Raw genomic sequence first — 55,148 nt, 5'->3', positions numbered from 1 at the left:
ACCGGCCGGCCTCGGGCTGGAACCGCGCGTCGGGGTCGTCCTCGACCCGGTCGCGGAAAGTTGTGTCCTGCCGGTCGAAGGCCCCGTCCTCGTTCGTTGTTTCGTACGCGTCGGTCCGCCACTCGCCGTCGACGAGCATGTTCATGGGGTCACACGTATGCGCGCAAGGGGTAAAAGAGCGTGGTGACGGCAACGTCACCGGAGAGCGGGGATTGTCGTCCCGCGGCCTGCTGCTTGCCCATTCAACAGCGTCTCAAGCCCGTTAGGTGACCGCTCTACTGCCGTGCCACAGCCGCATGCGACACTCCGGCACGCCGCCGGGCGGGTTCGAAGCCCTTATTGGGCCGCTCGGCGACGTATTCTCCAAGAGTACCTATGTCGGACAAACCAGCCTCAATGTACCGGGATATCGACAAGCCCGCGTACACCCGACGCGAATACATTACGGGCATTCCCGGCTCGAAGATCGCACAGCACAAGATGGGCCGCAAGCAGAAGGACGCCGACGACTACCCCGTCCAGATCAGCCTCATCGTCGAGGAGACCGTCCAGCTCCGGCACGGCTCGCTGGAGGCCTCCCGCCTGTCGGCCAACCGCCACATGATCAAGGAACTCGGCGAAGAGGGCGACTACAAGATGACGCTGCGGAAGTTCCCCCACCAGGTCCTGCGTGAGAACAAGCAGGCAACCGGTGCCGGGGCCGACCGTGTCTCCGACGGGATGCGCGCCGCCTTCGGGAAGATCGTCGGCACCGCCGCCCGCATCCAGGCCGGCGAGCAGCTGTTCACCGCCTACTGCAACGTCGAAGACGCAGAGCACGTCAAGGAAGCGTTCCGCCGTGCCTACAACAAGATCACGCCCTCTTGCCGTATCAAGGTCGAACGGGGAGAGGAACTGCTGATCGCGTAAGTCAGTCAGAAACATCCTCTCGCCGTTCGCAGAGCGGAGAGAGGAACTGCTGATCGCGTAGGCTCCTCAGTTTTTCCGTCGTTCGAGAGTCCGGAGCGGCGGCACCGACTACGACTCGGCCTCCGAGAGTCGCACTGTCAGAACGGGCATGTCCGCCGTTCGAACGACCTTTTCGGTGACGCTCCCGAGCAGATACCGGTCCAGACCGCTCCGGCCGTGGGTCCCCATTACGATCATATCGATCCCTTCAGTCTCGGCGTAGTCGATGATTTCCTCGTATGGGTCGCCCATTCGGCGCTCGGCGACGACATCCGCGCCGTGATCAGTGATGTCGTCGACCGTCTCGTCGACGACCGCTTCGGTCTGTTCTTGCAGCGATTCGATGGTCGTCGCCTCCGCTGCCGCGCTCCCGAGATACGTCGAATCGACGACGGAGAGCACGTGAATCGTCGAGTCGTGCGTCTCCGCCAGTTCGAGCGCGTGTTCGAGTGCCTCGTTTGCGCCGTCGCTTCCGTCCGTCGGGAAGAGGATGTTGTCGTACACACATTGTCTGTTTTCCGCAGTATACTTAGTATTTGTCCAGTATTATTCGTAATTCTTGCTCAAATATTCATATAATACCCCTATTTTGTGGATGGGACTGTAGTAAGTCCGCGTACAGCAGCTGTTCGACCATCACGGGGCGGCTGCGAGCGTGTTTTATCGCTCCAAGACAACTGCAAGCTATGCACAGGCTGGCCGTCGCCACGAACGCCGAGACCTACGAGCGGATGCAGGCCCCACTGGCGGCCCGGGACATCGAGGTGGGCCACGTCGAAACAGACGAGCGGACGCTGCCGCTTGCGGAGAGTCCCTTCGACGAGTACGACGTGGGCTTCGTCTATCCCTCCCGAATCATGGAGGGAGCGGTCGCCGACGCCATGCTGGACGTGCCGTGGGTCAACGACCGCGAGGCTATCCTCCGCTCGCGGAACAAGGCTGATGTGCTCGCGCACCTCGGGCGTGCGGACATTCCGGTCCCCGAAACCGTCGTCGTGTCGAACCCGGCGAGTGAGGCCGAACTGACGGCGGCCTTCGAGCGGTTCGACCCGCCGGTGGTCGTGAAGCCGAACTCGACGACCCGCGGCGTCGGCGTGACGACGGCCCATGACCTGGATTCGTTTCTCGGCATCGTCGATTATCTGGACCTGGTCCACGACTACCGCGCGGTCGGCGACCGGTCGTTTCTCGTTCAGGAGTACCTCCCCGACGCCGCCGACTACCGCGTGATGGTCGTCGACGGCGAGTACGTCGGCGCGGTCGAGCGCCGCCTCCCCGAATCGAGCCGCGAGCGAGGGCGCTGGAAGCACAACGTCCACCGCGGGGCCGAGGCCGAGGGGCAAGAACTGCCGACAGAGTTGCGCAAACTGGCCGAGGACGCGGCTGACGAACTGGACATTCCGTACCTGGGCGTGGACCTGCTGGTGACCGAGGACCGCGCTGTCGTCAACGAGACGAACGCCCGCCCGACCATCGACTCGGCGACGAAGTACGAGGACGGCTTCTGGGACGACCTTGCGGCGCTGATACGGCAAACGGCGGAGCAGTAACACTTCAGCGTTCGCGCCATGCAAGCGAGAGAAACAGGAGCCCGAACACGGCACAGACGCTCAGTATCCAGATGTCGGTGCCCCGCGGGAGCGCGACGAGCCGCGGGAGTGCGACGCCGGTCACGAGACAGCCACCGCCGAAGAGTCCGAGTATCGCTGCCACGAGCGGGTTCGCTGGACGGGTCCGCTCCGGGTCGGGTGCGGCGACGGCGCGGTCGAACGCGTCGGCAGCGGCGGCGGCAACCGATTTCGGCAGCAGAATTACCCGGGGGCCTCTCGTCGCGGCACCCTGTGCATACGACGGCCACAACAGTGTGAACGAGCCAAGCTGATACTGGCGAAGTCCGGCCCAGGTCGTCATGTCGACTGTCCGGGTGCCAGTAAACGGGCGGTCACGCCCCCGACGCTGCGTGAGTTCGAGCGTGTCGGGGTCGATGGACCCGGCTCCCGACAGCAGCGAGAGGGCCGGGAGTCCCACCCCGAGACTGACGCCGAGCACCAGCCAGGGACCGTAGCCGACGGCCAGGGAGACAAGCAGATGGAGGGCCAGACCGCCGACTGCAGCCACCCCGAGCCCAACGGGGTGCAGGGCCATAAGAAACGTCGGCGGGCCTATTCCGGCCCGCTGGTCGGGGTCCGTGAGTATCGGCCAGAGATACAGCAGCGACATCGGCCCGCCGACGAGCGCAAGCAACGCGACGAGTGCGAGCAGGGCGGGGTTGTCAAACAGCGCTGGAACGAGACTGACAAGCAAGATGAGTGCACCGAGCACGGCCCCGAGCAACGGCGCAAATGTCACGTAGACACAGTACCTGAGTGGTCGCGGCTCAAGCGGGTCAAACTGCCAGCTGAGACGGTCGTCGGCCGGACGAGATGGCATGGGGAGGGCGGAAACGGGGACCAGTGGGCCGCTTACAGTTCGATGTCGGCGGAGTCCTCTTCGGGGTCGAAGGTGACTTCGAGGATGCCGTTGTTGTACGTCGCGGCGGCGGAATGTTCGTCGACGCGGGTCGGCAGCGTCAGTCGTTCGTGGTACTCTCGCTCCGGGCTCTCGGCGTTGATTGTGAGGACAGTGCCGTCACATTTGAGGTCGATTGCGTCCTTGTCGACGCCCGGTACGTCGGCGACGACTCGGATCTCCTCGTCGGTTTCGTGGACATCGACGTGGAGGTCGGCCCCACCGCCACCGGTGTCCCGGTCGATGTGGACATCGCCCTCGGCCCCCATCATCTCGTCCATCATCCGCTCTATTTCCCGGAAGAACTCGTCGAACGGGTCGTCACTGTCATCGCGTCTCATTCCTACCGGTGGGTACGGTCGTCCGTTTCAAAAGCCTTCGGACCAACTCAGTACCTGCCCCGTCGGTGCCAGCAAGGGCGCGCAGTCACTATCACCAATAATCATTCGTGCTCGAACACGCATAAACAAACACAAATTTACAACAAATCCGAAAACACTTTACACTGACCGACTGCCTCTCTAGACACCAATGAGTGAGCCAGTTCGTGTCGGCCTCAACGGCTTCGGCCGTATCGGCCGGAACGTGTTCCGCGCATCGTTAGAAAACGACAACGTTGAAATCGTCGGCATCAACGACGTGATGGACGATTCGGAGATCGACTACTTCGCCCAGTACGACACCGTCATGGGCGAACTCGAAGGCGCAAGCGTCGACGACGGCGTCCTCACGGTCGAGGGCACCGACTTCGAGGCGGGCATCTTCCACGAGACCGACCCGACACAGCTCCCGTGGGACGACCTCGACGTGGACGTAGCCTTCGAGGCGACCGGCATCTTCCGCACGAAAGAGGACGCGAGCCAGCACCTCGATGCGGGCGCTGACAAGGTCCTCATCTCCGCGCCGCCGAAGGGCGACGAGCCGGTCAAGCAGATCGTCTACGGCGTCAACCACGACGAGTACGACGGCGAGAAGGTCGTCTCGAACGCCTCCTGTACGACCAACTCCATCACGCCGGTCGCAAAGGTCCTCGATGAGGAGTTCGGCATCAACGTCGGCCAGCTGACGACCGTCCACGCCTACACCGGCTCCCAGAACCTGATGGACGGCCCGAACGGCAAGCCCCGCCGTCGCCGCGCGGCCGCCGAGAACATCATCCCGACCTCGACCGGTGCTGCGCAGGCGACCACCGAGGTCCTGCCCCAGCTAGAGGGCAAGCTCGACGGGATGGCGATCCGTGTGCCGGTCCCGAACGGCTCGATCACGGAGTTCGTCGTCGACCTCGACGAAGACGTGACAGAGAGCGATGTCAACGCCGCCTTCGAAGCGGCCGCAAACGGCGAACTCGAAGGCGTGCTCGGCGTCACGAACGATGAGCTCGTCTCCTCCGATATCCTCGGTGACCCGTACTCCACGCAGGTCGACCTCGCCTCGACAAACGTCGTCAACGGGCAGACGAAGATCCTCACCTGGTACGACAACGAGTACGGCTTCTCGAACCGGATGCTCGACGTGGCCGAGTACATCACCGAGTAAGCGCCGTTCGGCCGTTTCGCCGGGAAACTGCTGGCAACGCCAGAAAAGTTTATAATGGTTGTTAACGGATTGTGTAGTACACACAGAGTGCGAACCACCCCCACACGGGGCTGGCTCTGTGTGTCGGCGCAGTCAGCCGTATCCGCAGCCGTCATCCCGTGACCCGGTGACGGTTGCACACAGCGGACGAGGTATCCCCACCCCCACACCACTCCCACCCCATCCCTTCTCTCCCTCTCTCTGAATGTGCGGTCAGGAGACAGCCGTATAGCGATGCGACGGGCCGGCGGAACCGCCCGCTGTTCGGACTCGGAAACCGTTAAGCGGCCGGCAGGTATCCTCCCGAGTGATGACTTTCCAGACGCTTGATGACCTCGACGACGGACAGCGCGTCCTCGTCCGGCTCGACCTCAACTCACCGGTAGAGGACGGCACGGTACAGGACAACCGACGGTTCGACCGCCACGCCGAAACGATCAGCGAACTCGTTGACCGCGGGTTCGAGATTGCGGTACTGGCCCACCAGGGTCGCCCGGGCCGCAATGATTTCGTCTCGCTGTCCCAGCACGCGGACATCCTCGCCGAGCACATCGACCACGACGTGGACTTCGTCGACGAGACCTACGGGCCACAGGCGATTCACGACATCGCCGACCTCGACAGCGGCGACGTGCTCGTCCTGGAGAACACGCGGATGTGTGACGACGAACTCCCCGAAGAAGACCCGGAGGTCAAATCACAGACGGAGTTCGTCCAGACCCTCAAAGACGAGTTCGACGCCTACATCAACGACGCCTACTCCGCGGCCCACCGCTCACACGCCTCGCTTGTCGGCTTCCCGCTGGTGATGGACGCCTACGCCGGCCGCGTGATGGAAACCGAGTACGAGGCCAACACCGCCATCGCCGAGAAGGAGTTCGACGGGCAGGTGACGATGGTCGTCGGCGGGACGAAAGCCACCGATGTCATCGACGTGATGACCCATCTCGACGAGAAGGTCGACGACTTCCTGCTGGGCGGTATCGCTGGGGAGTTGTTCCTGCGGGCCGCGGGCTACCCGGTCGGCTACGACATCGACGACGCAAACCTCTACGACGAACAGTGGGAGCAAAACAGCGAAAAGATCGAGTCCATGCTCGAAGACCACCGCGACCAGATCACGCTCGCGGTCGACCTGGCCTACGAGGACGACGACGGCGACCGTGCCGAGCAGGCTGTCGACGACATCGAGGAGAAGACCGTCTCCTACCTCGACGTTGGGAGCGAGACAGTCATGGAGTACTCCCCGATTATCCGCGATTCCGAGGCCGTCTTCGTGAAGGGGGCGCTGGGGATGTTCGAAGACGAACGCTTCTCGGTCGGGACTGCTGGCGTACTCGAAGCCATCGCCGACACCGACTGTTTCTCCGTCGTCGGCGGCGGCGACACCTCGCGGGCTATCGAGATGTATGGGATGGAAGAAGACGAGTTCGGCCACGTCTCTATCGCGGGCGGGGCCTACATCCGGGCGCTGACCGGCGCACAACTGGTCGGCGTCGAAGTCCTCCAGCGCTAACTGCGGCCTTTCGTTTCGGCGTGTCGCACGTCCCAGTCCGTGCGTTCGTCGGACACCTCGACGATTCGGCCGGTTTCGGCTGGGTCCGTTCGTGCATGACGTGTGGCCCAGTCGTGGTCTGCGTCGGGCGTGACTGCCATACACCGGGATACCGGCGGCAGGTGTAAATTCCTTCCGAATAGTGTATGGAAATTAATTACTCGGTTGCGAGTACATAATACCGCTGTCGGGAAGCAAAGCGCTTTCCGCGGGCCGCGCCGTATCCGGGATATGTTCACCGGAATCGTCGAGACGACCGGCGAGGTGCAAGCGGTTATTGACGACGAGGGCGGGCGTCGGATGCGCATCGGCGCGCCGTTCGAGGGACTCGACCACGGCCAGTCGATCAGCGTCAGCGGCGTCTGTCTCACCGTCGAGAACGCGGCCGACGGGGAGTGGTTCGAGGTGTTTCTGGCCCAGGAGACCCTCGCTCGGACGTTCCTAGGGGACCTTGACGGCGGTGACCAGGTGAACCTAGAGCGGGCGATGCCCGCCGACGGGCGGTTCGACGGCCACATCGTCCAGGGCCACGTCGACACGACGGCCGAAATCGTCGGTATCGAACAGGAAGGAGACGACTGGACGTTCACGTTCTCGCTGCCCGAAGCGCACCGGGACTACCTCGTTGGGAAGGGGTCGATAACGGTCGACGGCATCAGTCTGACCGTCGCCGACCGTCGTGAGGACGCCTTCGACGTGGCGATCATCCCGACGACGTACGCCGAGACGACGCTGTCGGAGAAGTCGGTCGGCGACCCGGTGCATCTGGAGGTCGACGTGGTCGCAAAATACGTCGAGCAGTTGGTCTAAGGGTCGAATTCTGTCTGTTCCGAGTGGATTCTGGTCTCGTCCTGGTCCTCGTGGGCGCGGTGATACGCCTGCCGGTAGGCGTCGATTTTCTTTAGCAGCAACAGGCCGAAGATGGAGTCGTACACGATGACGAACCCGAAGAAGGCGACGAGGAAGTCGACGTTGTAGATGCCAGCCAGGATAGCCGTCACCGGGCTGGACAGCGTGTTGTAGACGGCGTGGATGAGCGAGGCGATGAGTAGCCCTTTCAGGACAATGGGGCCGGCGTCCTCGGGATTGAACTTCGCCAGCCCGAGGTAGTAGCCGGCGAAAGCCGAGTAGATGACGTGGCCCGGCCCCGCGAGCGCCCGGACTGCGGTGATGTCGCTGCTCGCGGCGAGCAACTGTACCGTCCCGCCGACCATCTCGGTGTTCTGGGTGATGTACAGCGCGTTCTCGATGGTCGCAAAGCCCAGGCCGGCGACGGCCCCGTACACCGCGCCGTCGACGACGGCGTCGAAGCGGTTGTCGCGGAAGGCGTACAGGCGCACCGCCAGCAGCTTGACCGTTTCCTCGACGGGACCGACGATGAGGAAGAAGAAGAATACCTGGCCGAGAAACGGGACCAGGCCGAACCCAGAGCCGATAGCCTGGATCGGTGCGCCAAAGAGCCCATTGAGAATGCCAGCAAAGCCGGCAAACAGCACGCCCAGCAGGAACGTCCCGACAAGCAGCGTCAGCGGTTCCTGCGTGGTCACGTCGGCGTAGTAGATGTAGGCCGCGAGACCGAGCGCCGGGATGGCCGAGAGGATCGCCATCCCGGCAAACAGGGGTTGGTTGCCGAGCGCGCCGAGGCTCCCGAAAAGGAGCTGTGCGACGAGGATCAAAATGGCCACGACGACGACTAGATACCGCAGCGTGCGTATCCCGATGTGGTAGAGCCAGTGGGCGAACCGGTCCAGCGTCGACCTAGTCTCCCAGTCCGATATCTCGTAGAGGTCCGCCGACCCGTCCGCGTTCACTTCGACGGGGTCCTGCCGTCGCTTTCCCATACCGCACGTCTGCATCGCGTCTCACCTAACCGTTTGGTTCGACTGCATCCGAGCACGCATCGGACACTTGCAGGAGACGAGAGGCTTTTCGCACCGGCTCACTAACGGGATGGTATGACACTACGCGCGGGTGTACTCGCGGTTCAGGGCGATGTCTCTGAACACGGGGCGGCGATAGAGCGGGCGGCAGCGGCCCACGACCAGACCGCAGAGGTCGTCGAGATACGCGAGTCCGGGCTGGTCCCCGACTGCGACGTGCTGTTGCTCCCGGGCGGAGAATCCACCACTATCTCGCGGCTCATCCACCGGGAGGGGATCGCCGACGAAATCGAGGCCCACGTCGAGGCCGGCAAGCCGGTGCTGGCGACGTGTGCCGGCCTTATCGTCAGTGCAACCGACGCACAGGACGACCGCGTCGACACGCTGAACGTCATTGATGTCTCGGTCGAGCGCAACGCCTTCGGGCGACAGAAAGACAGCTTCGAGGCCCCACTGGACGTGGAAGGCCTCGACGACCCGTTCCCGGCCGTGTTCATCCGCGCACCGGTCATCGACTACGTCGGCCCGGACGTGGAGGTACTGGCGACGTGGGACGACCGCCCGGTCGCGGTCCGGGATGGCCCGGTCGTCGGCACGTCGTTTCACCCCGAACTGACCGAGGACCCGCGCATCCACGACCTGGCGTTTTTCGACTCGGTGGAGTCGTAGCGACGGCCTGAAGGCCCCGCTCACCGAACGGCGGCTATGAGCGACGACACCGGCGACGTGATCGACGAACTGTTCGCTGTCATCGAGGACCGCAAGGCGAACCTCCCCGAGGACTCCTACACGGCGTCGCTGTTCACCCACGAGAAGGGCGAAAACGCCGTGCTGGAGAAACTCGGCGAGGAGACGACGGAGCTGATTCTTGCGGCCAAGGACGACGACACCGAGGAACTGGCCCACGAGTCGGCCGACATCGTCTATCACCTGCTGGTCCTGCTGTCGATGAAGGACATGGACGTGGCGGATTTGCGGGACGAACTGGCCGAACGGCGATAGGGACGCTCCGCCTGCGGTAATTATACACCCCTTCAGTTCTGAGCGATGGTATGGGCACCGGTGTGTCGGGTATTAGTGTTCTCTGTGTCGATGACGAACCGTCATTTGCCGACCTGATCGCGACACATCTCGAACGCAACGAGGAGGCGATTGCGGCCACCGGCGTCACGAGCGCCACAGAGGGACTAGCGTATCTGGACGACCACGACGTGGACTGTGTCATCAGCGACTACCACATGCCGGACATCGACGGGATAGCGTTTCTGGAGACGGTCCGCGCCAGAGACCCGGACCTGCCCTTCCTGCTTTTCACCAGCCAGGGAAGCGAGGAGGTCGCAAGCGAAGCAATCGCGGCCGGTGTCACCGACTACATCCAGAAGACGCGCGGAACCCAGCAGTACGCCGTGCTCGCACGACGGGCCCGGAACGCGGTCGAACGAGTGCGAGCGAAAGCGGCGGCTGACGACGCACAGAGCCAGACGAAGCGGATTCTCAGTGCAGCAAGCGATGCGGTTCTCATCAGCGTGACCGGCACCGTCGCGTACGCGAATCCGGCGGCGGTGGCGTTTTTCGGCGCAGCAGACAGCGCCGATCTCTGTGACCGGCCACTGGCCGACCTCATCGAGGGACCGGCCGAGAGCGGGACCGACCCCGTCCAGGCCGTTCTCGAAGGGGAGCGAACCGCTGCCCAGGTCGACCGGACGATACGAACGCTCGCTGACAACAGGGTGCAGGCCAGCGTCACCGCGTGTGACGTGACGTGGAACGGCGCGGACGGCACGGTGTCGGTCATCAGCAGCCGCGACGGGACCAACGAACGCGAGCGGCGTCTAGAAGCGTTGCACGAGGCCACGCGACAGTTGATGGCCGCGGAAGTCCCCAACAAGGTCGCCGGCATCGGCGTCAACGCCGCCGCCGAAATCATCGGACTCGACGCGAACGCCGTTCACCTTATCGACGACGACGGGCGTCTGGAACCCGTCGCCGCGACCGCGTCGATCCGGACACTCGTCGGTGACCTCCCAACGCTCGGGCCGGGCGACAGCATCGCCTGGCGAGTGTACGAGAGCGGCGAGGCGACCGCAGTTCCCGACGTGCGAGGGGACGACGACGTACAGAACCGCGAGACGCCGATACGTAGCGAGCTGTACCTCCCACTCGGGGAGTACGGCATCCTCATCGCCGCATCGACGACCGTCGACGCCTTTACCGAGACAGATATCGTCGCCGGGCGGATTCTGGCGGCAAACATGGAAGCCGCCCTCGCTGCTGTCGAGCGCGACGAACAGCTCCGAGACCGTGAACAGGAGCTGTCGACGCAAAACGACCGGCTGGAACAGTTCGCGACGGTCGTCAGCCACGACCTCCGCAACCCGCTGAACGTCGCTATCGGTCGACTGGAAGCGCTGAAACAACGCCATGACGACGACAGCATCGCTGCGATAGAGCAGGCACTCGACCGGATGCAGGCGCTGATAGACGACCTCCTGTTGCTGGCCCGGACCGGCGACACCATCGCGGAGACAGAAACGGTGTCACTGGCGACGGCTGTCAGGGACTGCTGGGAGGTCGTCGATACCGGCGACGCAGCGCTGGTAGTCGATACCGACCGAAGGCTACAGGCCGACATGACGCGACTCAAGCAGTTGCTGGAGAACCTGCTCCGAAACGCCGTGGAACACAGTTCCACGGGCAGTCGGGCGCTGTCCGGCGATGCCGTAGAAAACGGCAGTCCGGGCGTGACAATAACGGTGAGCGATATTCCGGGCGGGTTCGCCGTCTCAGACGACGGCCCGGGGATCCCCGAGGCCGACCGGGAGACGGTGTTCGAAAGCGGCTACTCGACGGCCGGTGACGGCACCGGGTTCGGCCTCTCAATCGTCTCACAGATAGCGAGCGCTCACGGGTGGACGGTCACACTCACCGAAAGCGACAGCGGCGGCGCACGCTTCGAATTCACCGGCGTCGACGTGGTGTCGGAAGAATAGGGCCTTACTCGCCGTCCGCGTCGCGGGCGTCGCTCATGTGTTCCCAGATCTCGGTACAGCCACAGCCGTCGTCGACATCCGAGAGGTGTTCTCGCTCCGGATCGTCCGCTTTCGACGTTGTCATCGTCTCAGTCATGTAGTTACTATTGGTTACTATCTCTCATAAGGGTTGTCTGAGACGCGGTGACAGGCGACTCGGCGGGAGTTAGTCGTTGATGCAGTGGAATACTGTAACGACGTGAAACTTCGGTCGCGCCCTGACGGGGTGGCCGCGGTTATTCCTCGACCGGCTCGAACCGGTGGCGGACGACCTCGCTGTCGTCGTCCCACTCGAAGCTGCCGTGGACTTTCTCCATGCGTTCCTTGTACGCGTCGAGGTCCGCTGACCCCTCACGCTGTGCGTCCTCGTCGGTCATGTCGCCAAGCGTCCGGTGGGTCACATCCGTCACCTCGAACTCGGTGCCGTCGATTTCGAAGGTATCGCCCTCGTCGGCGTACTGGTGGCCCCGGTGCATCTGCGTGACGCGGCCCTCGGCGGCCATTTGCTGGACGTGGTCGTTGGGGAGAATCTCGCCGGCGTCGATGTGAGCCATACCGGTTCTGTGGCCGGGACGCCCAAAAACGTGTCTCGCAACAGTTTGGGGGGACGATTGAACGCGCTTTTACGCTCCGGCCGTCTACAGTGGCGTAATGAGTCATCCCTTCGAGGGTCTGCCGACGACGCCTACCGCCGAGGAGCTCGTGGACAAAGCCTTCTCGCGGGCGTCGCGCGCCGGCGGGGCCAAGGACGGGAACGAAGCCCAGCAGTCGATGCTGATGACGGCCTCGAACATCGCCTCCGACAACATGGAGAACGTGGTGACGGCGTGGCCGACGATCGACGACCTGGACCCCTTCTATATCGAACTCGCCGATGCGGTCATCGGCGAGGCCTATCCCGCAGACGACGACCCCGGTATCGACGCGCTGAAACAGCACCTCGCAGAGGTTTCGTGGGCCGCCGACAAGGTCGTCGAGATCCGCCAGGAGTACGAGAGCCGCGTCGCCCGCGGCGACATCGACACCGCCCGGAAACTCCGCAAGCAGGCCTTTGCCCGTATCGCCGACGTTGTCGAGGAGGTCGAAGACAATCTTGCTGCCATTTCGACGGCGCACAACGCCCTCAAAGACATCCCCGACATCCGACCGGACGAGCCAGCGATTGTGGTCGCCGGCTACCCCAACGTCGGCAAGTCGTCCTTTGTCAACCGCGTCACCCGCGCTGACAACGAGATCGCATCGTATCCGTTCACGACGACACAGATCCGCGTCGGCCACTTCGAGGACCAGCGCATCCGCTACCAGCTCGTCGACACCCCCGGCCTGCTCGACCGCCCGCCGGAGGACCGCAACGAAATCGAGTCACAGGCGGTGAGCGCGCTCGAACACCTCGCCGACGCCGTCCTCGTGTTCATCGATCCCAGCGGCGAATGTGGCTATCCGCTCGCGGACCAACTGGAACTGCGCAACGACATCGAAGCCCGCTTTGACGTGCCGGTGTTGACAATCGCAAACAAGAGCGACCTCTCGACGGACGTGGAGGCCGACTACTACATGAGCGTCACCGAGAACGACAACGTCGACGGCGTGTTACAGGCCGCTATTGACGCAGTGGGTTACGAGATTGAACTGCCGTTTGACGAAGAATAGCGAGACATAGCGAGACGCCGACCATCGGGAGGCGTCTCGAAGACTCCGAGCGGGGAGCACAGCGACCCGCGAGGATTGCGGTTACCACCGGGAGGCGTCTCGAAGACTGCAGTCACGAATCACTGCAGCAAAAAACCCGAACGCGACCGATACGTCTCCGGAGTACGACCGCCTTACTCTAGTTCGTACGTGACGCTCACGGAGGCATCAACGGTGACCTGTCCGGGTTGGATGGTCGTCCGCCCGCCGGCGTCGGCGGCCATCGCTTCCGCGTACACGACGGGGCGTCCGTGGTTGCTGGTCTGAATCGTGACGGCGTCACCGATGGACCGGTCCTCCGCAGCGGCGACGACTTCAGCGTCCGTCCGAGCGTTGTCCATCGCGGTCGTCAGCGCTTCCTCGCGGGCCTCCTGTCGGGTCTCCTCGCTCAGCGAGTAGCGCACGCCCTCGACGCGGTCCGCGCCGGCGTCGACCGCGGCGTCGATGAGCGTCCCGGCGGCTTCAACGTCACTCGTTTCGGCTTCGACGGTGTGAATCGCCACGTAGCCGACCTGTTCGCGGCCCTCTCGGGTCTCCTCGTACTCCGGACGGATCTGGAACCGCGAGGAGGTCACGTTCGCACCCTCGTCTTCCAGCGCCGACGTGATGGCGTCGGCGTCGCCGGTGAGGTTGTTGCGTGCCGCTTCGGCCGTCTCGCCGCGGCCGACCGCAGCCACGGTGACGGTTGCGCGGTCGGGCGCGCGTTCGACGGTCGCGTCGGCGTTGACGCTCACGGTCGAGTTAGTTGACGGCGCGACAGCCCCGGTATCCGCGAGTGCGAACCCGACGCCGCCAGCAACGAACAGTACCAGTACGCCAGCAATTGCGAGTGGTCGTGAAACCATATGCACTGCAACACACCCGGTGGTATTTATGTCATCGTACGTTCAAACTCGGTTTTGAGCGTCAGCTGCTCCGTTCGATGGTGACGTAGTGGATTTCCGTCGCAACGTCTCTGCCAGCCGCGTCATCGGCCACGGCATCGAGTTGGTCGACGAGCGTCGGTCGCTCTGCGTCCGGCGGTAGGCCGACGGTGACGACGACTCGGCGGGGCTGCTGGAAAATCGCGGTATTGGTGGATTCGACCTCGACCGACAGCACGCGGGCCGGCGGGTCGACGCTCCCTTCGATGCCCTCGCGGATGTCCGACTCTGTCGTCGCCTGTTGGTAGGAGTCGAAGGTGACACCGCCGAGAAACGCCGACAGGACGAGTATCGACAGGGCGAGGACGCCGATCCGCTTGATAGTCGCCGACCGGGCGTCGCTCTCCCGGAACCAGTGTTCCGGGCGGTAGCCCTGGTACCAGAGCCCGACGAGCACCGCGAGGTTGATGGAGAGGACGTTCACTAGCAGGAGGACGGTAGAGCCGAGACTGACGAGCGGTTGGCCCCAGGCGATGCCAATACCGACCGTCGCCGCCGGTGGGATGAGTGCGACAGCGATCATGACGCCGACGAGCGCCGTCGAGACGCCGCTGGTGAGGCTGACGACGCCGGCCGCGCCAGCGCCGAGGGCGACGATCAGCGAGAGGAAGTCGGGGGCGACCCGCTCGCGGATCTGACCGACTGAGGTCACGTCGGCAAGCGGCGGAATGACGTTGGCGTACCGGACGAGCAGAGCAAATACGGTTGCGCTTGCCACGGCGAGTCCGAGCCCGATAGCCTGGAGTTTGACGCCACGGACGAACATCTCGTGGTCGTCGACGACGGTGCCGACGTTGGCGGTCATCGCCGGGCCGATGAGCGGCGCGATGACCATCGACCCGACGACGACGGCCGGCGAGTCGAGCAACAACCCCGCTGTCGCGATAATCGCGCTGATGACGGTCATGAGCGCGTAGTTCGACAGCGAGGGGGCGAGGTCCTTCGCCTTCGAGGTGAGTTCCTCCCGGGCGATGCGGTCTTCGTCTTCCTCCTCGGCGTATTTCTCCTCTAGCTCGTCGAACTGGCTGGAGATGACGGTGTTTGCATCCATCACGACCGTATAGCCGCCATCGTTGATGCCGACGTTCCGCAACTCTTCGAGGACCGGTTCGAGCGCGTTCGTCGGGACCGGGAAGGTAACCACAGCGGTAAACTCCCGGCCGCTCGTCTCGTCGGTGAGCACGTAGTCGATGCCCTCATCGGCCAGCACGCCCAGAACGGCGTCGCGCTTGCCCGTCGGAATCAGTAGCTGTACCAGCCGCACGGCTTCCGGTGAGAGCGCCGACGGGAAAAAGGCGGCTAGTCACAAGGCCCGCGAGACACTGCCTCCGAAACGGACGCGCTTTTCCCCGCCGGCGGAGTACAGGGGATATGTTCGAATCACGACCCGACCGGGACGCCGAGATAGTACTCGTCGGCCGGTCCAACGTCGGGAAATCGACGTTGATGCGAGAGATCACGGGCCATACGTTCGATACGGGCCAGCGCCCCGGGGTCACGCGCTCGCCCAACCACTTCGACTGGGCCAGCGCCGACTTCGTCATCAGTGACCTCCCTGGCTTCGGCTACATGAAAGGCGTGCCCGAGGAAGTCCGGGAGGAGATCAAGACCGACGTAGTCCGGTACGTCGAGCGGAACGCCGAGAAGATCCTCGTCGGTATCCTCGTCGTCGACGGCAAATCGGTCATCGACATCATCGACCGCCACTCCGGCCCCGACGAAATCCCCCACGACGTGGAGATGTTTCACTTCCTCCGGGAGGTCGGCGTCGAGCCGGTTGTCGCCGTCAACAAGATGGACAAGGTCGAGAACGAAGAGGAGCGGCTGAACGAACTCTGTGACCGTCTCGGCCTCCACCCACCGTGGCAGCAGTGGCAGGAGACTATCGCACCGATCAGCGCGAAACGTGGCTCAATCGAACCACTGAACGAGGCCGTCCGGCACCACCTCCACGAGGCCCAGCGCGACGATCTGTTCCAGTTTTTCTGACGCAGCCGACAACTGAGCCAACTGCGCCACCCAACAGAACGTCGGTGTGGTTGCAGGGACCGCCCGCAGGCTGTAACCGCTCTGTGTAACGGTTCCTGGGATTGTGGTCGGTCTTGCAGCAGTTTCGAGCCGTGGCTCAGGGCCTCATTCGGAACACCGAAGAAACGGGATGGACTCGCCGGGATTTGAACCCGGGGCCTCTTCCTTGCGAAGGAAGCGATCTGCCACTGATCTACGAGCCCGCGTGGTCTGCCACTCGAACGCGGAGTTGTAAAAACCCTGCGCGTGAGAGCGGCTTCGATAGCGATTCACACTGTCCCGGCCAGCGGTTCGGACGGGCTACGCAACGACGCTGTCGCGAAGCGACAGCCCCCGAGGCTCAGTCCTCGAGGACGATTTCGATGGAGACGTCGTTGGGAACCTGGATGCGCATCAGCTGGCGCAGTGCCCGTTCGTCGGCGTCGATATCGATGAGCCGCTTGTGGACGCGCATCTCCCAGTGTTCCCACGTTGCAGTCCCCTCGCCGTCGGGGGACTTGCGGGTGGGAACCTCAAGCGTCTTGGTGGGGAGCGGAACCGGACCGGAGAGTTCGACACCGGTCTTGTTCGCGATCTCCCGCACGTCGGCGCAGATGTCGTCGAGGTCCTCGGGGCTTGTGCCCGCGAGCCGAACGCGTGCCTGCTGGGACATACGTTATCGCTCGTTGACGCTGAGGACTTTGCCGGCGGCGATGGTCTGACCCATGTCGCGGATGGCGAACGAGCCCAGTTCCGGAATCTCGGAGGACGGCTCGATGCTGAGTGGCTTCTGTGGGCGGACCGTCACGACGGCAGCGTCCCCGTTCTGGATGAAGTCGGGGTTCTCCTCGGCGACCTCGCCGGAGGACGGGTCGATCTTCTTGTCGATGGATTCGACAGTACAGGCGACCTGTGCCGTGTGGGCGTGGAAGACCGGCGTGTACCCTTCGGTGATGACCGAGGGGTGCTGCATCACGACGATCTGGGCCTGGAAGGTCTCGGCGACCGATGGCGGGTCATCGGCCGGACCACAAACGTCACCGCGTCGGATGTCGTCCTTGCCGACGCCGCGGACGTTGAACCCGACGTTGTCACCGGGCTCGGCCTTCGGGACTTCCTCGTGGTGCATCTCGACGGTCTTCACTTCACCGGAGACATCAGACGGCTGGAAGCTGACGTTGTCGCCCGTGTTCAGGATACCCGTCTCGACACGGCCGACCGGGACCGTACCGATGCCGGAGATGGTGTACACGTCCTGAATCGGCAGTCGGAGCGGCGCGTCCGTCGGCGGCTCCGGGGCCGGCAGGTTGTTGAGTGCTTCCAGCAGGATTTCGCCGTCGTACCAGTCCGTGTGCTCGGACTCGCTGGCGACGTTGTCGCCCTCGAACGCCGAGAGCGGGATGAACTTGGCGTTCTCGGAGTCGAAGCGGACCTGGGTGAGGAGGTCCTTGACCTCTTCGACGACCTGCTTGTACTCGGACTCGCCGTAGTCGACGAGGTCCATCTTGTTGACACCGACGATGAGTTCGCCGATGCCCAGGGTGCGGGCCAGGAACACGTGTTCCTGAGTCTGCGGCTGGACGCCGTCGTCGGCGGCGACGACCAGGACGGCGTTGTCGGCCTGGCTCGCGCCGGTAATCATGTTCTTCACGAAGTCGCGGTGACCAGGACAGTCCACGATGGTGAAATCGTAGGCGTCGGTGCTGAACTCCTGGTGGGCGATGTCGATGGTGACACCGCGCTCACGCTCTTCGGCGAGGTTGTCCATGACGTAGGCGAACTCGAAGCCGCCCTTGCCTTTCTCCTCGGCCTCTTCCTTGTGCTGTTCGATGACGTGCTCCGGTACCGATCCTGTCTCGTACAGGAGTCGGCCGACGAGCGTGCTCTTCCCGTGGTCGACGTGGCCGATAATGGCCAGGTTCTGGTGTTGTTCGTCGCTCATTGTTATCTCTCACGCGCAGAGGCGCTGTATCGGGTTTATTAGCTGGTGGTTCATAAAACGATTTCGAAAGCGTGTAAGCGTCAGGCCGTCGCTTTCTTGCGATTCGGCACGCCATGTCATGGGTAGGTGTCACCTAGCTAGGGGCGTCCGACGACCGGCCGAGCGGGTCCTAACAAGTAGGTGTGTCTATGTGCACACTGATTCCACAGATTCGAGAAAACAGACCGCGCGTTAAACTGATTCTTCCAGCGAGTGAGCCATGTCACCGAACACTGGAGCCTCGAACAGTTCGCCGGAGAAGGCCTGGTAGGCCATGTACACGAGGCCGACGAGAATCGCGAGGTTGAATAGCATCAGGAACGGCGCGACGAGCAGGGAGACGAAGCCGGGCAGCAGTCCGAGGACGAAGCTGATTGCATACCGGAACAGGTACAGCCCGAGCGTGTAGGCCACACTCTGGGCCGCGTTGAACCGCACGAACTCGTTGTCGTCCTCGACGAGCAGGAAAATGACACCGAGAGGCAACAGGTAGGCGACTGCCGCGGCGACGTTTGCCGAGAGACCGAACACGACATCGTCGTCTTCCGCACCTGTACTCGCAGACATCGATTGTGTTGACATAGAAATAACTACAAAATAGCATGTAATAATACCTTCTATCAAGAAATTATCTATGATTTAAATAGGCATAGGAGGAACTGTGACCGTAGCAGACGACACAGTCCGTCAAAAGGCGATAGAGCGCTACAGTCGGCCGATGTCAGCAAGCACAGCGCTTGCCGTCTCCGGACCGCCGGCACCGCGACCGGAGATGTTGAGCTGGCCGGCGTGTTCGGTCTCCAGTTGCGCGATGTTCCGCGTCCCGGAAACGGCAAGCGGCGCGTTGTCCGGGACGAGTCGCGGGCCGACGCGGACAGATCCCTCAACGACCTCGGCGATGAGCCGAACGGTCCGGCCGTCCGCCCGCGCGAGTTCGAGCGCGCTGCCGGAAATCTCCTGAATCCCCTCGACCTCGGCGTCCTCAAGCGTGTACTCCGTCCCGTCATCGGATAGGACGTTTGCGATGATGACGCCTTTCAGCGCCGCGTCGGTGCCGTCCACGTCGAAGGTCGGGTCAGCCTCGGCGACACCGAGGTCCTGTGCTTCCGCGAGAACGTGCTCGTAATCGAGGCCTTCGGTGGCCATCCGCGAGAGGATGAAGTTCGCCGTGCCGTTGAGCACGCCGCGGACAGCGGTGATGTGGCTCGGGTCGAAGTCGTCGATGGTCGAGAGGATCGGCATCGCACCGCCGACAGTCGCCTCGAACAGCACGCTCCCCTCGCTCTCGCGTTCGAGCGCGCGAACGTCGGCGTAGCGCTCGGCGACCGGCCCTTTGTTCGCCAGCACGGCGTGGCGGTCCCGTTCGAGTGCGGCCTGGACGTGACTGAAGCCCGGCTCGGCGTCGCCGAGCGTCGTCGGCGTTGCCTCGACAAGCACATCGTACTCGGCCGAAAGCGCGTCCTCCGGTGTACCGCTTCCGACGACACCATCGATTCGCTTGCGGTCGAGCGCCTCGGCGGCGTCGATACCGGCGCTGTCGATGACGGCGCTGCTAGAGTCGGCAAACGCAGTGACAGAGTGACCGTGGTCGCTCGCCAATTCGACGACGCTGGACCCGACCGCGCCGGCACCGATGACGGCGAGTCTCATGCCTCACCTCCCGCGGCGAGCGGTTCAATCACGCGGAGGTCCTTGTCGCCTGCGACAGTGCGGATCGCGGACATCGTCTCGGTGACTGCCCCTTCTTCGGTCGCCAGTCGAATGCGCGCGCTGGAGGCGTCATCGGTCCCCTCCGGTGCCGACAGCGAGAGATCGGTAACGGTCGCATCAGTCGACTCGTGAATCCGCGAGAGCGTATCAGAGAGGTCTGTGTTGACCAGGTGGCCGGTGAGGATAATCGTCAGCGCCTCGCTGTATTGCTCGGCCCCGGCCTGGATGACGTTGATGCCCGCGTCCCGGAGTGCGTCGACGATGTCGTCGAACCGCTCGGGGGTCGCCTCCAGATCGACCTCCACGGGGATGTGGCCCCGCGGGGTCACGTTCCCCCGCTCGTGGAAGATAGAGAGGAGGTTCCCGCCGTTGTTGGCGATGGGCTCAAGCGCCCGCAGCAGTTCGCCCGGTTCGTCGACCAGTTCCAGCCGAACTGTGTAGGACCGTACCTCGTCGGTCGAGTCGCTCATCGCCCGCTCACCTCCTGAGTATCTCGGCTCATTGTGGGAGACTCAGCAGGGGCACGTATAAGAAACCGTCCGTTTGGTCGTCACGCGCTACGGCAGAAAGCGGTCGTACAGGTCGTCGATCCATTCGTGTACTGCTCGCCGCGAATCGCGCCCCACAGATTCCACGAGAAGGAGTCCATCCCCGCGAATGTCAATGCGGCCCCGTCGGCAGGCTGAAACGCCAATGCGGTTCGGTGTCAGGAAACCTAAATACGGGGCATCCCCAGTCGTGACAGTCGGTGGCAGGGGAACGCTACGTTTTTTGTGTGACGGCGAAGCGTCTCGTATGTGTACGCCCTCCAGTCAGCCCCGGTATCGATAGGCGCGGCGTTGCTCGCCTTCGGAACCCTCGCCGTCGTTGGCATAATCCTCGGCGCAGTCGGGAACGCGGTCGCGCGACGGCTCTCGAACCCCGTCGCCAGGTATCGGCAGCTATACCTCGGTGTCATACTCCCGTTCGCGCTGCTGTCGTACGTCGTTTTTCGACTGCTCGGACTCGGCTACGCGGTGGTCGGTGGGCAAGCCGGAATAGTCGGAGCAGTGCTGGCGACGTTCACCGAACTGCTCGCCGCCGGCGTCGTCGGGCTGACCGCCTACACGCCGACGGTTCCGGGCGTCCGCAGCGTCCGTGACATCGAACTCTCGACGGGGCGGGCGGTCATCCGGATGGGACGGTACGTGCTCGGACTCTCCGTTTTCGCGGCGGTCATCACCGTCCCGCTTGAGACCGGCCTGTCGCCGCTCGCACTGCTGTCCCTCGTTGCCGTCCTCATCGTCGCCGTTCAGGTCATGGCTCCCTGGCTCATCCCGCTCGTGCGGTCAGCCGATAAGCCGGACGAGTCGACGATGGAGACGCTGGACCGCCTCCAGCAACGCGCGGGCCTGACGGTCCGTGACGTACGGATTCTCGACACCGAACAGGAGGGGACCGCGAACGTGACCGTCCGCGGACCGCCCGGGTATCGTCGGCTCTTCGTGACGAGCACGTTCCTCGATGTGTTCGACGACGAGACAGCGACGGCGCTCCTCACGGTCCAGGCCGGCCGCCAGCAGGCCCGAGTGCTTGCCAGGGTCGTCGGCGGACTGCTCCTCACACTTGTCCCACTGTTTGCGGCACTGGCCGATATCGGCCCGCTGTGGCCGCTCGTCGGCGTGAGCCTCGGAGTTGTCGTCGTGAGCCTGTGGGCCACCCGCCGCGGCGTCCGAGCGGCCGACGACTACGCGGCCGAACGGGTCGGCCCGGACGCCGTTGCGGACGCCCTCGAACGGTATGCCGCTGTCCACGATATGGACCCATCCCGTCGACGCGTGCCGAACCCGCTCTCGCAATCGCCGCCGCTGGGGAACCGAATCGACCGACTGCGGGCACAAGCAAGTGAATGAGGCGGTCCCACAGCGAAGCGAAGACAAGAGAACAGCAGACAAGCATACCGCGCGCCGACGGCGCGCGGTTTCCCGCGAATCGTGGAGCGATTCGCGCCTTTTTCGCCCACGTTTTTGCGCGCGGGTTGAGGGCGCGTAGCGCCCGAACCCCCCGTGGAAAAAGGTGGTCTAGAAGTAGTCGATAGCCGGGTTGAGTTCCTGCTTCATGCCCTTGCGCTCGCGGATCTCGCTGATCTTGTCCGGCTGGAGGTTGTCGGCAAGGACCTGGAAGCCGGCGTTCTCGGTGTTCCAGGAGGCACGGCCCTCGGTGGCCGAGCGGATGTCCGAGGAGAAGCCGATCATCTCGTCGACGGGCGCGACGCCTTCGACGACCATCAGGTCGCCTTCCTGGTACATGTCGTCGACGCGGCCACGGCGGCCCTGGATCTCGCCGCTCGCAGCGCCCATGTGGTCGTTGGGCACGTCGATGCGGACTTCCTGGATCGGCTCCAGGAGCTTGATCTGGGCGTCGAGGAGGGCGTTGTGGACGGCCTCACGCACCGCAGGGATGACCTGGGCCGGACCGCGGTGGATGGCGTCCTCGTGGAGGCGAGCGTCGTGGAGACGGAGCAGGGAGCCCTGAACCGGTTCGGACGCGAGCGGACCGTCGTCGAGGGCTTCTTCGAGGCCCTCGATGACGAGCTCCATCGTCTCGTTGAGGTGCTGAATCCCCTTCGTCTCGTCGAGCAGGATGTTGGTCCCGTGGATGTGCTCAATGTTCTGGGAGTCCTCCTTGTCCATGCCGGCCTCCTGCAGCGCTTCACGGCGCTCCAGTTCGGGCATGTCCATGGATGCCTCGCCCATCTTGATGGTCTCGACGATGTCGTCGTCGAGCGGGTGGACGGAGATGTAGAAGCGGTTGTGGCGATTCGGCGAGATGCCTTCGACTTCGCGGGACTCCTGCTGTGGGGCCTCGCGGTAGACGACAATCGGCTCACCGGTGTTGATCGGAATGCCCTGGTTGCGCTCGATACGCTGGCCGATGACTTCCAGGTGCAGCTCACCCTGACCGGAGATGAGGTGCTCGCCGGTGTCCTCGTTAATTTCGACCTGGATGGTCGGGTCTTCCTTGGCGACCTGCTGGAGCGTCTCGATGAGCTTCGGCAGGTCGTCCATGTTCTGTGCCTCGACGGACTTCGTGATGACCGGCTCCGAGATGTGCTCGATGGACTCGAACGGTGTCATCTCGGCGCTGGAGACGGTGGAGCCGGCGATGGCATCCTTGAGGCCCGTGACGGCGGCGATGTTGCCGGCGGGGACGCGGTCGACTTCCTCGCGTTCGCCACCCATGTAGATGCCGACGCTCTGGATGCGGTTCTTGCCCGCGGTCCCGGAGACGTACAGCTCCTGACCCTTCTCCAGCGTGCCGGAGAAGACACGGCCGGCGGCGATTTCGCCGGCGTGGGGGTCGACACCGATGTCGGTGACCATCAGGACGACTTCGCCGTCCTCGTTGACCAGTCGCATGTCCTCCGCGAGTTCGGATTCGGCGTCGCCACGCCAGATACGCGGGACGCGCATCGGCTGGGCGTCGACCGGGTTCGGGAAGTGCTCACACACCATGTCCAGCACCACGTCGGACAGCGGCGTGCGCTCGTGGAGTTCCTGGCGCTTGTCGTTGCGCTCAAGCTCCATGATTTCGCCGAAGTCCATGCCGGTGCGCTGCATCGACGGCATCGAGACGCCCCACTTGTACAGCGCGGAGCCGAAGCCGACGGTCCCTTCCTCGACGGAGACCGTCCAGTCCTCGATGTCGTCCATCTCCTCGGTCATGCCGCGGATGAGCTCGTTGACATCCTGGATGACCGCGAGCAGGCGCTCCTGCATCTCTTCGGGGCCTTCCTGAAGCTCGGAGATGAGGCGGTCGACCTTGTTGATGAACAGCGTCGGCTTGACACCCTCGCGCAGGGCCTGCCGGAGCACTGTCTCGGTCTGGGGCATCGCGCCCTCGACGGCGTCAACCACGACGAGCGCGCCGTCGACGGCACGCATCGCACGGGTCACGTCGCCGCCGAAGTCGACGTGGCCGGGCGTGTCGATGAGGTTGATGAGGTGGTTCTGGTCCTCGTACTCGTGGGTCATCGAAACGTTGGCCGCGTCGATGGTGATCCCACGTTCCTGTTCGTCTTCTTCCGTGTCCATCGCCAGCTGTTCGCCGGCGGTGTCGTCGGAAATCATGCCGGCACCGGCCAGCAGATTGTCCGTCAGTGTCGTCTTTCCGTGATCGACGTGAGCAGCGATGGCGATATTCCGGATGTGCTCCGGATCGTCCATCAGTGTCTCACATTCTTGGACGATTTTCTTACGTCGGCCCATTATACAGCCTTCTATCAACAGCAGGGTCAAAAGGATAGTGTTTCACTACGGCCGCGACCGCCTGAAATCCGCCGGTTCGCGTGGGATAGTCTCGCAATCCGCAGTCAGGCAGAGACAAGCGCCGATAGCTCGCTGTCAGAGCGAACACTGTCACGAACAGTGGATTAATAGCTGTGTAGCCCATGAGAAGGTTACACATGGATGTGCACGTTCAGGGTGGGCCTGCCGAACCGTTCCTGGGGGCACGGGACCTCTTCTCGACGGAACACGACCTGAACCGCCCGGTCACCGTCCGTATCCGCCAGGATCCGGACGAGCGGACGCGTGTCAGTCACAGCGACGACGCCCACCGGCTGACGATCTCCCGCCAGGCCGCCACGAGCGCGATGGCCCGCGAGCTAGCGTTACACGAGTACGCGCATATGCACCATCACGAGCAGGACCATCCCTCACACACGCAGTCGACAAAAGAAGCGATCTATCTCGCACTGGCGGGTCAGTCGGTCGAGCAGCGGAAGCTCACCCACTGCTACCAGATCGCCAACCACATGAAAGATGTCTACGCCGACGACATCTGGATGCCGGTCGTGCCCGGCGACAAGCTGGTGCCGTTTCTGGAGGCCAGCCTCGCGGCTGCCGTCGCGGACCGACCAGGCGACCCGCCATCCCTCCAGCAGGCGGGAACGCCGACTCGGACGCGCCGCCCCGGGGAACCGGCCGCGCGGTTGACGCCCGCCGCGGACCCCGACATCACGGCCGTCAACGCGGCCTTTGCGCTGGCTCTGTGTGAACGCCACGATCTCGTCGACGACGGCGACAGGCTGTACGACCTCGCACACGCGGCAGCACAGGATGCCCCGGACGTGAGCCTCCGGGAGTTCAAACAGCATTTCGCGTCGCTGTCACCCGACCCCGACGAATCGGAGTTCCGCAAGGCACTCGTCGACATCACGCGGGCGTACGCTATCAGCGAAAGCGGTCGTGCCGCGGACTGAGTCGGTTCCCGAAGTCCGATAGATGTCACCTATATAACAGAACTGTTTTGACGCGGACTTGTGAACTCGTTGACTATGAGTGAGGCGCTTCGTGGCCGCCATCACAACGGCGAGACAGATGTCGTCGGCGAACAGATTCGTGTATTACACGTCGACGACGACCCGGACTTCGTAGCTGTCGCAGCGGATTCCCTGGAGGCCGCGGATGACCGTATCTCCGTCGAAACCGCGACCAGCGCACGAAGTGGGCTCGACCGGCTCGCCGAAGACGGGTTCGACGCCGTCGTCTCCGACTACGACATGCCGGAGATGAACGGTATCGAACTGCTCGATGCGATTCGGGAGACGAACCCGGACCTGCCGTTTATTCTGTTCACCGGCAAAGGCAGCGAGGAAGTCGCCAGCGAGGCCATCTCGATGGGCGTGACTGACTACCTGCAGAAATCCTTCGGGGTCGAGGTGTACGAACTGCTGGCCAACCGCATCGAGAACGCGGTCTCCGAGTACCGCGCGAAGCGACAGGCCGCCGAGTCCGAGCGCCGCGTCCGCGAGCTCACCGAGGCGACCAACGACATCCTCTGGGAGTTCACGGCCGACCTGAGCGAGGTGCTCGTCATCAACTCCGCCTACGAGGATATCTGGGGGCGCTCAGTTGCCGACCTCCAGGAGAACCCGCATGACTTCCTGAACGGCATCCATCCCGAGGACCGCGACACGATGAAAGACGCGATGCAGTGTCTCATGAGCGGCGAGTCAGCCGATGTCGAGTGCCGCGTCAACGCCGAGGAGGGGTATCGGCGCTGGGTCTGGATACAGGGGGAGCCGATCACCAACGGCGACGGGGAGACGGTTCGCGTGGCCGGGTTCGCCCGCGACATCACCGAGCGGCGGAACCGGGAGCGAGAACTCGAAGCCACCAAGAACCAGCTCGCGGAGCACAACCAGACGCTCCGGGAGCTCTACGAGATCAGCGCCGATCCCGACGCCTCCCTAGAGGGGAAGATCCAGGCCGTACTGGATCTGGGGCGGGAGCGACTGGGGACTTCCGACGCGTTCCTGTCCTCGAACAACACCGACACCGACGAGTTCTCGATCCTCTATTCGAGCGGGGACGACGAGCGGCTCGCACCGGGAACTGTCGCACCGCTGTCGGAGTCGTACTGCCGGAAAATAATTGATTCCAAGGGCGTCACGGCAATCGCGGAAGCGTCCGAAGAGGGGTGGGCGTCGGACCCGGCGTACGAACGGTGGGGGTACGAGACGTACATCAGCGGCGAGGTCCGTGTCTGTGACGCGCATTCGGGGACGCTCTGTTTCGTCGACCGGTCGGGCCGTGAGACCCCCTTCACCGAGGACGAGAAGACGTTCGTCCATCTCGCCGCACAGTGGGTGAGCTACGAACTCGAACGCCAGCAACGCGAGCAGCGCCTCGAACGGTACAAGGAGTACACCGACGACATGCTCGACGCCATCGACGACGTGTTCTACGTCCTCGACAGCGACGGCCGGTTCCGGCGCTGGAACCAGAGCCTGCTCGACGTGACCGGCTACTCGGCCGCCGAGGTGGCCGGGGCCCACGGGACCGAGTTCTTCCCCGAGGAACATCGGGACCTCGTCACTGCCGCTATCGAATCGGTGTTCGAGGACGGCATCACCCGTGTGGAAGTGCCGTTTATCACGAAAGAGGAAGAGCAGATCCCACACGAGTTCACGGCGACCCGCGTCGAGGACCCCGACGGGAACCCGATGCTGGCCGGCATCGGTCGGGACATAACCGAGCGCAAGCGCCGCGAGCAGGAGCTGACACGAACGAAGGAGCTCCTCGACCAGGCCCAGCGGATCGCGAGCGTCGGCGGCTGGGAGGTAGACGTGACGACCGATCCGCCGGAGATGACGGTGACAAGCGAGTTCTACCAGCTACACGGGCTGGGGGCGGACGCCGAACTGAACGTCGAATCCGTCATCGACCTGTACCACCCCGATGACAGGGAGACCGTCCGGACGGAGTTCCAGCGAGCGATAGCGACGGCCGACGGGTACGACATGGAGGTACGCATCGGCGACGACGACCAGTGCCGTTGGGTACGTGCGCTATGTGAACCGGTCACTGAGAACGGCGATGTCGTCAAACTCCGGGGCTCCGTCCAGGACATCACCGAGCGAAAGCTCCGCGAGCGCGAGCTAGAGGCGACCCGCGAGCGGATGGAAATCGCCCTGGAGACCACCGACACGCTCGTCTGGGACCGCGAGTTCGAGTCCGGCACGCTGTCGTACTATCCCTCTGCCGAGACGCTGTATGGCACTGGCATCGAGACGCTGGATGGGTTTTTGGCGCTCATTCATCCCGAAGACCGGTCAGCGGTTGAAGCGCGGATCGAATCGGCGGTCGAAACCGGGACGTACGATGCCGAGTTCCGGATCATCCGCGACGGCGAGGTCCGCTGGATGGAAGCGAAAGGCCGCGTCGAATCCGACGACGACGGGACGCCGGTTCGGGCAATCGGCATCGACCGCGATATCACCGAACGCAAGCATCGCGAGCAAGAACTCCAGGATACGAACGAGCGCCTCGAAGAGTTCACCAGCATCGTCAGCCACGACCTCAGGAACCCGCTCTCCGTCGTCGAGGGTCGTATCGAGCTGGCCCAACAGGAGCGAAACAGCGAGCACCTCGACAGCGCCAGCGATGCGCTCGCGCGGATGCGGACGCTCATTGACGACCTCCTCGCGGCCGCACGCGGGGGCTCGGAGATCGACACCGACGTGGTGGCGCTCCCGGACGTGGTCGAACAGTGCTGGCACAACGTCGAGACCCGTGACGCGACGCTCAGTGCCGAGGCAGACGCCGTCGTTCGGGCCGACGAGAGCCGGTTAGAACAGTTGCTTGAGAACCTGTTCAGTAACGCCGTGGAACACGGCGGCGACGACGTGACGGTCACGGTGGGCGAACTGGACAACGGGTTCTACGTCGAAGACGACGGTGACGGCATCCCCGAGGGCGACCAGTCGCAGGTGTTCGAGACCGGCTACTCTACCTCGGACGACGGGACCGGGTTCGGGCTCTGGATCGTCTCGGAGATCGCCAACTCCCACGACTGGACGGTGACCGTTGGCGAGGGCAGCGACGGCGGCGCGCGGTTCGAGATTACCGGCGTCGATATCGTGGACTGATACGTCGATCCGTGTGATCCCGCCCGCGGTCTTCCTTCGAAGCCAAATTGAACAAGGAGTTCGAAGGCCCGCTCGTGCAGCCCCGCTCACTCGGCGTCGCAATCGCCCTGGTGGCGCTCGTCGGCTTTGCGGGCTGTAGTGCCTTTGGCACGGCCGGGCCGAGCGCCGGCGAGGGAACCGTGACACCCGCGCCGGTCCCCACAGCGGAGCCAAGCCCCCCGCCGGGCGTCACCGCCGACGGCGTCAGGGACCCCGAACGGCTCGGCATCGCCCACGAGCAGCGCCTCACGAACGAGAGCTACGCCGTCACTGTCGTCCGTACTGTCCGGTTCGACAACGGGACAACGGTGCGGCGACTGGAACGCGGTCGGACGGTTGGGGACGGCGGCGTCATTCTCTCGTGGCGGACCGAAACAGCACACAGTCGGGCCGGCGGTGGAACCGTCGTCAGCCGGCGTGCATGGTCCAACGAGTCTGTCCGCGTCATGCGATTCCAGTATGCGAACGAGTCCACGCGGTACGTGGTCACAGCGTCTCCTCAGCGGTATCCCTACCGGCGGACCGCACACTCCGTTGGGGAGATGCTATCGAGCGAAGACGCCGCCGTGGTCGCCAGCGACACCGACGCCGACCCGCCGACGTACACGCTCCTGGCCCGAAATCTGAGCGATAGCCTATCGACGAATCCGAATCTGGACCGGGTCGAAACGAGTAGCATCCGGGCCGTCGTCACCGGACGCGGACTGCTCAGGCGGGCGTCGATTCGCTACACCGGGACGCGAGACGGTACGCCGGCCGTCGCCGGAAGCACTATTCGTTTCGACACCGACCCGGACCCCGTCACGCGTCCGGAGTGGGTGGAGACGGCACTCCAACAGGAACACAAGGAGACCTAAACAAACGCCGAACGAGCCGATTAGACCGGGATGAGCGGTGACAGCGCCAGTGCGACGCCGACAGCGAGCACCGGATAGTCACGACGTTCGAAGGAAAGCGGCGGGAGCGTCGGGTTCCATGCGAAACAGCGGGCTCGCAGGGCCACCGAGAGTCGGTCCGAGCGGTCGAGTGTGCGCTCCAGCGACCGGACGGCGAGCAGTCTCGCCCGCTCCCACAGCGGGCGGGTCTCGCCCCCGCGAGCGTGAATCGCGTCGCGTACCTCCCGAACGTCTGCGAGCACCAGCGGGAACAGCCGAACGACCAGCGCCATCCCGACACCGAGAATCTGGCCGGGCTTGCCAGGAATCAAGCGCTGAACTGCCGCCCGCGTGTCCCGGACCGGAGTCGACGTGAGGTAGGCGGCGCTGACGAACAACACCGGGAGGATGCGCCCGACGTACAGCGCCGAACGAAGCGCCGGTTCGACCCGAAACCACGGCGGGCCGAGCGCGATGCCAGCAATCAGCGGGGCCAGCGCCAGCACCGCGAGGACGACCCGATAGGAGCGAAGGACCGCCAGCGGCGAGAGCCGGGCCGCCGCGAGCGTGCCCAGCGCGAACGCAGTCGTGCCGACGAGCCACAGCGGCGTGGGGTGGGCGACTGCGGCGATGGCGAGCCCGAACTGGACCAGCAGCTTCGACCGCGGGTCCAGCCGGTGGGCAAACGTCGACCCGGGCCGGTAGCTCAGCATCGCGGGTCTCGGACGCCGAGGTCCGGCAGGGCACCGAGCGCGTCCGACGGCGATTCGTCGAGGACGACCTGGCCCTCGTGCAGCGCGACGAGGCGGTCGGCCCGCTCGTGGAGGTCCCGGAGGTCGTGGGTGACGACGATGACGCCCGTCCCGTCGGCGGCCAGCGCGTCGAGGTGGTCGAGCACCGACTCCCGGGCCGGCCAGTCGAGGCCCACGAGCGGTTCGTCGAGCACGAGGTAGCTCGGCTCCATGGCGAGCGCCCCGGCGATGGCGACGCGGGCCTGCTCGCCGCCGGAGAGCGCGTCGATGCGCCGCTCTCTGGCCCCGTCGAGGTCGACGGCATCCAGCGCCGCCGCGACCCGGTGGTCGATTTCGCTCCTGTCGAGGCCGAGGTTCTCCGGACCGAACGCCACGTCAGCGCCGACGGTCGCGGCCACGAACTGGTCGCGGGGGTGCTGGAACACCATCCCGATTTGCGTCCGGGCGACGACGGGGTCGTCCGTCACGTCGGTCTCGTCGACGGTGACGGTGCCGGAATCCGGCGTCAGAAGCGCGTTGAAATGGCGAACGAGTGTCGTCTTCCCGCTCCCGTTCGGCCCGACGAGTAGACAGTACTGACCGTCGGGTATCGACAGCGAGAGCCCGTCGAGAGCGGCGGCGTCGCCGTACCGGTACACCAGGTCTCGGATCTCGATCATCGCCCGGAGAGGTAGCCACCCTCGACGATGGCGATGGCGATCCCGAGCTTCACGAGGTCAAGCGGCACGAAGGGGGCATTCACGGTCGCGGCGCGGACGAGCGACAGCCCGGTCACCATCGACAGCCACGGGACGCCGATAGCGTAGACGACGGCAACCGACGCGACGAGCGCGGCGACCTGGACCGGCACAGAGAGATCAGCGACCGGTCGTGGTGTCGTGCTTCGGTGTGCGATCGCGCCCGCGACGACCGCGCCGACGAGGAAGCCGATGAGGAAGCCACCGGTCCCTTCGCCGGCGATGACATAGCCCAAGCCGGCGCTGCCGTTCGAGAACACCGGAACGCCGGCGATGCCGACCAGCAGGTACAACAGCAGGGCGACGCCGCCCCACAGCGGCCCCAGCACCAGGCCGGCGAAGAACATCCCGAAGGGCTGCAACGAGAACGGCGGAAGCGGCCCGGGGAGCGGGATAGAAATCTGTGCGAGCGCCGCTGTCAGCGCCGCGATCAGTACCGCCTTAGTGAACCAGCCGACGGTCTCGTCGTCCACAAGGTCGACGGATTGCTCTGTTGCCATGGATCACCCTCTCTCGTCAACCGAAATATAGCCAGGGGTTCACAGAAGAGGGTTCCACGTGTTGCCTATAACAGTCATTGTGAATACGGTACTGCTAGTCATGAGATTGGAGCGGACAGCTGGTCAGTACAGAGTAAACAGTTAGCAACTCGGGGCTTAGACAGTCGGTCTATTCAAGCCATTCAGCTCCCCAGTCATCTAATGCTTCGAACACGGGACAGAGGTCGGCTCCCTTCTCGGTCAGCGTATAGTAACTGGCGACTGGCGACTCCAACTCCTTGCGGTTCTCGATGAATCCCTTCTCTTCCAAGTCCTCGAGGACACGAGACAGTGTGTAGGAACTCGCCCCTGTTGCTCGTTTGAGTTCGTTGAACCGCTGTTCTCCGTCTCGTAAATTATGGAGGGTGATGAGTTTCCACTCCGTTCCTATCTCTTCGACTGCTCCAACGACGTTGCAGAGGTCTGAGTTTTGCTGTTCAGCGTCGGTCTTTTCCTCTGTATCAGCGTCGGGTGGTTGGGCCACCATTACTTGGTCACGTTCTTGTTGCCTGAGTTATTAAACGGTTTGACTCCCAACCACATTCTGTAATGGAACTGCTACACTCGATGGAACGTCCATCCGAGACGGCTGCGCGGTGGAGTCCGGTTTTTATTCGACTAGCCCTTGGGATTACGATGCTTATCGCAGGCGTCGGCAAAGTCTTCGCAATCGGGCCGAAACCGATGGGAATCTCGGGCTTCGCGGGCTTCTTGGCGAGTCTCGGCGTTCCGCTTCCGATGATTATGGCATGGGGTGTCGGTCTCCTCGAACTTGTTGGTGGTCTCTTACTACTGGCCGGCTTGGCCGTTCGACTCACGGGCGCGTTACTCGCCATCGACATGTTCGTCGCTACAGTGCTGTACCACCTTCCGAACGGGTATCCGGCCGCGAGTAATGGTATCGAATTGACACTCGTGCTGGCCTTGATCGCAGTAGCGGTTGTCTTGAGTGGCCCTGGAGCGCTCTCGATTGAACAGACGTTGGGAGGCCAAGAAGACCGGACCCGTGGCTCGTCTCAGTCGAGGGCCACAGACGGATAAACAGGGCTCATATCCAATATAATGACTTTAATGACAACAGACAGACTCCCTCAGCAAACACGTATCGGACGGACCGCACTCCGCGTCGGCGACCTCGAAGAGATGACTAGGTTCTACCGGAATGTCGTTGGGCTCGATGTGCTCCATCGCTCCGACACAAGTTCCGTTCTCGGTGCCGAGGACACCCCTCTCCTCATCTTGGAGAGGGTGGAAGATGGACGCCAACGACACAGGTCAGGTGCTGGGCTCTTTCACAATGCGTTTCGGGTCCCCTCGCGTGAGTCACTGGGTGACGCGGTAGCTCGCATTCGGGAGCACTGGGAACTTAGCGGTGCATCCGACCACAGTGTCAGCGAGGCACTGTACCTGACTGACCCGGAGGACAATGGCATCGAGATCTACCGGGATCGTCCGCGTGAGGACTGGCCTCGCAGCGATGACGGGAGCATTCGTATGGGAACGTATCCCCTCGATCTTGAAGCGGTAGAAGGTGCTGCCGCTGGTGACTCAGGACTCCCTGCTGGAACGGACATTGGGCACGTTCACCTTGCGGTGTCCTCACTGGAGACGTTCCGTGATTTCTACGTGGACACCGTCGGGTTCGAGGTACAGGTGGACGAGCCAGGCGCAGTATTCGTGTCTGCTGGGGGCTACCACCACCACATCGGTGCGAACACGTGGAATCAGCGGTCCGGGCCAGTCGGCGGCAGAGGTCTCTCCTGGTTCGAAGTACTCCTTCCTGACCCAGAGGCGCTCAACGTAGTCCAAGCCCGACTCACAGACAGTCAGTATCCGGTAATTGAGACGGCGGATGGCATCGCGGTCACAGGCCCCAACGAGATCGAGGTGCGGTTCCGAACTGGAACGTAGGCTTCTCGAACTGTTCTGTATGTTCTTGTGAACAGCAAACTCTCCTGGGAGACTGATTGGTGATCAATACGCAGGCAAACTGAGCGGGTGTTTCAGCTATATAAGTGAGTAAATAAACCGTATTCACAACGACTGAGAATGCTCACTCAGTCGGCGTGACCCGAACGAGCACGTCGTCGCGGTCCCGCGGGAACCCGTCGCCGGCGCGCCCATCGCGGTTCGACGTGACGAGATACAGCCCGCCGTCGGGCCCCTGCTCAACGTGGCGAATCCGGCCGAGTTCGTCAGCCAGCAGGGAATGTGTCGTCGCGGTGTAGGCGTCGTCGGTCCAGTCGGCGTCGTACACCTCGGCCCCGTCACCCGGCGGCAGATCCTCGCCAGCCGGCGTCAGCGTCGTTGCGAGGAGCTTCTGGCCCTTCAGGCCGCCGGTGAGCAGCCGGTTCCGCAGCGACGGCACGGCGTCGCCGGTGTAAAACAGCGAGCCGGAGGGCGCCCAGCCGCCGGTGTTGCCCGTGTTTGCCAGCGGCCGGCGGACCTCGGGGCCGGCGTCGAGGTACTCCCCGTGCTTGCGGGTGTCGGGCCAGCCGTAGTAGCCCCCGGCTTCGAGGCGGTTGAGTTCGTCCCGGCCAGTCGGGCCGTGTTCGGACGCGACGACGGTCCCGTCGGGGAGCCAGGCCAGCCCCTGGGGGTTCCGGTGGCCGTAGGTGAACACCCGCGGGTCTCCCCCCAGGTCCGGATTGTCGGGCGCGGGGTCGCCCGCGGGCGTCACGCGAAGGACCTTTCCGCCAAGCGAGTCGGTGTCGGCTGACAGTTCGCCGTTGCCGGCGTCGCCGGTCGTGATCCAGAGGTAGTTCTCGGGGCCGAACGTGAGCCGGCCGCCGTTGTGTATCTTGCTGCCCGGAATCCCGTCGACGAGGACGGACTCCGTGGCGGCCGGGTCCTCAGCCGACACGTCCATGGCGACGACCCGATTGAACCGCTCGTCGTCGGTCATCGTCGTATAGTAGACGTACACCACCGGCGGGTCGGGGTAAGTCGGGTGTGCGGCGACGCCGAGCGTGCCGCCCTCGCCGCCGGTCACCCACCAGCCGTCGTCGCTCGATTCCGCGTCGATGACCGCGGCCGGCTCGGTGACCGTCCGGACGGTGCCGTCCGTAAACGAGAGGACACGACCAACTCGTTCGGTGAGAAACAACGTCCCGTCGGCGGCAAACGAGAGATCCCACGGGATTTCCAGGTCCTCGATGAGTGCCTCCGTCGTCAGCGGCGTGGCAGCCGGCGACGTGGTCGGGGCCGTCCAGTCGGTGTCGGGCGACTGGCTGCGCTCGTGGCTGAGAGACACGTCGTAGCGCTCCAGCACCCGGGCGGGGTCTGCCGTCGACGTGGCTGTCGCGGTTGCCGTTTCCGTGATCGACTGGTCCGTTGACTCGTCAGCGTCTTCGGACTCACCACGACAGCCGGCCAGCCCGGTCGCCCCGACGGCGGCGAGCGCGGCAAGATACTGGCGGCGGGACCGGCTGTCCCGGCACGGTTTTTGCATAGATTTCACTGCAGAGTAAAGAAGAATAAAGATGTCGGAGACGGCCGGGTTAGCGAGCGGCAGCCGCGACGCGTTCTTTCTCTTCTTTCTGGTTGACCGCGTAGGCCTGGACATCGTCGTTAGCAGCGCCGATGAGCTGCTGTGCGAGTGCCTCGGCGGCGCTCGTGGTGGTTTTGAACGAGCCACCGTAGACACCCTCTGCGATGAACTTCAGGGCCTGGTCGACGCGGCGCTGGGGCGCAACGTCGACGGCTTTCGGGACCGAGATACCACCGTATTTCAGGCGGACGGTCTCCTCTCGTGGAGCGCTGTTCTCGACAGCGCTGACAAGCACCTGAATCGGGTTCTCGTCGGTGCGCTCGTGAACGATGTCGAACGCCTCCGTGACGATGGAGGTGGCGAGTTGCTTCTTGCCCGTGTTCTCGTCGGTCTGCATCAGGCGGTTGATGAGCCGCTCGACGATGCTGATCTCGCTTTTCTTGAACTGCTTGTCCGCGTGCCGGCCCATCGTGTGGGCAATCGGCGTAACGGAGATGTAGCGCTCGGTCGAGGGGTCGGTGTACTCGATGTCCGTGACCTCCCACTTGCCGAACAGCTTCGCGCGGGCCGTCTCCGGCTCGCTTTCCTCAGCCGCATCAGCGTCAGCGTCAGGTGTATCTTCGGCACTCATGGTTATCGGACCGGTTTCTCCGCGTTCCCGCGAACGAGTTCAATGAGAGAGACGCCGTTGACTTTCTCGACCTTGTAGTTGACACCGGAGAGGTCGCCCATCGCGCGGCCCTTCGCCCCGCCGATACCCGCAATCGTGACCTCGTCGTGCTCGTCGATGAAAGAGATAGCGCCGTCACCGGGACAGAACGCGGTGACCTGCTTGCCGTTCTTGATGAGCTGGACGCGGACACATTTCCGGATCGCGGAGTTAGGCTGCTTGGCCTCGATTCCGACTTTCTCCAGTACGATACCTCGTCCCTGGGGCGCACCCTCGAGCGGGTCGGACTTCTTGCCCAGGCCGCGTTCGCGACGCGCGTAGTCAGTGTCGGACCACCGGTGTTTCTGGCGGTCCTTCTTGAGCTTGCGCGCGGCGTACTTGCCGTTCGCCATAGTAGGCACTGGTACCTTTCGGAGGTACTTAAGACTCCTCTTTTGTATCCAAGCGGTAGCGTCGGCGTGTGTGGCGTTCTGTGCCACAGACGGTCGAAACGTGGGTAAAGAATTACTTTTGATAATTTGGGGGATGGATTTACACCAGCGGTAAAGAAAGCGGTCTGCAAGACCTTTCAAGCGACACATGAAGCTTAATACAGTCCTCCCAGCGGCAATTCGGAAGAGCTACCTCCGGAAGTTCGGCCTCGCTGTCGTCGTCATCGCGCTCGTCGTGACCAGCGCGGGGCTGGTCGCACAGGACGCAATCGCCGCCGACCTGACCGAGCAGCGAAACAACGAGCTAGAGACGACGACACAGCAGGAGGCAAACACCATGGCCGGCTGGATCGAACAGTCCCGCCGGACAACCCGACTGCTGTCGAATCACAACCAGATCAGCGGAACGACGGGAGCCCAGGCCAACACCACGTTCCAGAGCGCACAGCGACGGATCGGCGGCTCGATTCACGGGATCGCGCTCGTTGACAGTTCGACGGATACCATCGAACAGTCGACGGTTGGCCGGTACGAGGGGACAACACTCGACGACCTGAACATCCAGTGGCGAAGCGCCAGCGGAACCCTCCTCCTGAGCGGTAACGACGCAGTGGCCCAGTCACGCGTGTTCGAGCGGGACGGGTCACACTACATGGCGTTTATCAGCAACGTGCCCCAGACCAGCTACCGGACGGTACTGTTCTACAACGTCAGCGAGCGGTCACAGGGCTTCGAGAACTCCATCGACGGCGGTGAAACCCACATCATCGAGTACGACAACGAGGGCAACGAAGTCATCTTCGCCGACAACACGTCGCGGATCTTCGACCGCTACGACGGCGCGACCGAACAACAGGTGACAAAGACTGCGGCCAACGGGACGACCGGCACCCTCCAGGCCAATGGGGAAGTGTGGGGATACGCCAAGGTCGGCGACATGAACTGGGTCGTCGTCAAGCGCGCACCGGCGGAAAGCGCCTACGCACTCCGGGATACCGTCCAGCAGGACATCTTCGCGCTCCTCGGGCTGGCACTGCTCAGCTTCCTGGCGTTCGGGGCCTTCGTCGGGCGTGACATCCGTACGTCGCTCACGGGGGTAGCCCAGCGCGCCGAGGCCCTTGCACGCGGTGAACTCGACGGCGAGTCGACGGAGACGGACCGACTCGACGAGATCGGACAGGTCCAGAACGCCTTCACCGACATCCAGTCCTATCTCGGCACCGTGGCCGGACAGGCGGATGCACTCTCCAGACAGGCGTTCGACGACCCGGTACTCGAGGAAGACGTACCGGGACGGTTAGGGGCGTCACTCGACACGATGCGGGACGATCTCCAGCAGTTCATCGACGAGATCGAAACCGCGAAACGGGACGCCGAGACGGCACAGGCGGAAGCCGAGGCGCTGGCCGACTCGCTCGAACAGCAGGCCGAGGAGTTCTCGGCCGTGATGCGGACGGCGGCCGAGGGAGACCTCACACAGCGACTCGACACCGACACGGACAACGACGCGATGGCCGACATCGCTGCCGCCTTCAACGACATGCTCGCCGAACTCGGACAGACGGTCATGCGTATCCGCGAGTTCGCCGACGATGTCGACGACTCCGCCGACCAAATCACCGCGAGTGCCACGGAGGTCCGCGACGCAAGCGAGGAAGTCAGCGAGTCTGTCCAGGAGATTGCGACCGGCGCGGAGACGCAGTACGAGAACATCGAAGAGACTTCCGACGAAATGTCGAGCCTCTCGGCGACAATCGAAGAAGTCGCGGCCCAGGCCGACGAAGTCGCAACTACGTCGAACGAGGCCGCCGAGATCGGCGAGACCGGCAGCGAACGCGCGACGGAAGCCGTCGAAGTGATGAACGACATCGAGACGCGGGCCGAGGAGACCATCGACCACGTCGAGTCCCTCGACGAGGAGATGGCACAGATCGGCGACATCGTCGACCTCATCGACGACATCGCCGAACAGACCAACATGCTCGCGCTCAATGCCTCCATCGAGGCCGCTCGGGCCGGTGAAGCCGGCGAAGGGTTCGCCGTCGTCGCCGACGAGATCAAGGGGCTCGCTCAGGAGACGACCGAAGCAACTGAAGAAGTCTCTGCGGTTATCGAAGACGTGCAGGACACCACTGGTGACGCGGTGACCGACATCAGGGAGATGGGCGACTCCGTCACGGACGGTATCGACACTGTCGACGACGCCATCGAATCCCTCGAACAGATCGTCGACCGCGTCGAAGAGGTCAACGACGGCATCCAGTCCATCAGCGACGCCACCGACGAGCAGGCCGCCTCGACCGAGGAGACTGTCGCCATGATCGACGAGGTCGGGACGATCAGCGAGGAATCGGCCAGCCAGGCGGAGGATGTCGCGGCGGCCGCGGAGGAACAGACCGCAACGATCAACGAAGTCACCGGCGGCATCGAATCCCTTTCGGACCAGGCCGGCGACCTCAGCGAACTCCTGCAGACGTTCGATGTCGACAGCGGAACGATCCACAGCGACACCGACGTGTACGAACACGGCGCGGACGACCCGGCCACTGGCGACGACTGATAGTGACTATTGGAGCGATTTACCGGTACGCGCCGACTCCAGGGGCGGCGCTATCCGGAAATAATCTACAATAATCACTATGAGTGTCGCCTCCTGGTTCACCTGCCACTTACAGTTTCGGTTCGGCACTCGACGTGATCCATTGGTAGAGACCATAGCTACCGAAAACAGCCCCGGCACAAACGCCGAGGGCGGAGCCGATATCCTGTCGCTGGCTGAACCGGACGAGATAGAAGAGCGCGATTAGTCCGCCGCCGATGAGCGGGTACGCCGGTGATGCGAGCAGTCCCTCGACGAGAATCGCAGCCAACACTAACACGGACAGAGCAAGCATGAACGTACCTTCGAACACCGATAGCGGATTTCCCAGAACGTGTGCGTGATACACGTAGATGCCTGCTATGGTCAGCGGAGCCAGCAGGTCGCCGCCGTCTGGACGCCGGAGAGAGGGCATGGCGGTAGTGTCACAGCCGATGAAAAAAGCAGTTTCTGCCAGCCACCGCATTGACTGTCCGAGTGAGCGAGTCCGCGGACCCGCTCGAATCGTCCCGCTCAGGTCAGTTCGATGCCGTCGATTTCGAAGTGTCGCTTCGCCAGTTGCCGGGCGGCATCGATGTTTCGGCCTTCACGGCCGATAGCGGCCCCGCGGTCTTCCTGTGCCACTTCCACGTAGGCGACGGTGTCGTCGTTCTCCGAGACAGTGACGTTGTACACCGCGGCCGGCGCGAGCGCGTTCGCGACGAAGTCCTCGGCCGTCTCGGCGGCCTCGACCAGTTTGACCTCGCGGCCGAGACGTTCCTCGACGCGTTCGACCGTCTGGCCGCCGGGGCCGATGGCGTCGGCCATCTCCCCGCGCTTGACCAGATACACCACCTGGTCGTGGTCCTCGTCGACGACGCAATCCCGGACGGTGACGGCTGCCTCGTCCTCGAAGAGGGCGACCAGTCGACGCGCTTCGTCCGAGAGTTCGACCCGCATCAGTCCTGGGTCGTACCCATCCGGAGGTTGACATCGCCGGTGCCGAGCTTGATCGGCTTCCCGACGATGACGTTCTCCGTGACGCCGTCGAGTTCGTCGACCTCGCCGTGGATGGCGGCGTCGAGCAGGTGATTGACCGTCACCTCGAAGGCGGCACGGGCGAGCACGGAGTCTTTCGACCCTGAGATGCCGTGGCGACCGATGGACTCGATGGTCCCCTCGTTAGTCATGATATCGGCCACGAGCATCAGATGCCGGACGTTCACGTCGTCAAGCCCCTGCTCTTCGAGCGTGTTCATCGTCTCGTTGATGAGCGTCTCGCGGGCGGCTTCGACTCCGAGTTCGCGGTAAATCTCGTGGATGTTGTTACACGTCGTCCGGGAGGCGTCGACGCCCTCGATGTCGAGTACTTCGCCGAAGTCCGAGCCCTCGGTGTAGAGGACGAACTCCTCGCCGTTTTCGGTCTCTTCCTTGCGGATAACGACGCGGGTGATCTCTTCGATACCTTTGAAGACAATCTCCCGCAGCTCCTCGACCAGCTGTAGCAGGTCGCGGTAGCTGGGTTCCTCCGGCCCGAACTCGATGACGGTGCCGGCCTGCCGAGCCGAAACCCCGAGGTTCGATTCGATGGTCTCGGCGATTTCCTCGGCGATAGCGTCCGTGTCGTTGACCGTCGGCCACCGCTCCAGCAGCGTGTCCTCGTTCAAGTCGATCTCGACGAGCATGTCCGCGACGTTCGTCGAGATGTCACCGAGTGCGAGGATGCGCGTCGCCTCGATCTTCCAGACGACCTCGTGTGCGCGCTCGCGGTCCTCGGCGTACTCCTCGTCGAGGTGGACCGTCATCATCGGCGTGTCCGGCGTCTTCCGGGCGTCCACCAGCTCGATGAGCCGTGGCAGGCCCTGGGTCACGTCGATCTCGGCGACCCCTGCGTAGTGGAACGTGTTCATCGTCATCTGCGTTCCCGGTTCGCCGATAGACTGGGCCGAGACGGTCCCGACCGGGTCCAGCGGGTCGACACGGGTATCGAGGTAGCGGGACTCGACGGCCTTGGCGATGCGGTCGGCATCGTCGACGCCGACGCCCCGTTCCTCGACGGTGCTGTACACTTCGTCTTTCAGCCGTCGCGGCAGTTCAGTGTCCTCGACGACGGCCTCGATGTCTGCTGATACGTCGTGTGCTGTCATTGTTAGTCGTCACCCTCGGCCATCCACCAGTCGTCGGCGTGCTCCGAGAGGTTGGTCCGCTCGGTCCGCGTGCCGAGGAAGCTCTCTTTTTGCTTCTCGCTCTCGAACTCCTCGTCGAGGACGCTGTCGGCGATCTGCTCGACATCGACGGCGTCGCCCTCCTGGCTGGAGGAGACATCGACCGGCGACGTGCCGTCCTCGCCGAACTCGAACTGGACGATAGTGTCGCTTGTGTCCCGGACGGTGCCGTCGTACTGCGTTTCGAGTTCGGACAGGGCGTTGATGAGCCGGCGCTGCAGGTATCCGGACTTCGAGGTCCGGACGGCCGTATCGACCAGCCCCTCGCGGCCACCCATCGCGTGGAAGAAGAACTCCTTCGGGCCGAGCCCGGAGCGGTAGGAGGCCTCCACGAAGCCGTGGGCGTCAGCCGAAAGGTCGTTCTCCTCGAAGTGGCTAAGCGTGCGGTTCTCGTACCCGCGGTTGATCCGCTCACCACGGACTGCCTGCTGGCCGACACAGCCGGCCATCTGGGTCAGGTTCAGCATCGAGCCACGCGCGCCGGACTCGGCCATGATGACGGCCGGGTTGTCCTCGCCGAAGTGGTCCTCGGCGATGTCACCGGCGGAGTCACGGGCCTTGCCCAGCGTCTGCATGATCTTCATCTCCAGGGTCTCGTCGACAGTCCGACCCGGCAGCGATTCGAGTTCGCCGCGGTCGTAGGTCTCGATGAGTTCCTCGACGCGGTCGTACGCGCTGTCGATGGCGTCGTTGATCTGCTCTTCGGCTTCCCGCGGGATGGACTCGTCGTCGATGCTGATGGAGAACCCGAAGTGCATGATCGACCGCATCGCCAGCGCCGAAACCTCGTTGACGAGAATCCGGGCGCGGGTCCGGGAGTACTCCTTGGCGATGGTGTCGACGATTTCGCCACCGAAGGCCCCGACGGCGTCCTCGTCGATGGTGCCGCTGGTCATCTGGCCGTCCTCGACGACGACGGTGTCGCCGGCCGAGGAGGTGAATTCGAGATTCAGGTCGTCGGGCAGCAGTTCCGAGAACAGCGAGCGCCCGGTCCAGTACTCCTCGCCGTCCTCGTCGACGCCGTCAGACTCGGGCAGTTCGTCGATGCGCGTCGCCCGAAGCAGGTCAAGCGCCTGCGTCTCGTTGAACTTCGGATTCGTGTGGGTCAGCAGGTAGGTCCCGCTGATGTGGTCCTGAATCGCGCCGATGATGTTCTCGCCGAAGCGCGGGGAGAGCATCTGTTCCTGCACGCGCATGAGGACGCGCGCCTCCGCGCGGGCCTCCTCGTTCTGGAGGGCGTGCATGTTCATCTCGTCCCCGTCGAAGTCAGCGTTATACGGCGGACACACCGTCGTGTTCAGCCGGAACGTCTTGTACGGCATCACGACGACCTCGTGGGCCATGATGGACATCCGGTGCAGCGACGGCTGGCGGTTGAAGATGATGATGTCGCCGTCGACCAGGTGGCGGGACACTTCCCACTCCGGTTCGACCTTCTCGGCCAGTTCCTCGCAGTTCTTCTCGGTCACCTTCAGCCGGCGACCGTCGGGTCGCTTGACGTAGTTCGCGCCGGGGTGGGCCTCGGGGCCGTTGGAGACGTACCGTCGCGCTTCCTCAAGATTGCGCTCGGTGACGTTCATCGTCTGGGTCATCTCCTTGGCGACCCGGTCCGGCACACCGACCTCGTTCAGCGAGAGCGTCGGGTCCGGCGAGATGACGGTCCGAGCCGAGAAGTTCACACGCTTCCCGGACAGCGAGCCACGGAAGCGACCCTCCTTGCCTTTCAGGCGCTGGGAGAGGGTCTTCAGCGGGCGGCCGGAGCGGTGTCGCGCCGGCGGCGTCCCCGAGATCTCGTTGTCCATGAAGGTGGTGACGTGGTACTGCAGCAGTTCCCAGAGGTCCTCGATAATCAGCTGTGGCGCGCCCGCCTCGCGGTTCTCCATGAACCGCTGGTTGATGCGGATGATGTCCACGAGCTTGTGGGTGAGGTCGTCCTCGGAACGCTGGCCGTTGTCAAGCGTAATCGACGGCCGGGCCGTCACCGGCGGTACCGGGAGTACCGTCAGAATCATCCACTCCGGGCGGGAGCGGGCCGGCTTCATCCCCAGGACTTCGATGTCCTGGTCCGGGATGTCCTCGAACCAGTCCCGGATGTCGCTGGGCATGAGCTTGTTCATGTCCTCCTCGGTCAGGTCAACCGACAGCGCCTTCTCCAGGGCGCGGCGGTCTTCCTGGCGAGGTCGGAACTCGCCGCTGAGAATCTCCTGGACGCGGCTGCTGTCGATGCCGGTCTCCTCGGAGAGATCGATGGGGGAGATTTGGTCCTCGGCTTCCTCCATCGCGGCGGCGATCCGCTCGGGGTAGTCCGAGGCCAGCACGTCCTGGACCTCGTAGTAAGTGGTCGGCTTCTCGTGTTTGATGTCGTACTGCTTCTCGCCACAGAACGGACAGCGGTCCTTCTTTCGGGCCTGCCGGATTGCGGCCTTGGTCACGTCGTTGAGGTCGCGACCGAGGTCCTGGGTCCGTGTCAGTCGGTCCGCGAACTCCTCGCGCTCGTGCTCGTCGAGACAGAGCCGGGAGCAGTCCCGGCAGGTCCCGCGCAGGAGGCGGCGGATGAGCTTCGCAAAGCCGACGTGGATGACGGGGGCAGCGAGTTCGATGTGGCCGAAGTGGCCGTTACACGACCCGCTGTGTTTCCCGCAGGTCTTACATTCCAACCCGGGGTCGATGACCCCGAGTCGCGGGTCCATCAGCCCCATGTCGATGGGGAAACCGTCGTCGTCGTACGTGTCGGCCGTGATGACCTTCGTGGCCGACATCTCGCGGTACTCCTCGGGGTCCATCAGCCCGAAGCTGAGCTGACCGATTTCCTGGGGTGTCTGTTGTGAGCTCATACTGCGTCCTCCAGTTCGATCCGCGGCGCGATACCGAGCGCCTTCATCTCATCAAGCAGGAGCTTGAACGCGTAGGACATCTCGACCTCGTGGATGTCAGTCTCCTCCTCGCAGTTCGGACAGTAGATGCGCCGTTGTTCGACGTTCTCGACGGCAGTCATCCCACACTGCCCGCAGACGTTGATCCACTCGCGGTCGGACTCATCGAGCAAGCGCTCCTTGAGCGCCATCGCCGCGCCGTGCCCGATGAGCACGTCCCGTTCCATCTCACCCACACGGAGGCCACCCTCGCGGGCGCGCCCCTCGGTGGGCTGGCGGGTGAGCACCTGCACCGGCCCGCGCGAGCGGGCGTGCAGCTTGTTCGAGACCATGTGGTACAGCTTCTGGTAGAAAATGTCGCCGACGAAGATTTCGGCGTCGATCTTCTCGCCGGTGACGCCGGAGTACATCGTCTCCTTGCCCGAGGAGTCGAAGCCGTGCTCTTCGAGCGAGCCACGGAGTTCTTCTTCATCCTCGCCGGTGAATGCGGTGCCGTCGACGCGCCGGCCTTCGAGCGCGCCGACTTTCCCACCGATCATCTCCAGGATGTGGCCGACGGTCATCCGCGACGGCAGCGCGTGCGGATTGATGATGAGGTCCGGGACGACGCCCTCCTCGGTGAAGGGCATGTCTTCCTGGGGTGCGATGTGGCCGACGACGCCCTTCTGGCCGTGCCGGCTGGCGAACTTGTCCCCGAGTTCGGGGATGCGTTCGTCACGCACAGAGACCTTCGAGAGCTTCGAGCCGTCCTCACCCTCCATCAGCGTGACTGTGTCCACGACGCCGGATTCGCCCGAGCGCATCGTCACGCTCGTCTCCCGGCGCTTCTGCGGCGAGAGGCCGCCCATGTCGTCCGGCTCTTCGAGGAACCGGGGCGGGCTGGTCTTGCCAAGCAGGACGGCGTTCTCGCCGACCTTCGTCTCGGGGTTGACGAGCCCGTCGTCGTCGAGGTGCGTGTACGCTTCCTCACCGCGAGCGCCGCGGACCTCGTCGTCGGGGATCTCGAAGCGGTCTTCCTGACCGCCGGGGTAGCGCCGTTCCTCGCCTTCGTAGGTCCGGAAGAAGTGTGAGCGGGCGAGCGCGCGGTCGACCGACCCCTGGTTCATCACGAGTGCGTCCTCGATGTTGAACCCCTCGTAGCTCATGACGGCGACGACGAAGTTCTGTGCCGCGGGGCGGTCGTCGTAGCCGATCTGTTCGGTGGTCTGTGTCTTGACCATCGACAGCTGCGGGTAGTGCAGCAGGTGCTGGCGCGTGTCCGGTCGAATCCGGTAGTTCGCCGACGGCAGGCCAAGCGACTGTTTGATCATCCCCGATCCCATCGTAATCCGGGGCGAGGCGTTGTGTTCGGGGTAGGGAATCATCCCCGCACCGATACCGAACATCAGCTGCGGGTCGACTTCGAGGTGGGTGTGGTTGTCGGTGAGTTCGTCCTCGTCGACGCCGACGAGGATGTCCTCTTCCTCCTCGGCGTCGATGAACTCGACGAGGCCGCGTTCGACGAGCTCCTCGAATTCGAGTTCGCCCTCTTTGACCTGTTCGACCTCCTCGTCGGTCATCAGCGGCTCGCCGTCCTCGACGACCAACAGTGGGCGTCGGGCACGGCCGGCGTCGGCGTTGATGATGACTTCTCCGGTCCGGTTCTTCACCGAGACGTTGACCATCTGGGAGACATCCCCCCGTCGTCGCGCCTGTCGTACCTGTTCTGCGAGCTGTTCCGGGTCGGGGTGTGTGCCGACCAGACTACCGTTTACGTATACTTTGGCTTCGCGTCCCTGACTCATATTAATCGTCCGCGGGCTGCTGTTCGATCGATTCGATACCGGGGATGCCCTGAACCCCCATCTCTGCAAGTTCCTGTTTGAGGCCCTGTGGGTCCGCAACGTCCTGTGACAGCTCCATCGCCTGGGCGAAGTTCTTTACCAGCCCACAGTTCGGACCCTCCGGCGTCTCGGAGGGACAGATGCGACCCCACTGGGTCGCGTGCAGGTCCCGCGCCTCGAAGTGGGGCTGGGAGCGACTGAGCGGCGAGCGCAGTCGGCGGAGGTGTGACAGCACCCCCATGAAGTCGGTCCGGTCGACGAGCTGGCTCACGCCGGAGCGGCCGCCGACCCAGTTTCCGGTCGCTATCGGGTGTTCGAGGCGCTCGGTCAGTACGTCCGAGCGAACAACCGTCGAGACGGACAGCTGGCGGTTCCGCATGTTGGCCCGTTCCAGCTGGTATTTCACGTCCCGGGCGAGCTTGTTCAGCGCCGTCCGGAACAGGTCGGTCATCAGGTCGCCGCTGACCTTCAGCCGCTTGTTGGCGTAGTGGTCCTTGTCGTCGGCTTCACGGCGTTCGAGTGCGAGTTCGAAACACGCCTCGGCCATCCGGCAGAGGTAGAACGCCTTGTTGATGCGGACCTCCTCTTCCTCGACGCCTTCCTCGTGCAGGTGCGGGAGGAGATAGCGGTCGATAACGTAGTTGGCCCGTTTGAGCTGGTAGTTCTTGCCCTGCCCGGAGGCGACACGCTTACCCAGCGTCTCGATGGCTTCCTCGGTCGTCTGGACCTCGGCCTCCTCTAAGTTCTCCAGCATGAACTTCACGATCTCCGGGTCCTCGCTGACGCGGTGGACGATCTCCTCGTCCGACTCCAGCCCGAGCGCCCGGACCAGCGTCACGAAGTCGATACTGCCCGAGACGGACGGGAACGAGACTTCCAGCAGTCCGTCCCGCGTTCGTTCACACAGCACCAGCGCGCGGTAGCCACGGCGCTGGGAGAACGTCTTGGCGACCTGCACCTCGTCGCCGTACTTGGTGTCGTACTCGGCCAGAATCTTGTTCGGCGCGAGGTCCTCGCTGGTCATCAGCACCCGCTCGGAGCCGTTGACACAGAAGTAGCCACCGGGGTCTGCGGGGTCCTCGCCGATGTCGATGAGCTCCTCGTCGCTGAAGCCCGCGATGTTACACTTGTTCGAACCGACCATGATGGGCATCCGCCCGATCTTGGTCTCGGTTCGGTCGACGACTTCCTCCGGTTCCTCCTCGCCACCGCGGACGATGGCCATTTCCATGAACACCGGCGCGGAGTAGGTGATGTTGCGCAGCCGGGCTTCCTGGGGATACAGCAGTTCCTCGCTGCCGTCAGCCTCACGAACCCGTGGGGTGACGACGCGAACGTCGCCCAGTTCGACCCACACCGGTTCCTGCCCTTCCTTGTCACCGATGTCGGTCTCGATGGTCTCTTTCTCGTCGACGACCTGCTGCATCCCTCTGTCGAGGAAGGCGTTGAACGAGCGGAAGTGGTGTTCGGCGAGCCGTTCCTTGGCGAAATATTCACGCGATATAGCGCGGCGGTCTTGTGTGTCCATTATTCTACCACCAGTCGGTAGACAACTGCGGTGTCGGTTGTCCGAGAGTCGCGTTCGATCCGAACCACGTCACCGACTTCGGCGTCATCCGGCAGCGCCTTGTCGGTGCGCTTGATCTTCGGAAGGTCCGTCTTCTTGATTTCATACTCCGTGAGTACTGCTTCGAGGTCGTCCTCGTCGACGACGCTGTGGTCTGGGACGAGGTCGTGTTGACTTACATCTACCATGTGTGTGCGTGTGCGTTTGGCCTGCTGCTGGAGAAAGTGGCTGTCACGAGATACTACAGGGCCATACTGTCGGGGCGCATATAACACTTACCAAGTCGCTCTGCCGTGGCTATCGGACCCGACCACCCTCACGTGGACTGCGGGTGTGATTGCTCGTACCAATCACATGAATCAGACCGGACATAGAACTTTGGGTCCCGTCATGTGCACTCATCCCGGGGCGGCTTTCTTTGGAAAGTCTTAATACCAACACCGGGATACGAAGAAGTGCAGCAAGGTGCCCGGATGGTGTAGTGGCCCATCATACAACCCTGTCACGGTTGTGACGCGGGTTCAAATCCCGCTCCGGGCGTACTTTTGCGACGAACAAATCCGTGAGTCGCAAATCCGTAACGAGCGGATTTGAATTACGCAAACGCGAGCATAGCGAGCGTTTGCCCGGGTTCAAATCCCGCTCCGGGCGTTTTCTCTCTAACACAACTCCCCAGCGAGGCGTCTTGTCGCCGAACGACGGCGAGTTTGAGGAAACGTCGAAAAGGGATTTGAATCCCGGGAGACGAGCGCAGCGAGTCTCCAGACGGTTCAAAATCCCGCTCCGGGCGTTTCTCTGAATTCAACTCGACAAGCGGCGCGTTTCATCGCGTCGTGATCGCTCTGTATCGCCATCCCGATCACGTTTTAGCAACCAGATAGGTAGTAAACACCGTCTACTAGCCGAGAAAACGGCGCATACTGATACCACAGGAGCAGTACAACAGCGGTGTCCGGGGGAAGACCCCCGACCTGTCATAGTGTCCGTCCACCGGGGTCGGACGTGCTATCACTTCACGCGGGGTGGCATATGTTTTGTGTTGGTGCCGACTGGTCGGTCCCAGCGACAAACTGTTTAGGAGGCCCCGCAAAAGAGGGGCCATGGAGGACGTGGATGGCGAGGAAATGCCCGGCGCAATCGTCGAGGCGTTCCTCGAACGCGAGGAGGGCGTCCGGGCGCTGCTTGAGGAACTGGAGAAGCTCACTATCGAGGGCCGCCACGAGGAGGTCCGCGACCGCGTTCGCAATCTGGCCGACAGCGACGAGTCGGTGTTTTACACGGTGGCCTTTAGCCTCACCAACTCGCGGCAGTTCTTCGGCGACGTGGAGGCCCAGCTGGACGTGACCGCCGCGGACCGGCTTCGGGACCTCGCCGACACGTTTCCCGCGCTGGCCGAGCCGTTCAACATCGTCCGTACGGAGCGGGCAGACGACCGGCTGAACCCGGTGACGGACACGAGCTACGCGGTGAGCTACCACCGCGGCGTCGAGTCGCCGATGGTGACCTACAGTCCGCTGTCGGGCGAACAGGAACTGTACGAGTCCCGCGGAACGCCGAGCGAGGTGTTGCGGGTCGCGTCCGACCTCACGGGCGCGACGACCGACGCGCTGGACGTGGCGATGGACAACGACTACTCCGTTAACACGGAAGAGCTGAGCGCGCTCATCGACCGCCGCGAGGAACTGGAGACGGAGCTGAACAAACTCCGGGACCAGCTCGATGAGCTTCGCCGAACGCCAGTCACCGACGAGTAGCGGGCACTGGTCGGGAGAGACACAACAAATTCTCGAAACCAGTGGACAAAGAGATGGAACACGACGCCGTACCTGGGGCGTTTATGTGTCACGGGTCAGAAGCCACAGATACGATTTGCTATGGGAATGGACCGACTGGAAGATCAGGTCGAGAAGGAGGGGCGGGACTTGGTGATCCTCGAAGCCGTTATCGAGAACGGGCCGATCGGTATCGTCCGGCTCGCCGAGGAGACAGGGGTCCCGAAACACAAGGTGCGGTACTCGCTACGGATGCTGGAAGACGACGAGCTCGTCGAGCCGACGCCACAGGGCGCGGTTCCGGCCGACGACATCGAAGCACGGGTGGCAGCGATCAACGACGGTCTCGACCGGTTGGTCGAGCAACTGGACGGGCTGCGGGACGTGTTTTCGTCCGCAGAGTAGCGCCGCCAAAGTGAGTCGTCGGTACCTGTTTCCGTGGCAGTAACCCTTTTCGAACACCGACGTAATGCATTGGTATGGATGTCGCTCTCATCAGCGATTCGCACATCCCCTCCCGGGAACACGAGATTCCGCCGTCGTTCCGGGAACGCATCGAGGTCGCCGACCACGTCATCCACGCCGGTGACTTCGACAGCAAAGGGGCGCTCGCCGAGATGCGTCATATGGCGACGGCACTGACCGCCGTCTCGGGGAATATCGACCCGGAGATCGGGTTGCCTGCGCGGGCCACGGTCGAACTCGGCGGCGTCGCGTTCGTCGTGACACACGGCACCGGCTCGAAACGGGGCTGGGCCGACCGCGTCGCGAGAGCGGTTCGGGAAGAAGCCGACAGCAGCGCCGTCGGCGTCGCCGGCCACACCCACGAACTGACGGACACCGTCTACGATGACGTGCGGCTGTTAAACCCCGGGAGTGTCACAGGGGCATCGCCTGCCGACCGCCCAACCATGATGACCGCGACAGTCGGGGACGAGGAACTCGACGTGACTCAGCACGAACTGTAGGGCAGTCCGGCGAGCGGGATCACCGCGCTGTTGTGGCCGGGTACCGGCAGCTGTTGCCACTGTTGGCCGGCTTTGCAGCGAACGCGAGTCTTTTTCCGGCAGAGACCGCAGAAGCGGTATGGAAGTCTTCGCGGTCGAGGGGCTGCCCGAGGTCCGCCCCGGCGACGACGTGGCCGAACTGCTCGTCGACCAGGCGGCCCTCCGGGACGGCGACGTGGTCTGTGTCGCCAGCACCATCGTCTCCAAGGCCAACGGACGCGGGCGAGCGCTGTCGTCCTACGAGCCCAGCGAGCGTGCCGAGCGCATCGCGGCGACCATCGAGGACATCGCCGGCGAGGAGAAGGACCCGCGGATGGCCCAGGCGATTATAGAGGAGTGCGAGGAGGTGCTGGTCGAAGCCCCCTTCATCCTCGGCGTGACGGAGTTCGGGCACATCACGGTCAACGCGGGCATCGACCGCTCGAACGTCCCTGGCGCGGACCTCCTCCTGTTGCCCGAGGACCCGACCGCAGACGCCGAGGCCATCCGCGATGGCATCCGCGAGCGGGCGGGCGTCGAGGTCAGCGTCATCGTCACCGACACGTCGGGCCGACCGTTCCGCCTCGGCCAGCGCGGCGTCGCGCTTGGCTGGGCCGGCCTCCCCGCCTCGCGGGACTGGCGCGGCGAACACGACCGCGACGGCCGCGAACTCGAAGCCACCGTCCAGGCCGTCGTCGACGAACTCGCCGCCGCGGCCAACCTCGTCACCGGCGAGGGCGACGGCGGGACGCCCGCCGCAGTCATCCGCGATTTCGACTTCGGCAACCACGCGGGCAGCGAACAGCTGTTCCGCGACCCGGAGAACGACGTTGTCAGACAAGCACTCAGAGAGTGGTCACATGTACGCGATTGAACTCACCCCGGAACACCCGGTCGCCCAGCTCGCCTTGTTTGCCGAACAAGCCGAATCGAACGGACTCGATGCCGTTTTCGCCAGCCACCACTACAACAACCGCGACCAGTTCATGGCGCTTGCAGCGATGGCCGAGCGGACTGACGACATCTTGCTCGGCCCCGGCATCGCCAACCCCTACGAAACACACCCCGTGACGCTGGCCTCGCGGGTGGCGACGCTGGCGGAACTGAGCGACGGCCGGGCCGTCTTCGGCATCGGGCCGGGCGATAAATCGACGCTCAGCAACCTCGGCTTCGACCACGACGACGCACTGCGCCGCGTGCTGGAGACGTTCAAAACCGCGCGAAAGCTCTGGGACGGCGAACGGGTCGACCACGACGGGACATTCGAGGCGGTCGACGCCGGACTGAACTACGAGGTCGGCGAGATTCCGGTGTACGTCGGCGCACAGGGACCGCACATGACCCGAATGGCGGCGAAACACGCCGACGGCGCGCTGTACAACGGCGCGCATCCGAAAGACCTCGCGTGGGCACGCGAGCAAGTAGAGGAGATGGCCGACGAGCGACCTGCCGAGTACGGCGAGTTCGACCTCGCGGCCTACGCCAGCGTCTCGGTCGCCGAGGACGCGGCCAAGGCGCGGGAGGCCGCCCGGCCGCCGGTCGCGTTCGTCGCCGCGGGGTCGCCGCCGCCGGTGCTGGACCGCCACAGCATCGACCACGACGCCGCCGACGACATCGGCCAGGCGATTTCCGCCGGCGAGTTCTCGGCCGCCTTCGAGGGAGTGACAGAGGCGATGCTGGACGCGTTCTGTATCGCCGGGACGCCAGAAACAGTGGCCGAGCGGACAGCGGCGTTAGAGGAACACGCCGACAGCGTGGTGTTCGCGTCGCCGCTCGGCCCGGACATCGAGACGGCTATCGATTTGCTTGGGGCGGCCCTCGACCGCCGGAGCCGCTGAACAGCGACAGCACGGCCCCAAGCGAGAGGTACCCGAAGAAGGCGACCGAGACGGTCGTGATGAGCCCACCGACAGCGAGCATGAGTGCCGCCAGCGGGTCGTTCAGTGCGACATCGAGGAACCAGCCGGGCATGTCGATGATGCTCCCGAGCAGTTCCGACAGGAGTCCTTGCATTACCTGAACGTTAGCGTGGCCCTACTTTGGGTTTGCGTTCCCGGCGGACGGTGTCCCACTGGCGCCGAACAGCGATGTTTTGGGCCTCCCGACACTGGGACGGGATATGAGCGTTCGCGAGGAGTTCGACGCGTGGGCGGCCGAGGGCAAAGACAGAGGAATGGAGGACCGGCACTGGCACACCGCAAAGCACGTCCTGGCCCGGATGCCGGTCGAACCGGGCGAGACGGTGCTTGACCTCGGAACGGGCTCGGGCTACGCGCTCCGTGCGCTTCGGGACACCAACGACGCCGGCCCATGCTACGGGCTCGATGGCTCGCCGGAGATGCTTCGGAACGCCCGCGAGTACACGGACGACGACGGCATCGGGTTCCTGCGTGGCGACTTCGACGCGCTGCCGCTTGCGACCGACAGCATCGATCACGTGTTCTCGATGGAGGCGTTCTACTACGCCAGCGACCCGCCACACACGCTTGAAGAAATCGCGCGGGTGCTGCGACCGGGCGGGACCGCCCACATCGCGGTGAACTACTACGAGGAGAACGTCCACTCCCACGACTGGCAGGAGTTCATCGACATCGAGATGACCCGCTGGAGCGCCCCGGAGTACCGCGAAGCGTTCCGCGAGGCTGGCTTGGCCGTGGCCGCCCAGGACACCATCCCCGACCGCGAGGTCGAGATTCCGCCGGCGGATGCGTTCCCCACGGACGAGTTCGAGACCCGCGAGGCGATGGTCGAGCGCTACCGCGAACTGGGAACGCTGCTGACCGTCGGCGTCGCCACCGAATAGCGGTCGGGGTGTCGCCCTCGGAACGAACAGGAGTCGTGCGACCGGCAGGGTATTTGTGGCCGCGGGAGCAACCAACGCGTATGGCCGAAGACGCCTCGCTGGACGACTTTCTCGACGGCGGTGATAGCGAGGACGAGGGTAGTGCTTCAGAAGGCGGAACCGCGAAACCGGAGGATGACCCCGCTGATTCTGACACCGTCGAGCCCGCCGTGACGACGTACGCGTGGTCGCCCGAGGGGGCGGCCTGTGCCGAATGTGGCGAGGTCGTCGAGCGCCGGTGGACGCAAGACGGCGACCTCGTCTGTGGGGCCTGCAAGTGCTGGTGAACGGCGCTACCGGCCGTAGAACGGATGTGTGTGATCCTCACCCATCCACAGAGTTACATACGCTCACGCCGTAGACGGGGCCACAATCGAACGGCCCGGAGCATGTGGCGACCCACACAAGACACTTACTGGTCGGCAGGGCAGACTATCCCACCAACCCCCGTTCCGAGGCGTCGTCCCACGAGAGCACGACTATGACAGACACTGACACAACACACAGTCACCAGTCGGACAGCCCCCTCCGCGACGCCACACGCGTCGCGAACAAGGTAATCGAGAACGTCGAGGAAGTCATCGTCGGGCAACACGACGCCATCGAACACATCGTGACGGCGGTGCTCGGCCGCGGTCACATCCTGCTTGAGGACGTTCCCGGCGTCGGCAAGACGATGCTGGCCCGCTCCGTCGCGGCTTCCTTCGACGGCGAGTTCAAACGCGTCCAGTTCACGCCGGACCTGCTGCCGACCGACGTGACCGGCGTCAACGTCTACAACCAGAAGACCCAGGAGTTCGAGTTCCGGCCCGGGCCGATCTTTGCCAACGTCGTCCTCGGCGACGAGATTAACCGCGCCCCGCCGAAGACCCAGTCGGCGCTGCTTGAGGCGATGGAGGAACAGCAGGTGTCCGTCGACGGGACGACACACCCCGTGCCACAGCCGTTTACAGTCATCGCCACGCAGAACACAGTCGAGCAGAACCGGGCCTACGACCTGCCGATGGCCGAGCTCGACCGGTTCATGACGAAGCTCCATCTCGGCTATCCGAACGAAGCGGCTGAGACGGAGATGCTGGGTGATGTAGTGGGACAGCATCCCATCGAGGAACTCACGTCAGTCGCCACGCTCGAAACCCTCTCCGCCGCTCGGGAGACGGTGGCCGACGTGACTGTCGAGGAGCCGATACGGTCGTACGCGACCCGGCTGGCGCGGTACACGCGGGAGAACGCGCAACTTGGCGTCAGCCCGCGAGGGAGCATCTCGTTGCTGCGGGCGGCACAGGCTCGCGCCGTCCTCGACGGCCGCAGTTACGTTATCCCCGACGACATCCAGACGGAAGCGCCGGTCGTCCTGCCACACCGCATCCGCACCGAGAGCAGCGAGCAGGACGCCCGGGCGCTCGTCGCGGAGGCACTCGATACCGTTTACGTCGAATGAGACCGACACGACGCGGTTTCGCCGTTCTCGCCGTCGCCGTCGTCGCCCTGCTTATCAGTGCCAGGTTCGGCCAGCCCGGACTCACCGCCGTCGCTGGCCCGCTGTTCGTCAGCGTGTTCGCCGCCGCCGTCCAGATCCGCTGGAGCGGCGCGCCGACCGTCGAACGGGGTCGCCTCCGCCGCGGCTTTCCCGGCGAGACGAAGCCCGTAGAGTTCCGCGTCGACGGGAGCGGCATCGCAACGATCACCGACCGGCTCTCCGAGGGGTTAGAGGGGGAGACGACCGTCACCAAATCCCTGCCCGCGACGGTGACCTATCGGGTCACCTACACGCACCGGGGCGAGCAACAGGCTGGCCCCGTCGAGGTGGCGGTGACGGACGCACTGGGACTTGTCGAGGAGCGCTACACCATCGTAAGCAAGACCAACGTGCTGGTGTATCCACCCGTCTACCGGCTTGGTGGGCAAGAGGCGTTCGCGCGGACATTCACGCCGGAGAGCGAGGACCGGCAGTCCTTCGACCGGTTGCGGGAGTACGTCAGCGGCGACTCACTTCGGGATGTCCACTGGAAATCCAGCGCCAAGCGTGAGGACCTGCTGGTCAAGGAGTTCACCGACAACCGGAGCGACAGGAGGCTTCTCGTCGCCGCGGAGGCCGAGCGAGGTCACGCCGACGAGATGGCCGCGGCGGCGGCGACGATCACCATGGCCGCGCTGGAGAACGGTCTCGCGGTCGCACTCGCCGTCCCGAACGGCGCGGTCGAGCAGGGGTACGGCGACACTCACCGAACGCGGCTGCTCGAACTGCTGGCCCGGGCCGACGCGGGCCGGACCGACCGTGTGGATGACGCCGATGTCGTCATCACGGCCACGAACGAGGGCGTCACGGTGTCGGTCGACGGTCGCCGCCAGTCCTTCGCCGACGTGACCGCCAGCCGGGACAATCCCATCGCGGGCGAGGTGAGCGGATGAGTACCGCTATCGAACGGGTCCGCGGTCGGTTCCCCTGGAGCGGGTCCCGGGTACTGGCACTGCTTGCGGTGGCACTGGCTATCGGTGCGCCGCTGCGGACGATGTTCTATCTCAGCGACGTGGTCGGCGACCCGACGCTGTTCTTGGTGCTCGTCGCGCTCTCTTTCATCGGCGCGACGCTGCTTGCCCGCGTGCTCAGGCCGACGCTCGCGGTCGGTGTCGGTGCAGTGCTGTTTGCCGGTGGGCTCGGTGCGTACATACTGAACCTCTCGACGAACCCCGCGATAACGGACCTGCTGGCCGATACGGCCGCCTTGCT

General features: G+C 64.0%; 58 protein-coding genes and 2 tRNA genes (2 of these 60 cut by a window edge). 28 read left to right on the top strand and 32 right to left on the bottom strand.

The genetic code is table 11. The annotated features are described in order from the left end of the window. Positions 1–145, bottom strand: partial view of a glutathione S-transferase family protein gene (locus Harman_RS09690; RefSeq protein WP_137683582.1) — the start only. It extends 854 nt beyond the left edge of the window; 145 of the gene's 999 nt are visible here — the first part of the coding sequence; the start codon lies at positions 143–145; the stop codon falls past the left edge of the window. A 230-nt stretch (positions 146–375) separates the two neighbouring features. Between Harman_RS09690 and Harman_RS09685 the strand changes: the two genes are divergently transcribed. After that, positions 376–909, top strand: coding sequence for a 50S ribosomal protein L16 (locus Harman_RS09685; protein ID WP_137683581.1), 534 nt, complete (start codon positions 376–378; stop codon positions 907–909). 108 nt (positions 910–1,017) lie between these two features. On the opposite strand, the gene Harman_RS09680 is transcribed toward Harman_RS09685, so the two are convergent. Further along, positions 1,018–1,452 (bottom strand): universal stress protein, encoded by a 435-nt coding sequence (locus Harman_RS09680; protein ID WP_137683580.1) that lies wholly within the window; start codon positions 1,450–1,452, stop codon positions 1,018–1,020. A gap of 182 nt (positions 1,453–1,634) precedes the next feature. On the opposite strand from Harman_RS09680, the gene Harman_RS09675 reads away from it, so the two are divergent. Further along, positions 1,635–2,498, top strand: coding sequence for an ATP-grasp domain-containing protein (locus tag Harman_RS09675; protein WP_137683579.1), 864 nt, complete (start codon positions 1,635–1,637; stop codon positions 2,496–2,498). Positions 2,499–2,502: 4 nt separating this feature from the next. Here the strand turns inward: Harman_RS09675 and Harman_RS09670 are convergent, their stop codons facing one another. Further along, positions 2,503–3,378 carry a hypothetical protein gene (locus tag Harman_RS09670; RefSeq protein ID WP_137683578.1) on the bottom strand — a complete coding sequence of 292 codons (876 nt, stop codon included), beginning with the start codon at positions 3,376–3,378 and terminating at the stop codon, positions 2,503–2,505. 32 nt (positions 3,379–3,410) lie between these two features. Beyond that, positions 3,411–3,797, bottom strand: coding sequence for an Hsp20/alpha crystallin family protein (locus Harman_RS09665; protein ID WP_004590910.1), 387 nt, complete (start codon positions 3,795–3,797; stop codon positions 3,411–3,413). Between the two features lie 190 nt (positions 3,798–3,987). Between Harman_RS09665 and gap the strand changes: the two genes are divergently transcribed. Next, entirely contained in the window at positions 3,988–4,992 is a 1,005-nt protein-coding gene (gene gap, locus Harman_RS09660) for a type I glyceraldehyde-3-phosphate dehydrogenase (RefSeq protein ID WP_137683577.1), read from the top strand. Between the two features lie 349 nt (positions 4,993–5,341). Then, positions 5,342–6,547: a phosphoglycerate kinase gene (locus tag Harman_RS09655; RefSeq protein WP_137683576.1), complete on the top strand. Its 1,206-nt coding sequence runs from the start codon at positions 5,342–5,344 to the stop codon at positions 6,545–6,547. Here the strand turns inward: Harman_RS09655 and Harman_RS21505 are convergent. After that, entirely contained in the window at positions 6,544–6,687 is a 144-nt protein-coding gene (locus Harman_RS21505; RefSeq protein ID WP_200830870.1) for a hypothetical protein, read from the bottom strand. The genes Harman_RS09655 and Harman_RS21505 overlap by 4 nt on opposite strands. Before the next feature lie 130 nt (positions 6,688–6,817). Here Harman_RS21505 and Harman_RS09650 point away from each other — a divergent pair, with 130 nt between their 5' ends. Next, a complete protein-coding gene (locus Harman_RS09650) occupies positions 6,818–7,396 on the top strand; it encodes a riboflavin synthase (RefSeq protein ID WP_137683575.1) in 579 nt (192 codons plus the stop codon). On the opposite strand, the gene Harman_RS09645 is transcribed toward Harman_RS09650, so the two are convergent. Further along, positions 7,393–8,427 (bottom strand): PrsW family intramembrane metalloprotease, encoded by a 1,035-nt coding sequence (locus Harman_RS09645; protein WP_137683574.1) that lies wholly within the window; start codon positions 8,425–8,427, stop codon positions 7,393–7,395. The genes Harman_RS09650 and Harman_RS09645 overlap by 4 nt on opposite strands. A 114-nt stretch (positions 8,428–8,541) precedes the next feature. Between Harman_RS09645 and pdxT the strand changes: the two genes are divergently transcribed. Genes pdxT through Harman_RS09630 form a run of 3 tightly spaced genes read left to right on the top strand, consistent with a single transcriptional unit; the run spans position 8,542 to position 11,456 of the window. After that, entirely contained in the window at positions 8,542–9,135 is a 594-nt protein-coding gene (gene pdxT, locus Harman_RS09640) for a pyridoxal 5'-phosphate synthase glutaminase subunit PdxT (RefSeq protein ID WP_137683573.1), read from the top strand. 36 nt (positions 9,136–9,171) lie between these two features. Further along, positions 9,172–9,468, top strand: coding sequence for a phosphoribosyl-ATP diphosphatase (gene hisE, locus Harman_RS09635; RefSeq protein ID WP_137683572.1), 297 nt, complete (start codon positions 9,172–9,174; stop codon positions 9,466–9,468). Positions 9,469–9,518: 50 nt separating this feature from the next. Further along, positions 9,519–11,456 carry a response regulator gene (locus tag Harman_RS09630; RefSeq protein WP_137683571.1) on the top strand — a complete coding sequence of 646 codons (1,938 nt, stop codon included), beginning with the start codon at positions 9,519–9,521 and terminating at the stop codon, positions 11,454–11,456. Between the two features lie 4 nt (positions 11,457–11,460). Here Harman_RS09630 and Harman_RS21960 read toward each other — a convergent pair whose 3' ends face one another. Further along, on the bottom strand, positions 11,461–11,592 hold the full coding sequence (locus Harman_RS21960; protein WP_268812798.1) for a hypothetical protein: 132 nt from the start codon (positions 11,590–11,592) through the stop codon (positions 11,461–11,463). 139 nt (positions 11,593–11,731) lie between these two features. Beyond that, positions 11,732–12,049 carry an ASCH domain-containing protein gene (locus Harman_RS09625; protein ID WP_137683570.1) on the bottom strand — a complete coding sequence of 106 codons (318 nt, stop codon included), beginning with the start codon at positions 12,047–12,049 and terminating at the stop codon, positions 11,732–11,734. Positions 12,050–12,146: 97 nt separating this feature from the next. On the opposite strand from Harman_RS09625, the gene Harman_RS09620 reads away from it, so the two are divergent. Then, positions 12,147–13,145, top strand: a complete 999-nt coding sequence (locus tag Harman_RS09620; RefSeq protein WP_137683569.1) for an NOG1 family protein — start codon at positions 12,147–12,149, stop codon at positions 13,143–13,145. 173 nt (positions 13,146–13,318) lie between these two features. On the opposite strand, the gene Harman_RS09615 is transcribed toward Harman_RS09620, so the two are convergent. Then, positions 13,319–14,029: an SIMPL domain-containing protein gene (locus Harman_RS09615; protein ID WP_137683568.1), complete on the bottom strand. Its 711-nt coding sequence runs from the start codon at positions 14,027–14,029 to the stop codon at positions 13,319–13,321. 61 nt (positions 14,030–14,090) lie between these two features. After that, positions 14,091–15,371 carry a TIGR00341 family protein gene (locus tag Harman_RS09610; protein WP_137683567.1) on the bottom strand — a complete coding sequence of 427 codons (1,281 nt, stop codon included), beginning with the start codon at positions 15,369–15,371 and terminating at the stop codon, positions 14,091–14,093. Between the two features lie 107 nt (positions 15,372–15,478). Here Harman_RS09610 and engB point away from each other — a divergent pair, with 107 nt between their 5' ends. After that, positions 15,479–16,096: a GTP-binding protein EngB gene (engB, locus tag Harman_RS09605; protein WP_137683566.1), complete on the top strand. Its 618-nt coding sequence runs from the start codon at positions 15,479–15,481 to the stop codon at positions 16,094–16,096. 170 nt (positions 16,097–16,266) lie between these two features. Here the strand turns inward: engB and Harman_RS09600 are convergent. The 6 genes from Harman_RS09600 to Harman_RS09575 form a co-directional block, all read right to left on the bottom strand. Next, positions 16,267–16,338: transfer RNA gene (locus tag Harman_RS09600), tRNA-Ala, on the bottom strand. A 137-nt stretch (positions 16,339–16,475) separates the two neighbouring features. Beyond that, on the bottom strand, positions 16,476–16,787 hold the full coding sequence (rpsJ, locus tag Harman_RS09595; RefSeq protein WP_004515425.1) for a 30S ribosomal protein S10: 312 nt from the start codon (positions 16,785–16,787) through the stop codon (positions 16,476–16,478). 3 nt (positions 16,788–16,790) lie between these two features. Further along, the gene (gene tuf, locus Harman_RS09590) at positions 16,791–18,056 is read right to left on the bottom strand and encodes a translation elongation factor EF-1 subunit alpha (protein WP_137683565.1); all 1,266 of its coding nucleotides are present in this window, start codon (positions 18,054–18,056) and stop codon (positions 16,791–16,793) included. A 231-nt stretch (positions 18,057–18,287) separates the two neighbouring features. After that, on the bottom strand, positions 18,288–18,677 hold the full coding sequence (locus Harman_RS09585; protein WP_137683564.1) for a DUF4870 domain-containing protein: 390 nt from the start codon (positions 18,675–18,677) through the stop codon (positions 18,288–18,290). Positions 18,678–18,800: 123 nt separating this feature from the next. Further along, a complete protein-coding gene (locus tag Harman_RS09580) occupies positions 18,801–19,745 on the bottom strand; it encodes a homoserine dehydrogenase (protein WP_137683563.1) in 945 nt (314 codons plus the stop codon). Continuing rightward, on the bottom strand, positions 19,742–20,275 hold the full coding sequence (locus tag Harman_RS09575) for an amino acid-binding protein (RefSeq protein ID WP_137683562.1): 534 nt from the start codon (positions 20,273–20,275) through the stop codon (positions 19,742–19,744). Before Harman_RS09575 ends, Harman_RS09580 begins: the two co-directional genes overlap by 4 nt. A 327-nt stretch (positions 20,276–20,602) precedes the next feature. Between Harman_RS09575 and Harman_RS09570 the strand changes: the two genes are divergently transcribed. Next, the gene (locus Harman_RS09570) at positions 20,603–21,697 is read left to right on the top strand and encodes a peptidase (RefSeq protein WP_235007184.1); all 1,095 of its coding nucleotides are present in this window, start codon (positions 20,603–20,605) and stop codon (positions 21,695–21,697) included. 168 nt (positions 21,698–21,865) lie between these two features. On the opposite strand, the gene Harman_RS09565 is transcribed toward Harman_RS09570, so the two are convergent. Continuing rightward, positions 21,866–24,052: an elongation factor EF-2 gene (locus tag Harman_RS09565; protein WP_137683561.1), complete on the bottom strand. Its 2,187-nt coding sequence runs from the start codon at positions 24,050–24,052 to the stop codon at positions 21,866–21,868. A gap of 197 nt (positions 24,053–24,249) precedes the next feature. On the opposite strand from Harman_RS09565, the gene Harman_RS09560 reads away from it, so the two are divergent. From Harman_RS09560 to Harman_RS09550, 3 genes are all read left to right on the top strand, one after another. After that, positions 24,250–25,047 (top strand): DUF5781 family protein, encoded by a 798-nt coding sequence (locus Harman_RS09560; protein ID WP_137683560.1) that lies wholly within the window; start codon positions 24,250–24,252, stop codon positions 25,045–25,047. A gap of 75 nt (positions 25,048–25,122) precedes the next feature. After that, a complete protein-coding gene (locus Harman_RS09555) occupies positions 25,123–28,218 on the top strand; it encodes a hybrid sensor histidine kinase/response regulator (RefSeq protein WP_137683559.1) in 3,096 nt (1,031 codons plus the stop codon). Positions 28,219–28,292: 74 nt separating this feature from the next. Further along, entirely contained in the window at positions 28,293–29,114 is an 822-nt protein-coding gene (locus Harman_RS09550) for a hypothetical protein (protein WP_137683558.1), read from the top strand. A gap of 20 nt (positions 29,115–29,134) precedes the next feature. On the opposite strand, the gene Harman_RS09545 is transcribed toward Harman_RS09550, so the two are convergent. The 4 genes from Harman_RS09545 to Harman_RS09530 all read right to left on the bottom strand — a co-directional run bounded on the left by Harman_RS09545 (position 29,135) and on the right by Harman_RS09530 (position 31,647). Continuing rightward, positions 29,135–29,845, bottom strand: a complete 711-nt coding sequence (locus Harman_RS09545) for an energy-coupling factor transporter transmembrane component T family protein (RefSeq protein WP_137683557.1) — start codon at positions 29,843–29,845, stop codon at positions 29,135–29,137. After that, on the bottom strand, positions 29,839–30,543 hold the full coding sequence (locus tag Harman_RS09540) for an energy-coupling factor ABC transporter ATP-binding protein (RefSeq protein ID WP_137683556.1): 705 nt from the start codon (positions 30,541–30,543) through the stop codon (positions 29,839–29,841). Before Harman_RS09540 ends, Harman_RS09545 begins: the two co-directional genes overlap by 7 nt. Next, positions 30,540–31,121 carry a biotin transporter BioY gene (locus tag Harman_RS09535; RefSeq protein WP_137683555.1) on the bottom strand — a complete coding sequence of 194 codons (582 nt, stop codon included), beginning with the start codon at positions 31,119–31,121 and terminating at the stop codon, positions 30,540–30,542. Before Harman_RS09535 ends, Harman_RS09540 begins: the two co-directional genes overlap by 4 nt. A gap of 169 nt (positions 31,122–31,290) precedes the next feature. After that, positions 31,291–31,647, bottom strand: coding sequence for a winged helix-turn-helix transcriptional regulator (locus Harman_RS09530; protein WP_137683554.1), 357 nt, complete (start codon positions 31,645–31,647; stop codon positions 31,291–31,293). Positions 31,648–31,709: 62 nt separating this feature from the next. Between Harman_RS09530 and Harman_RS09525 the strand changes: the two genes are divergently transcribed. Beyond that, positions 31,710–32,201: a DoxX family protein gene (locus Harman_RS09525; protein ID WP_235007183.1), complete on the top strand. Its 492-nt coding sequence runs from the start codon at positions 31,710–31,712 to the stop codon at positions 32,199–32,201. 30 nt (positions 32,202–32,231) lie between these two features. Continuing rightward, positions 32,232–33,071: a VOC family protein gene (locus tag Harman_RS09520; RefSeq protein WP_200830869.1), complete on the top strand. Its 840-nt coding sequence runs from the start codon at positions 32,232–32,234 to the stop codon at positions 33,069–33,071. Between the two features lie 142 nt (positions 33,072–33,213). Here the strand turns inward: Harman_RS09520 and Harman_RS09515 are convergent, their stop codons facing one another. Genes Harman_RS09515 through Harman_RS09505 form a run of 3 tightly spaced genes read right to left on the bottom strand, consistent with a single transcriptional unit; the run spans position 33,214 to position 35,712 of the window. Beyond that, complete coding sequence (locus tag Harman_RS09515; protein ID WP_137683552.1) at positions 33,214–34,611, bottom strand: PQQ-dependent sugar dehydrogenase; 1,398 nt, start codon at positions 34,609–34,611, stop codon at positions 33,214–33,216. Positions 34,612–34,660: 49 nt separating this feature from the next. Then, positions 34,661–35,281, bottom strand: a complete 621-nt coding sequence (locus Harman_RS09510) for a 30S ribosomal protein S7 (RefSeq protein ID WP_137683551.1) — start codon at positions 35,279–35,281, stop codon at positions 34,661–34,663. A gap of 2 nt (positions 35,282–35,283) precedes the next feature. After that, entirely contained in the window at positions 35,284–35,712 is a 429-nt protein-coding gene (locus Harman_RS09505; protein WP_004515440.1) for a 30S ribosomal protein S12, read from the bottom strand. A 187-nt stretch (positions 35,713–35,899) separates the two neighbouring features. Between Harman_RS09505 and Harman_RS09500 the strand changes: the two genes are divergently transcribed. After that, on the top strand, positions 35,900–38,311 hold the full coding sequence (locus Harman_RS09500) for a methyl-accepting chemotaxis protein (RefSeq protein ID WP_137683550.1): 2,412 nt from the start codon (positions 35,900–35,902) through the stop codon (positions 38,309–38,311). 109 nt (positions 38,312–38,420) lie between these two features. Here the strand turns inward: Harman_RS09500 and Harman_RS09495 are convergent, their stop codons facing one another. The 7 genes from Harman_RS09495 to Harman_RS09465 form a co-directional block, all read right to left on the bottom strand. After that, positions 38,421–38,765, bottom strand: a complete 345-nt coding sequence (locus Harman_RS09495) for a hypothetical protein (RefSeq protein ID WP_137683549.1) — start codon at positions 38,763–38,765, stop codon at positions 38,421–38,423. Between the two features lie 98 nt (positions 38,766–38,863). After that, positions 38,864–39,289: a NusA-like transcription termination signal-binding factor gene (locus Harman_RS09490; RefSeq protein ID WP_004515442.1), complete on the bottom strand. Its 426-nt coding sequence runs from the start codon at positions 39,287–39,289 to the stop codon at positions 38,864–38,866. Then, positions 39,289–40,476, bottom strand: a complete 1,188-nt coding sequence (gene rpoA2, locus Harman_RS09485; protein WP_137683548.1) for a DNA-directed RNA polymerase subunit A'' — start codon at positions 40,474–40,476, stop codon at positions 39,289–39,291. Before rpoA2 ends, Harman_RS09490 begins: the two co-directional genes overlap by 1 nt. A gap of 2 nt (positions 40,477–40,478) precedes the next feature. Further along, positions 40,479–43,388, bottom strand: a complete 2,910-nt coding sequence (locus Harman_RS09480) for a DNA-directed RNA polymerase subunit A' (RefSeq protein WP_137683547.1) — start codon at positions 43,386–43,388, stop codon at positions 40,479–40,481. After that, positions 43,385–45,211 carry a DNA-directed RNA polymerase subunit B gene (rpoB, locus tag Harman_RS09475; protein ID WP_137683546.1) on the bottom strand — a complete coding sequence of 609 codons (1,827 nt, stop codon included), beginning with the start codon at positions 45,209–45,211 and terminating at the stop codon, positions 43,385–43,387. The genes Harman_RS09480 and rpoB overlap by 4 nt, the downstream gene beginning before the upstream one ends. A gap of 1 nt (position 45,212) precedes the next feature. After that, a complete protein-coding gene (locus Harman_RS09470) occupies positions 45,213–46,778 on the bottom strand; it encodes a DNA-directed RNA polymerase subunit B'' (RefSeq protein WP_137683545.1) in 1,566 nt (521 codons plus the stop codon). Next, positions 46,778–47,005 (bottom strand): DNA-directed RNA polymerase subunit H, encoded by a 228-nt coding sequence (locus tag Harman_RS09465; RefSeq protein WP_004590674.1) that lies wholly within the window; start codon positions 47,003–47,005, stop codon positions 46,778–46,780. Before Harman_RS09465 ends, Harman_RS09470 begins: the two co-directional genes overlap by 1 nt. 279 nt (positions 47,006–47,284) lie before the next feature. Between Harman_RS09465 and Harman_RS09460 the strand changes: the two genes are divergently transcribed. From Harman_RS09460 to Harman_RS09435, 6 genes are all read left to right on the top strand, one after another. Further along, positions 47,285–47,357: transfer RNA gene (locus tag Harman_RS09460), tRNA-Asp, on the top strand. A 560-nt stretch (positions 47,358–47,917) separates the two neighbouring features. Then, positions 47,918–48,571: a hypothetical protein gene (locus Harman_RS09455; RefSeq protein ID WP_137683544.1), complete on the top strand. Its 654-nt coding sequence runs from the start codon at positions 47,918–47,920 to the stop codon at positions 48,569–48,571. A gap of 126 nt (positions 48,572–48,697) precedes the next feature. Then, on the top strand, positions 48,698–48,994 hold the full coding sequence (locus tag Harman_RS09450) for a winged helix-turn-helix transcriptional regulator (protein WP_200830868.1): 297 nt from the start codon (positions 48,698–48,700) through the stop codon (positions 48,992–48,994). Positions 48,995–49,068: 74 nt separating this feature from the next. Next, positions 49,069–49,557 carry a metallophosphoesterase family protein gene (locus Harman_RS09445; protein ID WP_137683542.1) on the top strand — a complete coding sequence of 163 codons (489 nt, stop codon included), beginning with the start codon at positions 49,069–49,071 and terminating at the stop codon, positions 49,555–49,557. A gap of 118 nt (positions 49,558–49,675) precedes the next feature. Then, on the top strand, positions 49,676–50,449 hold the full coding sequence (locus Harman_RS09440) for a coenzyme F420-0:L-glutamate ligase (RefSeq protein WP_137683541.1): 774 nt from the start codon (positions 49,676–49,678) through the stop codon (positions 50,447–50,449). Then, positions 50,436–51,413, top strand: coding sequence for a 5,10-methylenetetrahydromethanopterin reductase (locus Harman_RS09435; protein ID WP_137683540.1), 978 nt, complete (start codon positions 50,436–50,438; stop codon positions 51,411–51,413). Before Harman_RS09440 ends, Harman_RS09435 begins: the two co-directional genes overlap by 14 nt. Here the strand turns inward: Harman_RS09435 and Harman_RS09430 are convergent. After that, positions 51,370–51,588, bottom strand: coding sequence for a hypothetical protein (locus tag Harman_RS09430; protein WP_137683539.1), 219 nt, complete (start codon positions 51,586–51,588; stop codon positions 51,370–51,372). The genes Harman_RS09435 and Harman_RS09430 overlap by 44 nt on opposite strands. A 106-nt stretch (positions 51,589–51,694) precedes the next feature. Here Harman_RS09430 and Harman_RS09425 point away from each other — a divergent pair, with 106 nt between their 5' ends. From Harman_RS09425 to Harman_RS09405, 5 genes are all read left to right on the top strand, one after another. Beyond that, positions 51,695–52,378, top strand: a complete 684-nt coding sequence (locus tag Harman_RS09425) for a class I SAM-dependent methyltransferase (RefSeq protein ID WP_137683538.1) — start codon at positions 51,695–51,697, stop codon at positions 52,376–52,378. An 80-nt stretch (positions 52,379–52,458) separates the two neighbouring features. Continuing rightward, on the top strand, positions 52,459–52,704 hold the full coding sequence (locus tag Harman_RS09420; RefSeq protein WP_137683537.1) for a DUF7573 domain-containing protein: 246 nt from the start codon (positions 52,459–52,461) through the stop codon (positions 52,702–52,704). Positions 52,705–52,898: 194 nt separating this feature from the next. Continuing rightward, positions 52,899–53,858 carry an AAA family ATPase gene (locus Harman_RS09415; protein WP_137683536.1) on the top strand — a complete coding sequence of 320 codons (960 nt, stop codon included), beginning with the start codon at positions 52,899–52,901 and terminating at the stop codon, positions 53,856–53,858. Continuing rightward, positions 53,855–54,829, top strand: coding sequence for a DUF58 domain-containing protein (locus tag Harman_RS09410; protein ID WP_137683535.1), 975 nt, complete (start codon positions 53,855–53,857; stop codon positions 54,827–54,829). Before Harman_RS09415 ends, Harman_RS09410 begins: the two co-directional genes overlap by 4 nt. Further along, positions 54,826–55,148, top strand: partial view of a transglutaminase family protein gene (locus tag Harman_RS09405; RefSeq protein ID WP_137683534.1) — the 5' portion only. The gene runs 1,912 nt beyond the window's last position; the window shows 323 of its 2,235 coding nt (coding positions 1–323); its start codon is at positions 54,826–54,828; the stop codon falls past the right edge of the window. The genes Harman_RS09410 and Harman_RS09405 overlap by 4 nt, the downstream gene beginning before the upstream one ends.

The sequence above is a fragment of the Haloarcula mannanilytica genome (assembly GCF_005406125.1).
In the GTDB taxonomy this organism is placed as follows: domain Archaea; phylum Halobacteriota; class Halobacteria; order Halobacteriales; family Haloarculaceae; genus Haloarcula; species Haloarcula mannanilytica.
The sequence above is the reverse complement of the archived record's forward strand: the minus strand, read 5'-3'. Positions and strand labels throughout refer to the sequence as shown.

What these genes read in the sequence shown, in the direction of transcription:
- Harman_RS09685 (WP_137683581.1), top strand. Translation starts at nt 376, where the DNA reads ATGTCGGACAAACCAGCCTCAATGTACCGGGATATCGACAAGCCCGCG.
- Harman_RS09675 (WP_137683579.1), top strand. Translation starts at nt 1,635, where the DNA reads ATGCACAGGCTGGCCGTCGCCACGAACGCCGAGACCTACGAGCGGATG.
- Harman_RS09670 (WP_137683578.1), bottom strand. Translation starts at nt 3,378, where the DNA reads ATGCCATCTCGTCCGGCCGACGACCGTCTCAGCTGGCAGTTTGACCCG.
- Harman_RS09665 (WP_004590910.1), bottom strand. Translation starts at nt 3,797, where the DNA reads ATGAGACGCGATGACAGTGACGACCCGTTCGACGAGTTCTTCCGGGAA.
- gap (WP_137683577.1), top strand. Translation starts at nt 3,988, where the DNA reads ATGAGTGAGCCAGTTCGTGTCGGCCTCAACGGCTTCGGCCGTATCGGC.
- Harman_RS09655 (WP_137683576.1), top strand. Translation starts at nt 5,342, where the DNA reads ATGACTTTCCAGACGCTTGATGACCTCGACGACGGACAGCGCGTCCTC.
- Harman_RS21505 (WP_200830870.1), bottom strand. Translation starts at nt 6,687, where the DNA reads ATGGCAGTCACGCCCGACGCAGACCACGACTGGGCCACACGTCATGCA.
- Harman_RS09650 (WP_137683575.1), top strand. Translation starts at nt 6,818, where the DNA reads ATGTTCACCGGAATCGTCGAGACGACCGGCGAGGTGCAAGCGGTTATT.
- Harman_RS09645 (WP_137683574.1), bottom strand. Translation starts at nt 8,427, where the DNA reads ATGGGAAAGCGACGGCAGGACCCCGTCGAAGTGAACGCGGACGGGTCG.
- pdxT (WP_137683573.1), top strand. Translation starts at nt 8,542, where the DNA reads ATGACACTACGCGCGGGTGTACTCGCGGTTCAGGGCGATGTCTCTGAA.
- hisE (WP_137683572.1), top strand. Translation starts at nt 9,172, where the DNA reads ATGAGCGACGACACCGGCGACGTGATCGACGAACTGTTCGCTGTCATC.
- Harman_RS09630 (WP_137683571.1), top strand. Translation starts at nt 9,519, where the DNA reads ATGGGCACCGGTGTGTCGGGTATTAGTGTTCTCTGTGTCGATGACGAA.
- Harman_RS21960 (WP_268812798.1), bottom strand. Translation starts at nt 11,592, where the DNA reads ATGACTGAGACGATGACAACGTCGAAAGCGGACGATCCGGAGCGAGAA.
- Harman_RS09625 (WP_137683570.1), bottom strand. Translation starts at nt 12,049, where the DNA reads ATGGCTCACATCGACGCCGGCGAGATTCTCCCCAACGACCACGTCCAG.
- Harman_RS09620 (WP_137683569.1), top strand. Translation starts at nt 12,147, where the DNA reads ATGAGTCATCCCTTCGAGGGTCTGCCGACGACGCCTACCGCCGAGGAG.
- Harman_RS09615 (WP_137683568.1), bottom strand. Translation starts at nt 14,029, where the DNA reads ATGGTTTCACGACCACTCGCAATTGCTGGCGTACTGGTACTGTTCGTT.
- engB (WP_137683566.1), top strand. Translation starts at nt 15,479, where the DNA reads ATGTTCGAATCACGACCCGACCGGGACGCCGAGATAGTACTCGTCGGC.
- rpsJ (WP_004515425.1), bottom strand. Translation starts at nt 16,787, where the DNA reads ATGTCCCAGCAGGCACGCGTTCGGCTCGCGGGCACAAGCCCCGAGGAC.
- tuf (WP_137683565.1), bottom strand. Translation starts at nt 18,056, where the DNA reads ATGAGCGACGAACAACACCAGAACCTGGCCATTATCGGCCACGTCGAC.
- Harman_RS09585 (WP_137683564.1), bottom strand. Translation starts at nt 18,677, where the DNA reads ATGTCAACACAATCGATGTCTGCGAGTACAGGTGCGGAAGACGACGAT.
- Harman_RS09580 (WP_137683563.1), bottom strand. Translation starts at nt 19,745, where the DNA reads ATGAGACTCGCCGTCATCGGTGCCGGCGCGGTCGGGTCCAGCGTCGTC.
- Harman_RS09575 (WP_137683562.1), bottom strand. Translation starts at nt 20,275, where the DNA reads ATGAGCGACTCGACCGACGAGGTACGGTCCTACACAGTTCGGCTGGAA.
- Harman_RS09565 (WP_137683561.1), bottom strand. Translation starts at nt 24,052, where the DNA reads ATGGGCCGACGTAAGAAAATCGTCCAAGAATGTGAGACACTGATGGAC.
- Harman_RS09560 (WP_137683560.1), top strand. Translation starts at nt 24,250, where the DNA reads ATGGATGTGCACGTTCAGGGTGGGCCTGCCGAACCGTTCCTGGGGGCA.
- Harman_RS09555 (WP_137683559.1), top strand. Translation starts at nt 25,123, where the DNA reads ATGAGTGAGGCGCTTCGTGGCCGCCATCACAACGGCGAGACAGATGTC.
- Harman_RS09545 (WP_137683557.1), bottom strand. Translation starts at nt 29,845, where the DNA reads ATGCTGAGCTACCGGCCCGGGTCGACGTTTGCCCACCGGCTGGACCCG.
- Harman_RS09540 (WP_137683556.1), bottom strand. Translation starts at nt 30,543, where the DNA reads ATGATCGAGATCCGAGACCTGGTGTACCGGTACGGCGACGCCGCCGCT.
- Harman_RS09535 (WP_137683555.1), bottom strand. Translation starts at nt 31,121, where the DNA reads ATGGCAACAGAGCAATCCGTCGACCTTGTGGACGACGAGACCGTCGGC.
- Harman_RS09530 (WP_137683554.1), bottom strand. Translation starts at nt 31,647, where the DNA reads ATGGTGGCCCAACCACCCGACGCTGATACAGAGGAAAAGACCGACGCT.
- Harman_RS09525 (WP_235007183.1), top strand. Translation starts at nt 31,710, where the DNA reads ATGGAACTGCTACACTCGATGGAACGTCCATCCGAGACGGCTGCGCGG.
- Harman_RS09520 (WP_200830869.1), top strand. Translation starts at nt 32,232, where the DNA reads ATGACAACAGACAGACTCCCTCAGCAAACACGTATCGGACGGACCGCA.
- Harman_RS09515 (WP_137683552.1), bottom strand. Translation starts at nt 34,611, where the DNA reads ATGCAAAAACCGTGCCGGGACAGCCGGTCCCGCCGCCAGTATCTTGCC.
- Harman_RS09510 (WP_137683551.1), bottom strand. Translation starts at nt 35,281, where the DNA reads ATGAGTGCCGAAGATACACCTGACGCTGACGCTGATGCGGCTGAGGAA.
- Harman_RS09505 (WP_004515440.1), bottom strand. Translation starts at nt 35,712, where the DNA reads ATGGCGAACGGCAAGTACGCCGCGCGCAAGCTCAAGAAGGACCGCCAG.
- Harman_RS09500 (WP_137683550.1), top strand. Translation starts at nt 35,900, where the DNA reads ATGAAGCTTAATACAGTCCTCCCAGCGGCAATTCGGAAGAGCTACCTC.
- Harman_RS09495 (WP_137683549.1), bottom strand. Translation starts at nt 38,765, where the DNA reads ATGCCCTCTCTCCGGCGTCCAGACGGCGGCGACCTGCTGGCTCCGCTG.
- Harman_RS09490 (WP_004515442.1), bottom strand. Translation starts at nt 39,289, where the DNA reads ATGCGGGTCGAACTCTCGGACGAAGCGCGTCGACTGGTCGCCCTCTTC.
- rpoA2 (WP_137683548.1), bottom strand. Translation starts at nt 40,476, where the DNA reads ATGACAGCACACGACGTATCAGCAGACATCGAGGCCGTCGTCGAGGAC.
- Harman_RS09480 (WP_137683547.1), bottom strand. Translation starts at nt 43,388, where the DNA reads ATGAGCTCACAACAGACACCCCAGGAAATCGGTCAGCTCAGCTTCGGG.
- rpoB (WP_137683546.1), bottom strand. Translation starts at nt 45,211, where the DNA reads ATGAGTCAGGGACGCGAAGCCAAAGTATACGTAAACGGTAGTCTGGTC.
- Harman_RS09470 (WP_137683545.1), bottom strand. Translation starts at nt 46,778, where the DNA reads ATGGACACACAAGACCGCCGCGCTATATCGCGTGAATATTTCGCCAAG.
- Harman_RS09465 (WP_004590674.1), bottom strand. Translation starts at nt 47,005, where the DNA reads ATGGTAGATGTAAGTCAACACGACCTCGTCCCAGACCACAGCGTCGTC.
- Harman_RS09455 (WP_137683544.1), top strand. Translation starts at nt 47,918, where the DNA reads ATGGAGGACGTGGATGGCGAGGAAATGCCCGGCGCAATCGTCGAGGCG.
- Harman_RS09450 (WP_200830868.1), top strand. Translation starts at nt 48,698, where the DNA reads ATGGACCGACTGGAAGATCAGGTCGAGAAGGAGGGGCGGGACTTGGTG.
- Harman_RS09445 (WP_137683542.1), top strand. Translation starts at nt 49,069, where the DNA reads ATGGATGTCGCTCTCATCAGCGATTCGCACATCCCCTCCCGGGAACAC.
- Harman_RS09440 (WP_137683541.1), top strand. Translation starts at nt 49,676, where the DNA reads ATGGAAGTCTTCGCGGTCGAGGGGCTGCCCGAGGTCCGCCCCGGCGAC.
- Harman_RS09435 (WP_137683540.1), top strand. Translation starts at nt 50,436, where the DNA reads ATGTACGCGATTGAACTCACCCCGGAACACCCGGTCGCCCAGCTCGCC.
- Harman_RS09430 (WP_137683539.1), bottom strand. Translation starts at nt 51,588, where the DNA reads ATGCAAGGACTCCTGTCGGAACTGCTCGGGAGCATCATCGACATGCCC.
- Harman_RS09425 (WP_137683538.1), top strand. Translation starts at nt 51,695, where the DNA reads ATGAGCGTTCGCGAGGAGTTCGACGCGTGGGCGGCCGAGGGCAAAGAC.
- Harman_RS09420 (WP_137683537.1), top strand. Translation starts at nt 52,459, where the DNA reads ATGGCCGAAGACGCCTCGCTGGACGACTTTCTCGACGGCGGTGATAGC.
- Harman_RS09415 (WP_137683536.1), top strand. Translation starts at nt 52,899, where the DNA reads ATGACAGACACTGACACAACACACAGTCACCAGTCGGACAGCCCCCTC.
- Harman_RS09410 (WP_137683535.1), top strand. Translation starts at nt 53,855, where the DNA reads ATGAGACCGACACGACGCGGTTTCGCCGTTCTCGCCGTCGCCGTCGTC.